The following is a 40,858-nucleotide window of genomic DNA, read 5'->3' on the forward strand; positions in this document are numbered from 1 at the left end:
GGTGGATTCATCCAGTTCAAATACTCGTTAACGGAGTTCAGAGGTGGATTCATCCAGTTCAAAGACTCGTTAACGGAGTTCAGAGGTGGATTCATCCAGTTCAAAGACTCGTTAACGGAGTTCAGAGGTGGATTCATCCAGTTCAAAGACTCGTTAACGGAGTTCAGAGGTGGATTCATCCAGTTCAAAGACTCGTTAACGGAGTTCAGAGGTGGATTCATCCAGTTCAAAGACTCGTTAACGGAGTTCAGAGGTGGATTCATCCAGTTCAAAGACTCGTTAATGGAGTTCAAGAAATTTTCAACAACTAAAATTATTCAATCTTGTGGGGTGGGTATCTTACCATTGGTGTCAAGTTAAGCTCAAACTTCCTATGTCAATAAGCATTTAGGCTTAAAAATTCGGTTTGAAAGGGACAAAAAACGAACTTTTTCATGGACTATTAATGCTTTGTTTATTAGCATCACTACCAGCTTGCGTATAAAATTCAGAAAAAAGTTCACCTTTATACTTCGTTCCTAACAAAACCTATCGTTGACAAATGGGTTTTAACCTTAAGTTGACACTAATGGTATCTTACCCGCCTTTGATTACGGGCGGGCGAGACGCCCACCCCACAAGAAGTAAGATGTCTTACTCCTTCCACTACCTCTTTCTCTCACGATTTTTTTATGAAGCGAGTTTTCTTCTTGGTGCATCAAGAACAACTTCCGCGACTGAAAAATCACGTTTAATTTTCAAGCTGTTGAGATAAGCGATCGGATCGTCGGCGTTAAAGGGAGTACCATCGAACAGTTTGATCGGTTGGCGAATATAGCTAATATCTAAACCTAATTCTCGTGCGGCGGTGCTGAAAACACGAACTCGACAAACCCGTTCCACAACTTCTACCCAATTTCTGGGGAAGGGAGTGTCACCCCAACGCGCCAATTGACTCATAATCCAAATTTGTTCGGTGCGGCTGGGGCGGTTAATGGCAGACTCAGAATAAAACTGGTGATGGGCATAGTCTCGCAACGGATGATCTAAGTCACAGGTGAGATTATCTGGATCTTCGAGTTGAATGTATTCTAAATCAGTGCTGACGTAATCTCGCCCTGCTAAAATTTGCCGAATCTCTTGGGCATTTTCGGGATTTGCACAATACTGGCAAGCTTCTAACAAAGCTTTGGTTAAGGCAATATGCGTATTTGGATAATTCTCTGCCCAATCTTCCCGCACACCAAGAACTTTACCGGGGTGTCCCAACCAAACTTCTAAGTCGGTAGCGATGGTAAAACCGACATTTTCCACAGCAGCGCGGTAGTTCCAAGGTTCGCCGACACAATAACCATCAATGCTTCCGGCTTTTAGGTCGGCTACCATCTGCGCTGGGGGAATGGTCTTCATATCCACATCGGTGTCGGGGTCTACTCCACCAGCCGCTAGCCAGTAACGCAGTAGCAAGTTGTGCATCGATGCGGCATGTACTACTCCCATTGTGTGCCGTTGTTCGCGAGTGCGAAGCAGGTATCTTTTGAAATCTGATAAGGTTTGTACACCTTGGTCATAAAAGTGTTTTGCCAAAGTGATGGCGTTACCGTTGCGAGTCATGGTAAGGGCGGTGACAACGGGCAGAGGTTGGTTATTATGTCCTCCCAAAGTTAGCCACATCGGCATTCCTGAAGGCATTTGAGCCGCATCTAAATAACCACCAGTCATGCCATCGACGATACCCCGCCAGTTGCTTTCTCGCACGAGGTTAACTTCATCTAAACCATGCTTGACAAAAAAGCCTTTTTCTTTGGCAACTGCTAAGGGGGCGCAAGCTGTCAGAGGTAAAAAACCAATTTCTAGGTTAACTTTTTCCAACCCATGACGGGCAATGTCAGCAGTTTTCCGCGCCCGAATTTTCTTGATGCGCTTCTGCTGATTGAGGAAGTAAATCATCTCACTTCGCAAGCTGTAGTAGCTGGGATGTTCTACTACTTCCATCCGCTTGCGGGGTCTGGGAATATCCACTTCTAAAATGTCGCCGATTTTAGATTCGGGGCCGTTGGTTAGCATCACGATTCTGTCAGATAACAGCACCGCTTCATCGACATCATGTGTCACCATCACGGCGGTTACTTGATTTTCTTCGCAGATTTGCATGAGTTGTTCTTGCAAATTACCGCGTGTGAGTGCATCTAATGCACCAAATGGTTCATCTAGTAGCAGTAATTTGGGACGAATCGCTAAGGCGCGGGCGATCGCAACTCGCTGCTTTTGTCCACCTGATAACATTCCCGGTTGTTTGTCAGCATGGGGACGCAAACCCACCATATTTATATGTTTTTCGATAATGGCATTGCGTTCATCTGCGGGTAAACCCTTCATTACCGAGTCCACGGCGAGGGCAATATTTTCTCTTACTGTCCGCCAAGGTAATAGGGAATAATTTTGGAACACCACCATCCTGTCTGGGCCAGGTTTGGTAATTTTTTGTCCTTCTAAAGTGACAATACCTTCAGTTGGCAAATCCAAACCCGCAATCATATTTAATAGTGTGGATTTACCGCAACCGGAGTGACCAATTAAAGAAATAAATTCTCCTTTTTTAATTTGGAGGTCGATTCCTTTGAGGGCAATATATTTGCCACCACCAGTTAATTCAAAAACTTTTTCAATTTGATCGACAGCTACGAACATAAGATATTTGGTATTTGGTATTGTAGATTAGAGATTATTTGGGATTAGGGATTGGAAAAATCTTTCCTAGTTTCCATTCCCCATGCCCAGTGCCCCATGCCCCATTCCCTATTTTTGCTCTGCTGGTAAAATCTTGTTTTGCAGCCAACCCATCGCTTTATCTAGAATCAAGCCAACAATGCCGATATAAACTAGAGCTAAAATTACTTCGCTGACGTTGTTATTTTGATAGGCATCCCAGATAAAGAAGCCAATGCCGACAATACCGGACATGACAATTTCGGCGGCGATAATTGCTAACCAAGCTAAACCGATCGCAATTCTCAAGCCGGTAAAAATGTAGGGTAATGCCGCTGGAATCAAAATATTAATGAAATATTCTTTGCGGCTAAGTTGCAGAACTTTGGCGACGTTGTTGTAATCTTGGGGAATTTGGGTAACGCCGACAGCAGTGTTAATTAAGATGGGCCAAATTGCTGTAATGAAAATTACGAATAAGGCGGCGGGTTCGTTTTGTCGTAAAGCTGCTAAAGAAATTGGTACCCAAGCTAGAGGTGGTACTGTCCGCAGTAGTTGAAAGATGGGGTCTAATGCTTTGGACATGGTTTTATTCACCCCAATTAAAATGCCCAAGGCAATACCAACGATCGCAGCTAGGGTATAACTGATAGCAACCCGTTGCAGACTTGCGAGAATCTGCCAAAATAAACCTTTATCAATGCCACCTCGGTCATAAAATGGCCAGAAAATCAGAACCCAAGTGTCTTGGATAACTTGTATTGGCCCTGGTAATGTTGCGCCGGGAGTCCAGGCGAAGAGTTGCCAAAGAATCAGGAAGATGGCGATGGCGATCGTTGGTGGTATCAGATCGGGAAATTGCTTTTTCAGACTGGATATAAAGCTATTACTAAATCTAGGACTTGCAGGGCGTTTATGGGCGAGTGTCATGATGCTGTATTCTCCTCAAATTTTATTTGTTATTTGTCATAGACGCGATTCATCGCGTCTCTACAAGAGATTAATCGCGTCTCTAAATACTGACTTTTTTGATTTTCAAACTCTTCAAATATTCTTCTGGCTTTTCGGGGTCAAATTTTATGCCATCAAAGAACTGTTCTACACCACGGGATGTATTTGTAGGAATATCAGCAGCAGCAATACCAGCTTCTTTGGCAGCTTCTTTCCAAATATCTTCGCGGTTGACTTTGTTGATAAGTTCCTTCGCTTTAGCAGCATTATTCTCTAGGTAATCTTTTGGCAAGAATCCCCAACGAACATTTTCAGTGATGAACCATAAATCATGACTCTTATAGGGATAGGAAACACTACCTTTTTCATCTTTCCAGTAGTAAGCAGCCATTGATTTATCATCAATTTTGCGACCATCACCCATGTCATATTTACCTTGGTATGGATCGGCTAGAATTTCTGGTGAAGAAAGATTGAAATAATTTCGTCCAGCCAGAATTTCAGCCGCTTCTTTGCGATTATCAAAATTATCTAGCCACTGTTGAGCTTCCATAATTCCTTTTAAAATCGCTTTGGTAGCCTTGGGATTTTTATCAACCCAGTCGCCTCGGATAGCGAGATATTCTTCAGGATGATTTTTCCAAATTTCTGCGGTTAATGCTGCTACGTAACCAATTTTGTCTTGCACTAGGCGATAAGGCCAGGGGTCGCCTGTACTAAAGGCATCCATTGTTCCGGTTTTCATGTTGGCCACAGTTTGCGCGGCTGGTACTGTGAGCAATTTGACATCTGCATCTGGGTCTAAGCCACCTGCTGCTAACCAGTAGCGAATCCATAAATCTTGGTTGACGTGGGGAAAGGTGAATGCAGCAGTGAAGGGGGTTGAGGATTTTAATTCCTTAAATAAAGACTTAGCGCTGGCGAGTTGTAAACTAATACCTTTGCCTTGGTGCTTGTTTGCGATCGCAATTCCATTTCCATGCGTAATTAATTGACATAATACATACATGGGAATTTTTTGATTGCCCTTGGTAATTAAAGCTTCTGTAATTAAATGTGGCATAGGCATCTGCCATTGACCGCCATCTATACCACCACCCGCAGAACCAATTTCTACGTTGTCTCTGGCTGCACCCCAAGAAGCTTGTTTGGAAAGGTCAACATTCTTCATCCCATACTTTGCAAAAAAGCCTTTTTCTTTAGCAATAATTAAAGGAGCTGCTTCTACAATGGGAATGTATCCCAGCTTAACTGTAGTAGTTTCGGGTGTTTGTTCGGGACTAATATTAACAACCGATTGAGCAGTTGGTTGTACTTGAGTGCTTCCCCCGGTGAGGTTTTCAGGAGGATTACCCAAACAGCCTTTGAGGAATATAGTACCCGCAGATGCTCCGGCTGTGAAGATAAATTTGCGGCGAGAAATTTGATTAAAAAATTCTGTCATAAATATCTCCTGAAAACGTGAATGTTATTTTTTATAGCTATGACAATTTAGGCAAAAAACCCTGTATTTCTTGCATTATTAATGATTAATCAAGCTATATTTGACCAAGCGATCGCAGCCATTTCATCAATGAAATAGCTACCTATATAAGAACTCGGTTAAATTATTGGCTCTGCTTTTTTAATGTGATGCAGAGGTATCATTCACCTTGTTGAAATCAGTTTACAGCCTTTGAAGCCGAAATTATTAACTTTAATTCGGGATTATTAAACAAATATTAGATTGAATGTATAAGTAAAAATTTATCCATTTCTCTTAACTATAGGAATAATTTCTAATATATAGACTCCTATTTATGAAGACTATTATGTTTGCTTTATGATTGACTATCTTCACTTCTTTTGTAACTTAATTTTAGTAGTAATTTGTTATCTATAAGTTTTTATTTATCACAACTATTATGTTATCTCTATAATTTAGAAGCGCACTGCGATCAGAGTGAGATGGTAAAGCTGGGAAAGTTGAAGACCTAAGCAAATACTCCAAATAGGTGTATTTCTTATCCAGCGATCGCAACTATCTGCCGTTTCCAACACCATGAATAAACCCCGTCTTTTTAAGCAGCAGCCGTAGTTCTGCGTGACGAAGTTTTGTATCCTTGTTGTTATTTTCCCACATATCAGAAAAGAAGTCTTGCATCAGCGCAATGATGCTGCGGTACTTGACGATGCTGGCAACATAAAACTTATCTAACTTCATGACTCCATCAGTATGTATCTGCTCAATGTTGTCGAGTAATATAGAGCGCAGTTCATAAGGTTTTAAGCCTTCTTTTATGCCATATTTTTCCATAATCCGGCGTTTATCGTTCTCCGAACATAAATCATACGGCGATCGAATCAGATGACCAAGATTCCGCAGAACTTCTCCGTAGTCATAAAATGCGTTCTGCTTAGGCATCATGTAAAAATAAGTTGTACAAATTTAATTTGGAATAAGCTGTCAGCCTTACTTTCCAATTAAAAGTGTTCAAGTTATTTTTGCGTGACTCCTTAAAGAAAAACTTTTCATCTTTCGTCAACGTAAAACTCTTGTCCAGTACCAAACCAAAATCAGTCAAATATATCTGTTTACCGTCGGTGAGGATACTGCGAAAATGTGCGTCAAAGTGGATGATTCCCTTCTTCCTCAAAAAGGTAATCGTCGTGCATAAGTCATTCAGGGGTTTTTGAAGTTTGTTAGGGTTTTCCCGCAGCCATGTTTCCAGAACATGCGGTACATACTCTAGAAACAGAACCAACTCATAGTTGGCGATCGCTCTATCTAACATATAATTGCCGGCGTTGGTACTATTGCCCCAGTACTCCACATAATCTTTTAGACGTTCCATATCGACATCCGTACGCCGCCCAGAGAAAGGAATAATCCGATAATGGTACATCAGTGGGAAAGTGGCAATTACGCCCGACAATACCCAGTTAGTTGTCTTGATATGGGTAATAAGTTCCCGAAAGACCCCAAAACCAGTAGAACCGAAGCCGTAATTACAGTAAGTCGGCAGGTTATAGAGATTTCTGGTGGAGAACAGGTTGTCATATTCGATATTTGTAACCGGAACACGTTTCACAAAGACCTTGGATTCCCCAAGGACGATGGTGTGATTCATTCCCCAACCTGTACTCGACTCATTCGACTCACTATTGTCAAACAGAGAACGCAATTGTGCATTATCTAACTGAGCGATTTGTGAACTGAGCTTGAAGTACCTCTTCCTTCTAAGTTCTATATGCTTCTTAGGCATTTTCACCCATCCAGCCACAGCATAAGAGACTGTAAGACTATTGTGATAACAATTCAATTAATGATTGCAACACATCTTTGGCTAAAGACGCGATTCATCGCGTCTCTACAAGGCAAATAATTGGGAGTAGTTCAGGTAGTGTATTCGGCGTTAATCTTCACGTAGTCGTAACTCAAATCACAACCCCAGGCTTTACCCACACCATAACCATTGCCAACGTTAACGGAGATTAATACCGTATCCTGTTGCAGATAAGTACCCACCGATGCTTTTTTCAAATAAGCACTTGCTGCTGCACGGTCAAATTGTAGAGGTTGTCCATTGTCTAACATTAAAAAATCCCCTAGCTTAATTTGCAGGTTTTCTTGCTCAAAGGGCACACCTGCACGTCCGGCGGCGGCGGCGATGCGTCCCCAATTTGGATCGCGTCCAAAGATTGCAGATTTAACTAAGGATGAACCGGCAATGGTTTTGGCTATTTGACGGGCTGAGAGTTCGTCATGAGCGCCAGTCACCTCCACTTCAATGAGACAGGTTGCACCTTCACCATCACGAGCGATCGCTTTGGCTAAATGCTGACAAACTGCTGTTAACATTGCCTCTAATTTCTCTGCTTCTGCGCCCCATTCTATAATTGCTGGGGTGCGAGATTGACCGTTTGCCAAGGCAATTAAGCTGTCGTTGGTGCTGGTATCACCATCCACGGTAATGGAATTAAAGCTTCTATCAGCTGCCCTTGCTAACATTTGTTGCCAAAGGGCTGGCGAAACCACAGCATCACAAGTCACAAATGCCAGCATGGTTGCCATGTTGGGGTGAATCATGCCGGAACCTTTGGCAATGCCACCAATTCGTACCGGGCGTTGGCGCAGCCCGCCGGAGGCATCGCCTATAGTTGTCTCTAGGGCAATAGATTTTGTTACTAAATCTGTAGTGATAATCGCGCCGGCAGCGGCATCTGAGCCTGTTTCTGATAGTGCCCCTACTACCTTGGGAATCCCACTTCGCAAGGCATCCATCTTAATTCTTTGACCAATCACACCAGTGGAAGCCAATAACACAGATTCAGACGAGATGTTTAGGGCTTGGGCTACTGCCAGAGCAGATTCTAGGGTATCAAGGTTGCCTTGAGTTCCTGTCGCGGCGTTTGCTTGTCCAGCGTTGCAGAGGATGGCACGAGCGCTTTGTTTGGCTTGCAAGCGTTGGCGACAATATTCTACACAGGCAGCTTTAACTTGGCTGGTGGTGAACACACCTGCTGCGATCGCTTCCACCTCTGAGAATATCAAAGCTAAATCTGGTAACCCCGAAGGTTTCAATCCTGCGGTAATTCCCGCCGCCTGATACCCCCTCGGTGCTGTGATGCCACCTGTTATTTTTTGCCAATCTGCCATTATTCTTCCTTATAACTATCAGGTTGGATAGGTCAATTTGTGCTGAGTTAGGAGTCATTCAATTTTAGATTTTGGGTCGCACCTTTGGTGTGCTGACAGGGCAACTTGGATTTTGGATTGAAGGAGAAATCTAAAATTGGCAGAGTTAGGAGTTATATCATGTTCGGGTAAAGACTTATCATTTAGACCGCAAGGGTGCAGGGGGCAGGGAGAAAGAGGTTTTCCTGACTTTTGCACGGATGCGGTAATCATAAGTAATTAACCGGACTTGATATTATTATTCTCCCCCAGCTCTCCAGTTACTTTTATTGTGAGTTTATTTGCTGATGGCAATAATAATGCACGAGTTGGCGATTAGCATAATTGTTTTTACCTTTCTTATGACGAAAGACAAATATGAAAAAAGAGAGCAACTTGGGTCGCTCTCCAGATCATTACGGTGCATCTTTTTATCACAGTATATAATTTATTATCTAAGGGTTAATACTTGTTTATTAAGATTATTTCTAAAAATTTGATGAAGCTTATCCGTAAATACCACAAACCAAAGATAAAAAAGAGAGCCACTTAGGCAGCTCTCCAGATCATCAGGGTGCATCTACTTACCACAGCATAGCATTTTAGGTATGCGGGTTGTCACCAGCTTTTATATGAAGATTATATGAAGAAATACCGGGAAAATACTTACTTGGGAATTGGGCACAGGGGAAAGATTTACTGAACTCTCCTCTACTTCCTTCACCAAGCATTGTTGACTTAACAGACTACTAGCAATACGGTTCAGTTAACATGTTTGTCTCTTGGAGATCCCCCCAACCCCGCTTAAAAAGAGGGACTTTCTCTAATCTTTACCCCCTTAAAAAGGGGTCACTGTAGGCGGGGGGATCTGATCCGAACCGTATTGAGACTACTAAGCGTTCAGTTTCTTTTCCACCAATTCGTTAGTCAGCTTAGGATCAGCACGTTTACCTGTCTTTTTCAGAACTTGTCCGACAAAGAAGCCCTTGAGGTTAGTGTTACCGTTGCGATACTTTTCTAGTTCTTTGGAATTGGCGGCGATGACTTCATCAACGATGGGTTCCAGTACACTAGGATCGGTGATTAACTCTTGACCAGCAAAGGCTTTTTCAGGAGAAATACCACTGAGCAAATCTGGCAACTTTTCTTTAGCTTGAGCATTACTAATTTTGCCTGTTTCAATGCGAGTAATGATATCTGCTAAATTGGTGGGAGTCAGGGCGATTTCAGTAATACTGAGTTTTTGCTTATTAAGGTGGGCTGCAATATCTTGAGTAATCCAGTTGGCAGCAGCTTTGGGATTTGCTCCAGATGCGATCGCAGTTTCAAAATATTCGGCGATTGAACGATCTTCTGTCAAAACTCGCGCATCGTAAGGAGAAAGCCCCAATTCGCTTTCATAATGATGGCGTTTCTGGGCTGGTAGTTCTGGTAGTTCGCTACGCCATTGCTCTAATTGTGCATTTGACACCTCAATTGGTGCTAAATCTGGTTCGGGGAAGTAGCGGTAATCGCTAGAACCTTCCTTCACCCGCATACTACTTGTGCGTTGAGCGCCTTCTTCCCACAGTCGAGTTTCTTGGATGATGCGCGAGCCTGCTTCGATGGCGGCGATTTGGCGCTCAATTTCGTAGTCAATCGCCCGTTGGATGGCGCTGAAGGAGTTCATGTTTTTAATTTCTACCTTAGTGCCAAACTCCTCTCGTCCCACTGGACGCACGGAAATGTTGACATCGCAGCGCAGAGATCCTTCTTGCATATTACCATCACTGACGCCGAGATACCGCACAATCCGGCGTAACTCTTCGGCATATTCAGCAGCTTCTAGTCCAGAACGCAGATCGGGTTCCGAGACAATTTCTACTAACGGGATACCTGCGCGATTGTAGTCTACTAGAGAATAGGAAGAACCAGAAAGGCGATCGCTACCAGCGTGTACCAATTTTCCAGCATCTTCTTCCATGTGCAGACGCGTGATGCCAATACGTTTGCGAGTGGGATTCCCCTCAGCATCTACCAACTCAATTTCTAACCAACCATGTTCTGCGATCGGTAGATCGTATTGAGAAATTTGGTAATTTTTCGGTAAATCTGGATAAAAATACTGTTTACGGTCAAATTTGCTATATTTAGCGATTTGACAATTTAGTGCCAAACCAGCTTTGACGGCGTATTCTAATACTTTTTCATTGAGTACAGGTAAGACCCCAGGTAAACCCATACAAACCGGGTCAATGTTAGTATTGGGGTCAGCACCGAATGCCGTAGAGCTATTAGAGAAAATCTTGGTGTTGGTACTCAGCTGACAATGGGTTTCTAAACCAATAATCGCTTCATACTCAGTTTTTACAGTCGTAGCAGTGGTCATAATATCAATAACTTGGGCATAATCTTTGTAGTGGTACTATTGTAGCGGCGTATCGAGTTGCCCTGAAGACTGTTATTTGGGTGAGCAATGCTTACCTCTTGAGGTTGAAAAGGGAGATGCAAACCTAAGATGAAGAAAATCTTGATTATTGGTTCTGGAGGTGCTGGTAAATCTACCCTAGCCCGCGAACTGGGAACCATCTTAGGTTTAGAAGTGATTCACTTGGATGCTTGGTACTGGAATCCTGGCTGGGTTGAGACTCCAAAAACTGAATGGCAGAGCATAATCCAAGACCTAACCCTACGAGAATCTTGGATTATGGATGGTAACTATAGCGGTACGCTCGACCTTCGTTTGTCGGTTGCAGACACGGTAATTTTTTTGGATTTTCCTCGGATTTTGTGTTTATCACGAGTGATTAAACGTCGCTTCATGTATGCTGGACAATCTAGACCTGATATGGCATCAGATTGTCTTGAAAGATTGAACTGGGAATTTCTCAAATATATCTGGTCATATCCAATTACTCGTCGTCCTGGGATTCTAGAAAAACTTAGTCAAGTAACACCAAACCAGCAAGTTATTATTCTCCGCAAACCAACAGAAGTCAGAGAGTTTTTACTAAAGATTTCCCACTATTAATAGTCGCTCTCGTCTAGCGTCCCCACAGCTAAAGCAATATGCTTATTTTAGTGATATAGCGGTTCCCATTCAGATGCGGTACAAAATTATATCGCGAATTGTAGGGGCACGGCAGTGCCCATTGGTGTCAACTTAAGCAAAAAATAGCTTGACCCTTGGCCTCCTTGCCCGCCTGGGAATGAATTCCCAGGCTAATAGCGAAAGTCTACTCAAGTAGACTAAAGATTTTTGGTGATATTTAGTCATCTTTAGATGACTTTAGCTATGAGCAGGGAATTTCAATTCCTGGCGGACAAGCGGTTTCACGTTAAGTTGACAGCAATGGGCACTGCCCGTGCCCCTACGGGTGTACTTCGCTAAGTCGGGAAACGCTATAACTGTCCCTGAAAATCCCCCTAATCCACACCAGTCCGCTCAACGAGGGGAAAATACGCACAGGTTTTAAAGGGGTTTTAGCTGAAGTTGACAGTAGTGTACAGATGTACGCTACTACAGCCGATTCATTTGTTGCCAAAATTTTGGAAGCGCTATGACAAGCTATGTAATTTCTATATTTGTATATGCAAATTAAAAAGCGTCTGGGAGTGTTGCCGTGTTTCCACCCCAAACGCTTTTTATTCTTAACTTGCTCCTCACACACAAATAAACCATATCACTACTTCTATCAAATGGCAAGTATATTGAGTGACATTTTCAAAACTGCACAAGCAATGTAATTCTTGCCAAATTAAAAAGCGCCTGGGAGTGTTGCCGTGTTTCCACCCCAAACGCTTTTTATTCTTAACTTGCTCCTCACACACAAATAAACCATATCACTGCTTCTATCAAAGGGCAAGTATATTGAGTGACATTTTCAAAACTGTACAAGCAATGTAATTCTTACCAAATTAAAAAGCGCCTGGGAGTGTTGCCGTGTTTCCACCCCAGCCGCTTTTTATTCTTAACTTGCTCCTCACACACGACTCTACGATATCACTGCTTCTATCAAAGGGCAAGTATTTTGAGTGACACTTTCAAAACTGCACGCTTACGGTTAATGATTTAGTGTAAAAAGTGACGCACACCAGTTAAGACCATCAGCAAACCCAGTTCGTTAGCAGCTTTGATTGAATCTTTATCGCGCAAACTTCCCCCTGGTTGAACAATGGCTGTAATTCCAGCGGCGGCGGCTGTTTTGACTGAATCATCAAAGGGGAAAAATCCATCGCTGGCTAGAGTTGCACCTTTGGCTTTTTCTCCAGCTTGTTCTAGGGCAATTTTAACTGAGCCGACGCGGTTCATTTGACCAGCACCTACTCCTAGTGTAGTGCGATCGCTTGTCACAACAATGGCATTAGATTTAACATGTTTGCAAACTTTCCACGCAAACAGCAATTCGGCTAATTCGCTGTCGGTGGGTTGACGTTCGGTGACTACTTGCCATTGACTGGCGTCAGCAATCACGTCATCGCTAGTTTGGACAAGGAAACCACCTGCGATCGCTTTCACTGTATCCTTAGGGCCACTGCTCAAATCAGCTAGAGTCAAAAGCCGCACGTTAGATTTCTTAGCCAGGATTTCTTGGGCTTCGGCTTCACAACTTGGTGCAACTACACATTCTAAAAATGTTTTAGTTAACTCGCTGGCTGTAGCCGCATCAATCGGCCGGTTGAGTGCGACAATCCCGCCAAAGGCAGAAGTAGAATCAGCGTTAAAAGCTTTTTGGTACGCTTCAAAAATACTGCTTCCCAGCGCCGTACCACAGGGGTTTGTATGTTTAATAATCGTTGCGGCGGGGATATCAGTGAATTCAGCAATAATTCGGCGTGCGGCTTCTAAATCAACTAAATTATTGTAACTAAGTTCTTTACCTTGCAGTTTCGTTGCGGCTGCCCATCCCGTCGGGGTAGTACCAATTTGATACCAGGTGGCGGGTTGATGGGGATTCTCGCCGTAACGCAGAGATTGCAATTGTGTCCCGCTAAGGGTGTACTGCTGTGCTTCTGAGAGATAAGATGCGATCGCTTGATCATAACTAGCAGTGTGCGAAAATCCTTTCAATGCAGCCTTTTGCCGAAAGTCTAGGGATGCTTGACCGTTATTTTGACGCAATTCCTGCAAATACTCGTCATACTGTGCCGGATCGCATAATACAGCGAGATGAGCGAAATTTTTCGATGATGCCCGTAGCATTGCTGGGCCACCGATATCAATTTGTTCAACAGCCTCTAATAATGTTACCCCTGGTTTAGCAATAGTTTCCTCAAAGGGATAAAGATTGACTACTACTAAATCAATGGGGCGAATTTGATTATTTTCTAAATCTGTAATATCTTGGGGAGTATTTCGCCGAGCCAAAATTCCGCCATGAATTCGGGGATGTAGGGTTTTGACTCGACCACCTAAAATTTCTGGTGAACCTGTGTAATCTGCAACTTTGGTGACAGGGAGTCCCGCATCTTTGAGTGCTTGGGCTGTTCCCCCACTGCTGATTAAATCAAAGTCAAATTCTTCAACCAAGCTACGGGCTAGGTCAATTATACCAGTTTTGTTAGATACACTCAGCAGGGCTAGACGCGCCATTGATCAATTCCTTAAAAGTAGGCTAGAAGCGAAGGATCTCAAGTTTTGCATAAGCCTTGCTTTAGTTCAAGATCATTAGAGATAATAACGTTAATAAGCATCTGATTATCACTTTTATCTATTTAAGATTGCTACAGATGGCAGGCATTGTCGCAGTTCAACATCTATTCTTCATCTTCTTCTTGCTCTTACATAATATTTAATGGCTTTATAAAAGCTAAAAATTGCACTAAATACTACTCAAAAATTGATAGTATTTAGTGCGATCGCTAATTTTTCTCTAGTTCAAATTCAATACCATTATCCAAAATTTAAAATTCGGTCAGTTATTAGAGAAATAATTAAGCGGTCTTAAAAAATCGAATAATTTCGCGGACATGATCGAGAAATTGTCCATCAGTGGAAAGTTGCGCGATCGCATTTCTGGCTTCTCTCCCCAAACGCTCATGTTCTGTTTGATTTGTCGCCCGTAATTCTTCTAAATTAGCCGCAATTCGAGCTAAATCTCTACGAGTTTCTTCGGCAAAACGTTGTTGAGTTGCGGCTAAGGAATAAGGTTGTTCAGGATTGAGTTGATCTTCCAAAGACTGGATTTTTTGTTCCAATATAGAGAAGCGATCACGCAGTTCAAAAATATCTTCGCGCGGATACTTCCATTCTTGCCGAATCATCGCTAACCGCGCATATAAATACTCATAAGCGCGAATCGCAGGACGCAGAATTGTTAATAACAAAGCTGCACCAGAACTTATATATCCCACCGTACTAATACCAGTGGTAGCAAGAGTATAAAGACCAACGGCTGAGAATAAGTGTAAAGCAATGGCAACCCAGAGCGATCGCTTTGCCAACACTGTGACATACTTCACTTGTTTCTCATCGACTGGAATTCCTTTCTCTTTGGATTGTGCTGCTTCTGCTAAGACTTCTTTCGCTTGAAAATGCACATTCCACGGGACGGTGACAATTACCAACAGCCACCAAAAACTGGCACCACCAATCACCCAGTCAAGAAAGTTACCAGCAGGGATGTGCAACCATTGGAGTAAGCCAAAAGCCGCTAGTACCACAACCACAATTCCAGCTATGGAACTGATGAAAAAGTTAATATACATCTTGCCCTGTCTCCGGTGAAACTATCACCTCGATTATGGCTAGTAGTTTTAAATTATACAAATATATTTGTGATGGTTTTTCTAGTTGCACATAATAAAAGAAGGGAGAAATAATGGAATACTGCTTTGTAGAGTTTCAAGTAGATGATTGCAAAAGATTCAATTCTCTTTGTGAAGTTTTCAACGAAATTAAAAAAGATAAAGACAACGATTCTTGGCGTAATGAAGAAGATTGGCTAATTTTTTTTGATCGCAAAGCATTATCACATTTTTGGTGGCCTAGTGAAGAGGAAGAGACTGAACATTTCCGTCGCTGGTTTGCAACACCTGTGGAACAGAGGTGGAGAGATCCAAGCCTCGAAACTCCTTGGGACTTTTATTCTATGTTTGATGCTTTTCAAAATGGTGAATATCAATTAATTGCTTGTAGAATGGTTTCTGCCGATAGAGCTAGACTGGAGTTTGAACCCGTTAGCTATCCCTATGGCGGAACTGGTACAATACAAGCGTTAGTTGAATCCTTCGATTTTGTAATTCTTGCAGAAGATGATGGTATAGAATACACAAAATTTAATCTGTAGTTTGGGGAAAGAATGAGATAATTTCAACCTTTTCCCGTCACTATTGGATGAGATAACTGCGCCAAATTGATTGAGTATCTTTACTATCTTTTTCTGGAAGCAGCAATCGCCAAGTTTTACCTTCTTGCTGAATTTGTAGATAAAGATCAAAGGGTTTTTTTGGTTGCGTCAAGCGTCGTTTTGGTAGCTTAACAATCAAGTCGTAGGTTCCTCGAACGCGGAAAGCTGGTAAATTTTCAATCGTCAGGGGTTGTTCCTGGGTAATTGATAGCCGCTTAATTTCAAATCCTTGAAAATCTAGATCCAACTGTTGGCTAAGTTTTTGTTGAGTTTGCTCTAGCCTAAGTGCGATCGCTTTTTGCACTAAATCGCTAGTCGGTAGCAGTCCAATACTGCCACAAGCTGTCACTAGCACCAGCAATATTGCTGTCAAAACTAACCGCACCATGTTATTCCTGAGATTCCACTTATCAGCGATAGTATAACTGTAGATTCTCTCAATTCTCTCATCTACCATGCCAAAACAGTCTATAGGTCTTGATAACCAACTCTACAATTATCTTTTATCCGTTTCGCTACGAGAACCAGAAATTCTTGGGAAGTTGCGCCAAGAAACCGCCAATCATCCCCGGAGTGGAATGCAGATTTCACCAGAACAAGGGCAGTTTATGAGCCTTCTGGTGCAGTTAATTGGAGCGAAAAAAACCCTGGAAGTTGGAGTTTTTACGGGTTATAGCTCACTTTCTATAGCTTTGGCACTACCGGCTGATGGGAAAATTATTGCTTGTGATGTGAGTGAAGAATTTACTGCGATCGCTCGGCGATATTGGCAAGAAGCTGGGGTTGCCAATAAAATCGATCTCCGATTGGCTCCAGCTTTGGAAACTTTAGATCAGCTATTAGCAACTGGGCAAGCCGAGACATTTGATTTTGCCTTTATTGATGCTGATAAAGAAAATTATGATGGATATTATGAGCGATCGCTACAATTAGTGCGTCCAGGTGGATTGATTGCGATTGATAATGTTTTATGGTCTGGACAAGTAGCTGACGAGCAAAATCAAGATGAAAGCACTCAAGCAATCCGGGCGCTTAACGAAAAGTTACATCATGACGAACGAGTTACCCTCTCCCTTGTCCCCATCGCTGATGGACTTACTTTAGCAATTAAGCGACCTTAATACAACAAGGGCGCACAACTAACTGTGCGCCCTTACACGTGTTCTACTTCTATTTACTTAGAAGTTATAGCCAATTCCTAATTGTAGTCCTACATCAGTGTCATCCAGAAAAGCAGCATTTACACCACCTGTTAGCGTCAATTTAGAACCGAGAGGAACGTCTACACCACCAGTTAGCAGTAATCCAATATCAGTATCCAAATTAGCTTCAATTGCTACACCAGCCCCTATATAAGGAGATATAGTATAGGTTCTTTCACCCACCGAACCTGCTCTGCTGGGAGAAAAATCCAAAGTTACGGGAACTAGAAATATTGTATCGTCTCCAAAGATCACCGATGGTCGCAGTGATAGGTAGTTTGTCAGACCAAGTTTACTGATCACTGTAAAGTTACCGTCGCTGAGAGCTGTATCGTTGCCGCTCAAACCAATGTTACCACCAACTCCGATATAGCTTCTGCCACCACGAGTACTTCTGCCTACGTTAACATCAGGCGTTGTACTTCCTGTTGGCGGCTGATTTAACTGACTGATGTTAACATCAGGCGGAATCAGGACTTGGTTAATCGCATGGATAACACCATTGCTAGCTTTAACGTCCGCTTGGATAACTCTGGCATTATTCACCGCGACTTGATTGTTAGCGGAATCGATTTTAATGTTTACAGGTCTTCCTTCATCGGTTTTCAGTTCCCCTGCCGAAAGTTGACTAGCAGTTACCGCACCAGGAACCACATGATATCTCAAAATCTTAATCAATGCTTCTCTGTTTTCTGGTTGCTCTAACTGTTGTAAGGTAGCAGCAGGCAAAGCAGCAAATGCATCATTGGTGGGAGCGAAGACTGTATAAGGGCCTGGCTGTTGAAGAATATCTGCTAGACCGGCTGTCTTTAATAAAGAAGTCAGAGTTGTAAAAGAACTACTGGATGCAGCCAGAGAAACAATATCAGTACTGGTAGGAGTTCCAGCTACAACGTACTGACTAGCTGGAAGATTGCTAGCAATGGGTTGCACCCGTCCCTGTTTAACTAAAGCTTGATATAAAAGTGCTGCTGCTTCAGCACGAGTCAAAGACTGTTGCGGATTGAGTTGTTTTACATCCGGGTAGTTAACAACAAGATTACCTACTGTCGCTGCTGCCACACTCCCAACAGCATAGTTCGGAATAGCTGAGGCGTCGTTGTAGTAAGTACTGAGAGTATTTGTATCGCCACCAGTTAAACCTAAGCCACTACTTAAAGCAACGATCCCCTGCACTCTAGGAATTTCTTGATTTGGTCTAAATACGTTCCCAGGATAGCCTGCCAAAAATCCAGTTTCGTAGGCTTGCTGAATTGCAGAAGCCGCCCAATAGCCAGCAGGGACATCACTAAATCCACCTGCACTTAATTGCCGAACTCGGTTTTGGTTATTGAAAGCTTTTTGAATTAAGGCGGCAAATTCAGCACGAGTTACAGGTTGATTTGGCCTATACGTGCCATCAGGAAAGCCAGCAATCACGTTATTGTCAGCTAGGGCTTGAATGAAGGGACGCGCCCAATAATCTGAGGAAACATCAGACAAGTTAGTTGTTGAAGTTGGTGATGGTGTAGCAGATGGAGTAGGAGATGGAACAGTATTTTGAGATGAAGCTGGTGTAGAAATTACGATGGGACTTATTATCGCAGCTGTCATTCCCAGAACTAGTAAAGCAACCTTTGTTGATGACCAACGAAACAAACTAGACATGGAAGTATCCTCTTTTCAATTTATTGGGTTGACTATTGGAAAATACTGGATGCAAGGTTAAGTGAATACAAATATCCAGATGATTATGATTACTAGGTTCGTCTTGATATCGAAGCCGGAAATGAAACCCGTTAACTTTGGAAAATTAAAATGTGGGACATTATGAGTAGCTGCTCTGACATCTCATAATACTTATCCCTATGTTTACCACACATAGTATAGTATAAGATTCGTATTTATTTTTTAAAGAACCGCAGATTAAACCAAGCATAAGCAGAGATACTTTGATAATCTGGTATGTTGCAACAATAAAGATAATTTAGTGCAAGGAGGCGATTTTATCAATTTTAAAATTGCAGTCAAGCAGTAAAATAATTGGCTTTTAATAGCCGTTTCTCTATGATTGCCGATGAGGGTTAAGACCGTCAAGCTCAATGCATCATGTTCTTTAGCAAGATTTAAGAAATAAAATGTGTCCTGGCGATATGCTGTATTATTAGGCTTTAATCAAAATTATACAACTAACTAATGGCTGGATTTCGAGGAAACACTTTCACTCTTTAGATAGTTGCCCAGTGAAGGGAAATTTGGAAATACTAGACTGGAAATTGGCGATCGCAATCAAAAATTTCGAGCCTGATTGTGCCAAGTTTTTGGGCTAAGAATTATTTTTTTGCAAAAGATTATTTGATGAAAATGAACTCATAGATAAATTAGGATTTTTGGAAGAGGTCTAATCTCTATCAGTTCTGCTTATAACTCCTCTGGAGCTATGGCAACAAATCCAGTTTTAACTCCCCGCTTAAACCCAGCATTTTCATAGAAGTGCAACGTCTCCTCACGTTTTGAGCCACTCAGAAGCATCACTTTATAGCACTGTTGCTGCCATGCTAAAGCTAATGCATAATGGAGAACCTGTGTACCAAATCCCTGTCGTCGGTAATCGGGGTGAGTGACGACATTTTCAATAATGCCGTATGGACGTGTGCCACGTGTCAAGTTGGGAACAATGGTTAAGTTACACGTTGCGACTAACTGATTAGCAATATCAGCCACAATGTAATACAAACGGGGATCATCTAAAATCCCATCCCAGATGGATTGTAAAATATCATCAGTAGGTAGAGGCGCATCTACAGGATTTAAGTGGTGATACAACGCCAGAAGTTGGGGAAGTTCGTCGCGTGCAATTAGGCGAATGGTAATTAGGGGTTTAGACAAAGCTGTATTAGGGTAATTATGTCAGGGAGCATGTTTGAAATTTGCGTCTTCCCCAAATTTCAAATCACGTGAATTCTACATAACGCTTAACTACGAGTTAACCAATCGAGCTTAGAGGTTGTTTGAAAAGTCTAAATTATTACTTGCCTCTGCGACTAGAAGTCGCGGCTACACATACAAAACCCGCCTACGCGGGTTATAAAACTCGATTTTCTGCTAATTTACGCAGGTGGACTTAGCCTGTGTAGTAGCGAATTATATTCGCCCAAAACTTTTCAAACTTCTACTGTTTAGGCAAATAGACATCCCCAATCCCCAGTTCAAAGAATTAATTCGGCTTACCCGTAATCGTGAATGCTGCCCAGTAGTAAGGATGATTATAAAGATTTTTATCTGATGCCATTTTGCTATTTCTATATAGCTGTGTCGCTAAATAAGTTTGAATTCTTACTTCCTCTGGATGCAAATTATTCAAGACATCTTCATACCATTTTGTCAGTTCTCCAGCAGTTAGTTCTTTCAGCCATCGTGTTGCTTCAGCCAAGGCAGTAACTGCTGATTTATTGGGCTGCAATCTTCGGTAAAACTCGATCATCACCAAAGCACTAGCCGAAGATTCTACACTCCAGAGAGTACTCACTACATGAGGAACACCCTGACTCACAAAACCACTGGCTAAACTCACATATTCGCTGATAGTGTGATTGCTAGTACTTAAATTTTCACAGGCAGAGAGGGTAATAAGGTTGTAACTTGCAGCAAGATTTTGTTGGCAGATTTCATCTAGAGTCAGTCTATCTTCACCTGCTAATGCTAACTCTGACTTTTTAGGTTCAACTAAATTATTAATAACATTACCCGTAAAATGCAAAATGTTATAATTATCAGATAAGGCATTTTCGACAATACTTTTTGTAGCTTCTGAACCTTGAATTCGTTGGATATTATCGAACATCTGACTAACAATTTCAGACTCAAGTTTGGCAAATTTAAGTGGGGGATAAGCTGTACTTTGAGGATGTTCAACACTGAGTAATAACTTATTTTGCCACTGCCAAATATCCTCAGTTCTTATTGATAAACCAATTTGGGCACTAGGTAGATAGGTGACGGTGAAATTTGATTCCACATTCGGCAACTCTTCCGGTGATGAGGAAGAGAGATGGAAAAGTGTATGAATGGGCAATCTGTATAAGTCACGATGAGGAATTAAAACCAGTTGAGTGATGCCTTCGAGTTCCTGTGCAATTGTGGAAATATTCAGGATTTCATACAGTTGCAACAGCTTCTCTTCCATACTAACTCGCCAAGAATGCTGGCTTTTACTGTCTTTGTCTTGGGCGGTGTTGCGATATTCTTGGTATTGTTGATGCCAATCTTCTAGCCAAGTTTCAAATTCAATTAGGCGTTGCACTGCTTCAGGTAGGGGCAATTCATTGAGACGGATAGCGTCTTCTCCTAAAGGTATTGCCCCAGGATCTTGCATGGGTGTAAAGAGGAGGATCGGTGATGGTGCTTGGTCTTTGAGAATAAAAGTATGTAGGGCTACAGGACTAATATGCCAGTAAATAATTGCTGTTGTGGGATTGAATAGTTGTTGAATTGCGCCATAATAAGGCGAGTAAATATTATCATTCCAGCCAGAAAGCAGCCAGTTTAAACAAGTATTTTTACCTTGTTCGGCAATTTCCCAGGCTTCTACTAAATCACCAGACTCCACAGCCAAATCAACTGCCAATTGATCAAAGCCTGCAAATTTCAAAGCTAGCTGTTTTTTACTTTCGTCTGAGCGAGTTTCTTCACTCAGTAATTGTCGCAATAAATCTGTACCGCGTTGCAGTAATTCTTGAACTTGTGTTGTTTGTCCCAAACCCATTAACACTTTGCTTAGAGATTGCAAAACCTCTAAGTGCAACTGGGGAAAATATTCTAGTGTCAGGGTTAATAGCGCCTGATGGTACTCAGATGCGGCTTTGCGCCAATAATCGCGGGGATTGGGATGTTTTTTGCCTTGGTCGTAGTAAGTATTAGCGATCGCAAAATGCAATCTACCCCAACCTTCTGGGTGGGTATCTGTCCGCAGATGCTTTAACCCTTCCTCGTAGCTGGCTAATTTCCCTTCGTAGCCACCCTGTTGTAAGGCGGGATTTGTCGCTGTGATACTACTCGATAAATTCAACAAGGCGTCAGAGTTAACTAAATTACCGATCGCAGTTCCCCGACCAATCCAAGCTTCCCAATAATCTTGCTTAATTTGCAAAGCATTATCATAACAGGCGATCGCTTCGGCAAATTGTTCTAAATAAAACAGTGCTACTGCCTGATTATACCAAGCTAAGTGGAAGTCGGGTTTAATGGCGATCGCTTGGCGATAGGAGGCGATCGCTTCTTGGCGGCGTCCTAAGTTGTCTAATGCTATACCTCGGTTGTACCAAGCTAAGTAGAAGTCGGCTTGAATGGAAAGTGCTTTATCCCAGGAGGCGATCGCTTCTGACCATCTTCCTAAATTAAACAGCACTACACCCCGGTCTATCCAGACTTCGTGGTACTCTGGGTTAATTTCTATAGCTCTGTCGTAAGATATAATCGCTTCTGTAAATTGTTCGCCTACAGCTAGGGCTATGCCTCGGTGATACCAGTTTTCCTGGTCTTCTGGTTCCAGATGCAGCGCTTGGTCATAACTGGAAATAGCTTCTGGTAGCCAACCTAATTTCAGCAGCGCCAAACCCTTGCTAGACCAAGCTTCTTGGTAGTCTGGCTTGATTTCTATGGCTTTGTCAAAAGAAGCGATCGCTTCTTCAAAGTATCCTAATTCTCCGAGAGTTCCACCCCGGTTGTACCAAGCTTTGTAGAAGTCCGGTTTCAGTTCTGTGGCTGTTTCGTAAGATGCGATCGCTTCATCAAAACGTTCTAAATGGAACAGTGTCAAGCCTCGGTTAAACCAATATTCTGAGAAATCGGGTTGAAGTTCGATGGCTTGGTCATAAGATGCGATCGCGCCTAACAAATCACCTGTTTTCGCTTGGCTTAGACCTTGGTAAAACCACCCTTGAGCGTGGGTAATCGGATTATCGCTATGTCGCTCAATAATACCAGGGGAATTACTGCTTTGAACTGCCAAATTAGAAGCAAGTTGCTGGACTAAATTGGTACTTTGATCCAACCTTACCCACAACTCATCTAGGGTATAAGCCACATTTGGCTCTAAATTCGTCAAAGTGTTATCCCAGGTTTCCTCTGAGTCAGACGTTGTTAATTCAGTTTTTTGTCTAGTGAAAAGGAGATTTGCTGGTGTTTTAGTGGGAGTAACTTCAATTTCTTCATCGCCGAACCTCAGTTCGGCTAATGAGGTGATTGAATCTTCCGCAGCGGGGAGAGGTAGATTTTCGGGTATTGTGGTTTGAGCATCTTCACCTTCATACTCCAATACCAGTTCCTCTAAGTTTTCGGTCAATCTTTCTTCAAAATAGACATTTTGGGGTGCTGACGTTATTGGTTCAACATCTTGCACATCATATTCCCATAATTGCTCACCTAAGCTACGGATTAGCTCTTGCCCAGGGGAAGTTGGGAGAATTTCTTCATCGTTTGTAGTTTCTCCGTCATCTGGCTCATCATACTCCCATAACTGTTCGCCCAAATTGCGGAGCAGTTCTTGCCCAGGAGTAGTTTCTTGGATATCTGGCTCATCATACTCCCATAACTGCTCGCCCAAATCGCGGAGCAGTTCTTGCCCAGGAGTAGTTTCTCCGTCATCTGGTGCTTGATTGTCCTGATATTCTTCTATCTCTATCTGTGTGGGTGAGTTTTGCATGAGCCGGATACCAATGTCATAGGCAACATCTCCAATTCTGCCAACACCAAGTTCACCTAATTGCACCATCTGTGTTGCCAACAGAGGATTCGGTGCGGGTGAAGCTAGCAAGCTTTCGCCAAACATCACCAACCAATCTATCCAGCGTTCAACCGGAATGCGATTTTCGATCCGTTGCAGATACCTCAATGCCCACTGTCGTCCTCGTGCTTGATGCACGCCTTCTAACAATTGGATAAACAATTGTTCCAGATCCGCATTGGTTAGTTCTGGTAGTACCTCCACCAGATTATGTCCTCTCACACCCTTGAGAGAACTAGTCTGCTTACTTGCAATGAGGCGCTTTAAAAACCTTTTAAGCGACTGCGATATCCGCCTGAGCATCTGCCACACTCTTGGATTTTGTTTTTCTAGATTGTAGCCATCGTTGTGTTAAAAAAATCATGAATCACGTAAAAACCCATTAGATTCAGACAGCGCTTCCGTAGAAGGTTAGCAAAAAATATACAAACCTTCAAGAGCATAGCATTACAACGTTACAATTCCCAGATTCAACTCTTGAGTTTTGACTTTGCGAAGTCATTAATTTCCTGTTTGCTCTGTAGTCGATTGTTCCGCAGGATATAATTGACTAATCAATGCCTGGACAAGCACTTGTGGGTCATCTGTTTCAACGGCAAGCTGTTGAGCAATCTGCTGACGTAAGTTTTCATCCTCCTGTAACATTACAAATAACTCTTCTAGGGTGACAGTTTGGTATTCTCCTTCTGGAAGGTTTTCTGGTGCATCTGCTGACTCAGAGACTAGGGTGGTTGGCTCAGAGGGCAAAGTTGTGCTGAGAGCATCTGGCCCTTCATATTCCCAAATTGGTTCGCCTTGATTGCGTGTCAACAACTGCATTCCAATACTATAAGCAACATCTCCGATTTCTCCGATGCCCAACTCACCCAGTTGCACTAATCGCGCAGCCATTTCATTATTGGGTGTAGGTGATGCGAGCAATTTGTCGCCAAAGCGCCCTAACCACTCAACCCAGTCTTCAGTTGGGATTCGATGTTCAATATTGTGCAGCCACTTCTGTGCCCATGCTTCCCCTCGTGCTTGATGTACTCCTTGCAACAGTTCGGTGAAGAGAAATTCCAGATCCGTATCGCTTAAGGGTGGTGCTGGTTCTTTTTCCACATTCGCCCTAGATTTTGAGGTAGTCTGTTTTCCACCAAACAAGCTCTGAAAAAGCTTTTTGAGCCATTGAAATAGCCGCTTGAGCATCTGCTAGCACCATCGAGTATTGCTTATCCTAAAATTGTAGCGATCGCACTGGACTATGGCGTTAGTTCCGTCAATAAAATGTATAGTCATTAGTCATTAGTCATTTGTCAAGAGTTATTCTCCACTACGCCCCTGACAGAACAAATGTACTAATGATATGCTATAATTCCGATACATTGATGTTGAAATCATAGTAGAGGATAAGCTCTGGTTGCTTGCTTTCCTGAGTGCCAAAATTTACGGCATTAGTTGAGTCTTGGGCTATGGCAACATCGATAAACAAAGCAGGTACGAGAGTTTAAAATAATTGAATCCTAAACTCGACTCGGTGCTACTAATTCACGTTGAAAGGCATTGAAGTCTATATTTCTATGTCTTACGAACCCCTGCACCACAAATATCGCCCTAAGAGTTTTGCTGAACTGGTGGGCCAAGAGGCGATCGCTACTACCCTCACAAACGCGATCGGCACAGCCAAAATCGCCCCTGCCTATTTATTTACTGGGCCAAGAGGTACGGGGAAAACTTCTAGTGCCCGAATTCTGGCCAAATCCCTCAATTGTCTCAAAGGTGATCAGCCCACCGCTGAACCCTGCGGCGTGTGTGAGGTTTGTCAGGGAATCACCAAGGGCTACGCCTTAGACGTAATTGAAATCGATGCCGCTAGTAATACTGGTGTCGATAATATCCGCGAGTTGATAGAAAAAGCCCAGTTTGCTCCTGTGCAGTGTCGCTACAAGGTTTATGTAATCGATGAATGCCACATGCTCAGTACCCAGGCCTTCAATGCGCTACTTAAGACACTAGAAGAACCACCGAGACACGTGGTTTTTGTATTGGCGACAACAGATCCACAACGGGTTTTACCAACAATTATTTCGCGCTGTCAAAGGTTTGATTTTAGACGCATTCAGTTAGAAGCGATGGTGAAGCATTTAAGTGCGATCGCATCTTTTGAAAACATTCATATTTCACCCGATGCTGTCACCCTGGTAGCCCAACTTTCTCAAGGAGGCTTGCGAGATGCCGAAAGTCTACTCGATCAATTGGGTTTATTAGCGGGTGAAGTCACACCAGAGCGAGTTTGGGATTTGGTGGGGACGGTAAGCGAACAGGACTTGTTAGCGCTTTTAAATGCGATCGCTCAAGATAAACCGGAAGCTGTTCTAGACTGTACTCACTACATTCTAGATCGTGGTCGAGAACCCCTAACTATTCTGCAAAATCTTGCAGCTTTTTACCGCGATTTACTCATAGCTAAAACAGCACCCAACCGCCACGATTTGGTTGCTTGTACTCAGCAAACCTGGACAGCGTTGGTTGAGTTTGCTCAATACTTCGATATCAGCACGATTTTAGCAGGACAGCAACACCTACGAACATCAGAAGTGCAAATTAAAAACACCACCCAGCCGCGTTTGTGGTTGGAAGTAACATTACTAGGATTGTTACCCAGTGCGACGGCGAATATTCAGGCACAAGCCCTAAGTGTAGCGCCGCGAGTTAATACACCTGCTGTATCTTCAAGCTATCCTCCAGTAGTTGCCCAAAATCACCCAGTCTCTTCTGTACCTCTGGCTGAACCGAAAACAAATCATAATTCTGTATCTGTCAATCATCAAGCGACTGTCACTTCATCTTCCTCAGTTGAACAGCAAACAAATCACAATTCTGTTGCTAACTCAGTTTCACCACCAACCTCAGAACCTGTTGCTGTTCCTGTGCCACCTGCGAATATTGAACCAGTAACTTCAGAGGTTGTTGGCGAAGCAGAATATGACTTAACTCAGATTTGGCAACAAGTGCTTGCCAACCTTCAGCCAAAATCAAGGCAAGAAATGCTGCGTCAAATGAGCCAACTCATCGAGTTTGACGGTGTTGTGGCTCGAATTGCTATTAAACAGGCATGGTATGACAAGGGAAAATCTTATCTACCGATGATTACGGCAGCTTTCCAGCAAACTTTCCAGCATGAAATCCAGATAAATATAGAAAAAGGGATTTCTTCAAACTCTAACTCAGCCAAAAAAAATCCTCCGCCAAAAGATTCTACTCGCGTTCAGCAGCCACCCACACCTAGCTACAACCAGCAAATTTCGCCTCCTCCAGCGCCAACACCACAGTCAAACACGTCACCATCAGCATCGACAGCAGCAAAAAATGGAAATGGCATAAATGGAAATGGGACAAATGGAAATGGGACAAATGGAAATGGGACAAATGGAAATGGGGCAAATAGAAACGGGGTAAATGGAAATGGGGCGCAAACTTTGCCTCCACCCCCAAAACAAACACCCGCACCTGATTGGGAACCTGACGAAGTAGCGATCGCAGCTCAACGTATAGCAGAATTTTTCAATGGACAAATCATCCGTTTTGCAGATGATTTTCCAGAATTCTCTGATTCCATAACTACACCTGAGTGGGTAGAAGAATCAGAGGTGGATGATGAATAAAAAAAATGCAAAATTATTTTTGGTAATTTTGCATTATAAATTTTTAATTTTTAATTTTTAATTCCCCAAAGGGGCTATTCCCCATTCCCAGTATGCAAGGTTTTTACCCATTTCAGGCGCTTTGGTCTTACCGACATCCGGGCAGTAGTACTGCTCATGACCACTAACCAGTGCAACATATATAAACTGCCACGCAGGGTTTGCACCAGCATCGTAAGATATGTAGAAAGTGGGAATTTTTGATCTTGACGTACCCGCTTCAGACCTGTAAACATTCCTACCATCGACATAGAAATAGACAAACCTGTGATCGGACTTAACATGGGTGGACGATGACGAGCGATCGCCATTAATAAATCTGGGATTGCTGCTGTCGGTAAGATATACATAATCAGCATAAAAATCAGCAAATCCCAGCTTTTGCGTGTTCCCATGCGGTTTTTGAGAATTAAATCCCAATAATCCAAATAGCGTTGATATCCGCCTTCTGCCCAACGGTTGCGCTGATGCCAAAGTGAAACTGCACTCGTTACTCCTTCTTCTTGCACCGCTGGATGGAAAACACATTCAATATCCCATTTATCCAAATGTAAGCGGATTGTCAAATCCAAATCATCGGTAATGGTTTCTTCATTCCAACCACCGCAGCTTTCCAAGGCGGAACGCCGGACAAATTGACCATTTCCCCGCAGTTCGCCAATGCCACCAAGGGCACTTCGTTGTTGCTGAAACCAGGTATCAAGTGCCATTTCTGCCATTTGACCCTTAGTCCAAAAGTTTTGTTTAGCGTTGGCGATCGCTTTTCGCACCTGCACCGCCCCCACGTTTTCTCTTTGAAATAAAGGTATTACCTGTTGCAGCAAGTCTGGTGTGACTTGGGCATCAGCATCAAATACTGCTATAATATCGCCCTTTGTCAGCGGCAATACCTGATTCAACGCCCCCGATTTACCACCAGTAGCGTCTGCTGAACGCCTTAGTACTTTCAGTTGGTCGTGTTTCTGTTCGAGTTCTGCTAATAAATGTGGTGTACTATCACTGCTGTGATCGTCAATTATCCAAATTTCGTACTGCCCACCTGGATATTCCAGATTACAAAGATTTTTGACTAATTTAGCAATTACCGCTTCCTCATTTTTCGCAGCCACTAGCACAGAAACAGAAGGCAAATCTCCCTGTATTTCTTTTGGATACCGACGGGATTTAGTAAACACCACCACCAAAGCATGAAATCCTAGAATGGTAGTTAGTCCTAGAATAAAAATGGAAGCCCAAGAAACTAAATGTAGAGCGATCGTGCCACTCCAGACGATAGTCAAGACTAGAGCTGCTTTGCCTCTACGACCTTGAAACCGGGGTGTTAGAGATACAGGATCTGTCTCTAACACTGACTCCTCATCTGCTGATAGGTCAGATAACAAGGAGTTGAGCGGATCAAGCTCTTGATAAGAATCTTCTTCGGGCCAGGAATTCGCTGGCATAGGTTAGGTTGCTTGATTCAAAAATCAGTATTTGTCTACAGTTAGTAATTTTACGGACAAATATCCCTAAGCTACTTTTCCCGATATTAATCGGAATGGGCAAACTGCAATACCCGCTATCCCTAAGCCAAAAGCCACTGGGACTACCTTTGTTGTCACCGCCACTCTGCGTAATTACCTCGCATTAAGCACGTTTGCTACTCTTAGACAGAGGCTTGATTCCTTTGATAGCCACTTGGGCAGGAAGCTTCTAGAGTCGGACTTTCTCTAATGAGAACTCCGGTTTGGGCAAAGTAATAGCAAGGTAGCAGCAGCTTGTTGTTGGGAGAAACAGCAATGATAACATCCACAACTTTACAGTAGGGATTTTTAGTGTTATCGTTCCCAGCTTCGATAAAAGTTAATGCAGCATTATTGTAACCGAAATTTTAATATTTCTTAGCAGTAACTTCATTTATTAAGCATGGGGCATTGGGCAAAACAGTTCCTCTTTTACGAGTTCCCAGTCCTGAGTAAAGATTGGCATCAACATAACCACCAACACTTATTTGCCACAAAGTCGCGATCGCTGAAGCCACTTTTGGGGTCAGTAGTTTACTTGTTGTTTCAGTTGAAAGAGAAGTTCAAGAAAGCAAACTAGCAGAATTAACATCCAAAAATAATGTCGCTTGGGATTGTTGACGAAGAATAGAAGCCGGACAGTCTATACTTATAGACCCCTGCAACATTTCTTTTACCACATTCGCTTTCCGTTTTTCTGGAGCAAGACAGATAATTTTTTTAGCTGAACAAATCGTCGAGATGGTAACAGTAAAAGCATACTGTGGGACAGTTTCTAGATTCGGAAAGTGACCTGTGCTTACTTGTTGTTGACGGTTCACTGCATCTAGTTTCACCAGTTTTACGCTGTAAGGATCTTGAAAATTTGCTACTGCTGGATCGTTAAAAGCCAAATGTCCATTTTCGCCAATACCAAGACAACACAAGTCAATTGGTTGTGCTTGTAGTAGTTTAGTGTAGCGATCGCACTCTGCCACTGGTTGCAGTGTATCACCTTCTATATAGTGAAATTGCTTAGGAGCAACCCGCTTTTCTACACGTTCTCGCATATAGCGCCGGAAACTGGCAGAATGGTCAGCAGTAATTCCCAAATATTCATCTAGATGGAACAGAATAATCCGTGACCAATCTACACCACCCAATGCAATCAAAGCATCGAGAAATTTGAGTTGGGAGTTACCTGTTGCTAACAATACAGCGGCTGTATCCTGAAGATTAAGAACTTGCTGTAAATGCTTTTGCGCGATTTCGGCAACATCCTGGGCCATTTCGACTTCAGAGTTGTAAATCTGCACTAGTAGGTCATCAACGCGAAAAAAGTTTGTAGCGGCTAGCATTTGCTTACACAGAAGGTTATCAATTATACGGTAGTTTTTTGCTCGGCTCTACCTGTCTGTCCTTACATGCCCTATTCAGTATAAATTTTAGATTTAGCAGATTAATTTACGGCTTTTTGCCTTGTATTGACCAAGCAACAATTACTAAGGACAAAAAAACAATGTAAACTATTTAAATTAAGTTAACAATTATTTACATTTTACCCAAAAATCATGCTGGCTGCAATTCTTTTTGACCTAGACGGCACTATTGTCAACACTGACCCCATACACTACCGAGCTTGGCAGGAAATGCTGTTAAATTACAGCATAGAAATTGACGAAAAATTTTATAAATCCCGAATTAGTGGGAGGTTAAATCCAGAAATTGTCAAAGACATTCTGCCACAATTATCAGCAGCAGAAGGGCAAAAATTTGCAGACGAAAAAGAGGCGTTTTTTCGCAAACTCGCCCCGGATCTCAAACCGCTGAATGGATTTTCTGAACTACTAGCCTGGACAGATACACATCAGTTAAAACGAGCATTAGTAACTAATGCCCCTAGATTAAATGCAGAATTTATGCTGGAGGTTTTGGGAATCAAAGAAGCTTTCCATACAGTTGTTTTAGCGGATGATTGTATAGCAGGTAAACCCGACCCTGCACCCTACCAAGTTGCCTTAAAGAAGTTGGGGATTCAAGCAGAAGAAGCGATCGCTTTAGAAGACTCTCCTTCTGGGATTCGGGCAGCAGTGAGCGCAGATATCCGCACCATTGGTATCGCGTCCACCCACGATCCGCAAGTTTTGCAGGAAGTCGGCGCATTTATGGCAATTCCAGATTTTACTGATTTGCAGTTGTGGACATTTTTGAACTCACTCATCGAGCAAGATTCAAGTGCGATCGCTTCATTAGTCAAGAAAACTCTATAGCGATCGTTCGTATGCAATATACTCTGACCTCTCTTCTAAAAGAGAGAGGCTTTGAATCTTGCTCCCCAACGCTAGCTCTTATATCAAGTGCGGTTAATTACTTATGATTACCGCATCCGTGCAAAAGTCAGGAAAACCTCTTTCTCCCTGCCCCCTGCACCCCTGCGGTCTAAATGATAAGTCTTTACCCGAACATGATATTAAGGGGCTGAGGATTAGGTCTGTCTATCGCTCTTCCATCAGTCCTGGGAAAAGCAATCGCTGCAAGGCTTACAAGACTTTGGTTTTCAGATTTTAGCTATATTCTTGAATTTCTATTAGAAAATAAAGCCTCAAACCTTGATTGAGTGATAGTTTCAGTTTTCTGCTTCGATTATTGTTTGATGAGAGTGATGGAAGAGCGCTATATTGGACTCAACTGAGAAAGGCTATATATTCTGACTCCCAACTCCTCACTACTAACTTATTTCTCAGCCATAATTGCATAAATTTCTCGTTTAACTTGCTCTAAAAGCTCACGCACCCGATTTATTCGCTCCATATTGCCACTGCGAGCAACCTGCACCACAACAGCAGCTAATTCTGTTGCAGCATTCCGCAACTCAATAAACTCTTGGGGCTTACCTGTCACAAAACTTTTGAAGGTATCCCAAGGAGAGTCTGAAGTTTCCTGTTGGGAACGTTCTGCCAATAATTGTCTACCCTCATCCGTAATCGTATAAATCCGCTTGCCACCTTCCTGTGTGCTCTTGAGATAACCTCCTTCTTCCAGCAATTGCAGTGTTGGATACACTGAGCCAGGACTGAGGCGACGGAAACCACCATAGCGAGTTTCCATCTCTTTAATCAGGTCGTAACCATGACTAGGATGCTCGGATAACAATTCCAGCAGGATGAACTTGATGTCACCCCGACGAGTCCGGTATTCATCTCCCCAACCACGACCAAACATTTCATTCCCAAAGTGTTTCTCATGATGTCTACCATGATGGTTGCCATGATGGTTGCCATGTTGAAACCAAGACCTGACAAGCAATGAATCCTCTTCGCTAACTCCTGCCCATGCAGGTGCGCCAAAACGTGACCGAAAATGTCTAAACATAAATGAATCTCAAATCAACTTTCTCTAATATACGACATATCAGAATATATCGCGATATATCGGAATAGAATTTCGATGAAGATTTTTGAAGTATAAAAAGGACTGGGTACTGGACAAGAAATTCCTTTAAGATTTGGTTGGGTCTGAATCTCCATCCAAATCTGATATCCTCGCACAGCGGTATCTCTTCGTAAGAACAAAGGCGGTTGTTGTCTACCATATGTTCACGAGTCCTCGGAACAATATTGGATTTTCAACTCGCGGTGGATTTCAAAGTGATGCAGAGCGAGATGAACAAATGACACGTGATTCTCATCAAGATATTGTTTGGGTACGACCAGGTAGAGAGTAGTCTGGGACACAGATGAACCTAGACAGACGTGTGAAACTTCAGACTTAGTGTGACTGCTATCAAGTGGAAGCGATGCCTATGGCAACCTGAAGCAGGAACACTGCAATTATCCCAGCCGAGAGTAGCTGTTGCAAAAATACTTGTATTAAAAATTTTAGTTTCTTGATTATCATACACGATATTTTGACTTTTAAAGTATAAAATACAACAGTAAAAATACTGCCTGTAAGCTGCCCTAGCATTTCAAAAAGCAGGATTAAGCCACGAGAAAAAATATTTATCCTAAAATCCAATATTCAGTAAATTTACGTATGCATATTTAAGTCTTCTCAATGAATAGTAGAATTAGCCCATACAGGAGAAGACTGTGACGCTCTTAAACGAAGCTCAAGTAGAGCAACTAAAAGAAATAACCACACACTTGCGACAAGTAAGACAAGAAAAATCCATCCGCATAGAAGAAATAGCCGCTCAAACACTCATCAGAGCAGGTGTTTTGCACGCTTTAGAAGAAGAACGATTTGAAGAATTGCCTGAGCCTATTTTTGTTCAAGGATTCATCCGTCGCTATGGAGATGCTTTAGGACTGGATGGAAATGCTCTATCGTACACCTTTATAAGCAATGTTGTTCGCCAAGACTCCAATAACGATCATAAGAATTCAGACAACAAACCAAATACATACATACCTCTTGTTGTTACCTACATTCTATTATTAGTAGCTGCATCTGCTGGTCTTTTATATACACTTAATCCACCACAAATTGCATCTGAATCCCTGACTCCAGAAGTAAATGCTCAACAGTCAATAGTTATTAATCAGTGAACAGTAATCAGGTTGACAAATGTAGAGGGTTACGGGAGATGGGGGGATGAGGGAGCAACGCCCCATCCCAATATCCATTTTTAAGATATTTGCGGTTTACGCAGATGCCAAGTAGTGGATTGCTCATAGGCATAAGCTACCTGAAACAGTTGGTCTTCTCGCAGCACATTGCCAATTAGCTGTAATCCTATCGGTAGCCCCTGATCATCAAAACCACATGGCAAACTTAAACTAGGTAAACCAGCAAGATTTACAGGAATAGTCATTAAGTCAGTTAAATACATACTCAAGGGGTCAGTAGTTTTTTCCCCTGCTTTGAATGCTGTAGTGGGAGATGTAGGACAAACTAACACATCAACCGCACCAAAAGCCTTTTCAAAGTCTTGCTTAATCAAGGTACGAACTTTTTGCGCTTTCAGGTAGTAGGCGTCATAATAGCCAGCCGAGAGGGCGTAAGTGCCAATCATAATCCGGCGTTTGACTTCTGTACCAAAACCAGCGGCGCGGGTACGAGTGTACATCGATAGCAGATTATCCGCATCAGGAGCGCGATAACCATATTTAACGCCATCGTAACGAGCCAGGTTTGCTGATGCTTCTGATGGGGCGATAATGTAGTAGGTAGGTAAGCCATAGCGAAACCGGGGACAGGAAACTATATGAATCTCCGCTCCCAAACTTTGTAGTACATCTACTGCTTTGGTAACAGCTTGTTCCACTACAGAGTCTAAACCTTCACCAAAAGTTTCTTTAATGATACCAATTCTTAGCTGACCTCTGGGTTTGAAGTCTGGTTTCAAGTTAGCAGCATAGTTGGGAATGGCAACTTTCAGACTGGTAGAGTCTTTGGGATCGTAACCTGCGATCGCAGTCAATAATATTGCTGCATCTTCTACCGTATTTCCAAATGGCCCAATTTGATCTAAAGACGAAGCGTAAGCCACCAAACCATAACGCGAAACCAAACCATAAGTTGGTTTCATCCCCACAACACCGCAGAAAGACGCAGGTTGGCGAATCGAGCCGCCAGTATCAGAACCGAGAGCAACTACACATTCTTGGGACGATACCGCCGCCGCAGAACCTCCCGAAGAACCACCTGGAATTCGTGACAAATCCCAGGGATTAGCTGTGACTTGGTAGGCAGAGTTTTCTGTAGAACTACCCATTGCAAACTCATCCAAGTTGGTTTTGCCTACCATTACTGCCCCAATATCTGCCAGTTTCTGCGTCGCCGTTGATTCATAAGGCGGCACGAAATTTTCCAAAATCCGGGAGGCACAGGTGGTAGGAACTCCCTTGGTACATAAATTGTCCTTGATACCTACAGGAATCCCTGCTAGCAGCCCAATTTCTTCTCCCACAGCAATTTTGGCATCCACAGCACCTGCCTGCTCTAATGCCCGATCTGCTGTCACACATAAAAAGCTGTGCAATTTTGGCTCTAACGCTTGAATGCGCTCTAAAGCTTCTTGGGTAATTTCAACGGCAGAACGTTCTTTCTTAACCAGCTGTTGGTGCAACTCGCGGATGGATGCCATGATTGCTCTCTTTGTGACTCAAGTCATTGATTCTAGTACATATTGGTCAAGATTGGGTATTGGGTATTGGGTATTAGTTATCCCGCTTATCCCCCTTGTTTCCCTCATCTTCCCCTGCTTCCCCTGCTTCCTCCATTCCCCACTCCCTACTGCCCACATATCTGAAGTAAGCGGATTAGTATGTATTGAAATGTGTTTAATAAGTTTTAAAAACAGCAAATACATGGCTATTAACTGTCTATTAAATAGGTTACCGAAGTTTTGATATATTGGCTACTTTTTGTGTAAGAGTATAGCAGTGTTTTCTAGTGATATAATTTTGTATTATAAACGCTATCAATACTACAAGATTCATAATTCTATCAATTAATTAATTTCGCAAAAATTTTTTCAGGGGTAGGGTAGGATGATCAAAATAGTCACACGTAAATATTTAGGCAAACAAAATGTCTATGACATTGGGGTTGAGCGTGACCATAATTTTACGATTAAAAATGGCTTAATAGCTTCCAACTGTTTTAATAAATCCCATTCTACTGCCTATGGTTATGTAACTTATCAAACAGCATATTTAAAAGCTAATTACCCATTGGAATATATGGCAGCACTGTTAACGGCTAACAGTGGTGATACCGATAAGGTACAGAGATATATTACTAACTGTACAAATATGGCGATTTCCATAGATCCGCCAGATATTAATCGTTCTGGTGTTGATTTTACGCCAACGGCAGGCAAGATTCTGTTTGGATTTTCGGCAGTGCGTAACGTGGGACAAAATGCGATCGCTTGTATTTTGGAAGCGAGAAATGAGACAGGAGAATTTAAAACACTCGCTGATTTTTGCGATCGCGTGGATTTGCGTGCTGTTAACCGCCGAACCCTGGAGTCTTTGATTTACTGTGGAGCTTTTGACAAAATCGAAGCCAACCGCCAACAGTTAATTAACGACTCAGAATTAGTGTATGATTGGGCACAATCTCGCGCTAAAGACAGAGCTAGTGGTCAAGGGAATCTATTCGATTTATTGGGCGATGGGTTTTCTGCAACTCAGAATAAAAGAGCAAATAATGCCTTTGAAACTGCTCCCAAATCTAAACCTGTGACAGATTTACCCCCACAGAAAAAGTTGCAGATGGAGAAAGAATTATTAGGCTTTTATGTGTCAGATCATCCCCTGAAATCCTTACGGCAAATAGCACCACTTTTAACTCCAATTAACCTATCGCAACTGGGAGAACAAAGGGAAGATACAAGACTTTGTGCAGTTGTCATGTTGAATAACGTCAAAAAAGTGGTGACAAAAAAAGGCGATCAGATGGCAATTCTGCAAATAGAAGACCTCACTACACAATCAGAAGCTGTAGTTTTTCCGAAAACTTATGAACGCATTAGTTCCTTACTGCAAGTTGATACTAGATTGATTATTTGGGGCAAAGTAGATCGGCGTGATGAGCAAACTCAATTTATTCTTGAAGATGCAGAGCCAGTGGAAACAGTACAAATGGTGATGGTGGAATTAAATCCCCAGCAAGCAGGTAACATGGAAGATTTACATCGCTTGAAAACAATTTTGCAAGACCATTCAGTAGACAAAGAAAAGGCAAAAATGCCAGTGATTGGAATTATCCAAACTGAAACTTCTCGTAAACTTGTTCGCTTAGGTTGGCAATTTTGTGTACAAGATTCTCGAATAACTGTTCAAGCTTTGCAAAATGCCAGTTTTCCTGCTCATATAAAATCGCTGACTGGTAGCTGACACCAGAAGTAAAAAATCCACCAATACTGAAAAGCAGCTTAAGAATTAGTTTTATTGAACTGTCAACAGTAAATTGTCTTAAGTATTGAGGATTTTAATCGTTTTTTTAGTTACTTATGCGGATGATAATTTCCTTGAGGGAGTGGTATCTTTTTATGCTAATACCCTTAAGGCTGCGACTGGGGGAAGGAGTTAAAACTTAGATGATCGTCAACGAGCTACATAGATTTGTTTCATACTGTAAAAAAATTCAACCCCAAACTCACGATGACATTCAAAAATTTTTTGAAGGAGTAATCTTGTTTCCTTATGATAAGGAACTTCTATTGCAAGCTTATTTATTTCTGAATATTAAAGAATTGTTCCCCTCGTGCGCTGAATTGCTGTTATTTGAAAAGTCTCCAATTTCAGATTATACAGATTTAGGGAAGTGTGATTTTGTCTTTCTAACCTTTAAAGGTAGTCTCTTTTTAATTGAAACTAAGTTTATTGATACAGAAGCAACTGGAGCAACAGAACGAAAAAGAAGAAATAAGCATAGAAACAAGGTATTTGAGCAAGTTATTACTCTAAAAGGTAGATTTAGCGAATATTGGAATATGAGGCTAGATCAATTAGAGTGCGGGGTTTTCACAACAGATGCAGAAGTTGCTTGGCGAGGAAATGGTGTGAATGTCACATCTAAATCAATATCTATAGATAAGCTCGAACAATGGCGAAGAAGTTATCACAGTAGTGAAAAATTTTTATCTCATCAAGATGGGTCAAAGTTTGAGGAGAAGGTTAACTTGAAAGGTTGAACTAAGACCCAAATATAGTTATTACAGTGAATGGTGTATGGGGCATAAAAGTAATTAACAATGCCACATACACCAACCCAGAGAAATTATCTGGGTTTTCCTTCCCATCAATCTTTACTGCCAAACATAGATAAGGACAAACAAAATAATCCAGATAACATCGACGAAGTGCCAAAACAATGAAGTTGCATTCACGCCGAAGTGGCCTGTATCGTAATTGCCAGGTAGGAAAGAACGTACCAAAATTATCAACTGCAACAGGATACCAGTGAAAACGTGCAAACCGTGGAAGCCTGTAAGCAGATAGAAGGTTCCACCAAATACCCCGGAGGTGAAACCAAAGGCGAGGCCGTTCCATTCAATCGCCTGTCCAACTAAAAAGTAAGTTCCCATTGCCATTGTTGCCAATAGAAACAGGCGAAATTTTACTAAATCGTGGCGTTGAAGGGCGCGTTCTGCTAAATAAATTACAAAGCTACTAGCAACAAGAATTACTGTGTTGATTGCCGGTTCTTTTACTTCTAGTCCAGAAACACCTGCTGGTAGCCAGTTAGGGGTTGTTGTTTTGTAGATGGCATATCCGATGAAAAAACTTAAGAAAATGACGCTTTCTGACAGTAGGAAGACAATGAAGCCAAACATTTTGTTGCCTTCTTCATCGTGGCTGTGTTCTGCGGCTGTGTGGGGCAATTCGTGGGAATTGATATAGCTGTCCATTTTGGTTTTTGAGGGGGAGTTTGAAACGCAAAGGTACGCAAAGGGAAGCGCGGAGGTACGCGGAGGGTTTTTGCGTCTTCCCGATAGTTTGCGTTTATTCTGGGAGGTTGGCTGTTAGGGGTTCTGATTTGCCGTAGCCGTAGGGTTCGGAGATGATGATGGGAGTTTCTTCAAAGTTTTCTACTGGGGGGGGTGAAGAAACTAACCACTCTAGTCCGATTGCTCTCCAAGGGTTAGCGGGTGCTTTCTCTCCTTGCATCCAAGAAATCACCATGTTGAATATGAAGGGCAAGGTGGACATTCCTAAGAGAAATCCACCGAGGCTGGCGATGATGTTCCATAATTGATACTCTGGGGCGTAGGAAGCAACTCGGCGTAACATTCCTTGCAATCCCAAGGGGTGCATGGGCAAAAAGTTGAGGTTGGTGCCGATAAAGGCTAACCAAAAGTGGATTTTACCCCAGCTTTCGGAGTACATCCTTCCGGTCATTTTAGGGAACCAGTGATAGATGGCTGCAAATAAGCCCATCGTCACGGTGCCGTAGAGGACGTAGTGGAAATGTCCGACTACAAAGTAGGTATTGTTAACGTGGACATCAACGGGCACGGAGGAAAGCATAATGCCTGTGATTCCGGCGAAGACAAACATGACTAATGCACCCAAGGCAAACAGCATGGCGGTATTTAGCCGCAGTTTACCGCCCCAAATAGTTGCTACCCAAGCAAATACTTTAATTCCTGTGGGGACAGACACGCACATCGTTGTCAGCATGAAAATCAACCGCATCCAGCCAGGAGTACCGCTGACGTACATATGGTGTACCCAAACAATGCCACTAACTACGGCAATCAAGATGGATGAAACGGCAACTACTTTGTAACCAAATAAGGGTTTACGTGAATAAACTGGGAAGATTTCTGAGAAAATGCCGAAGACAGGCAAAATAATCACGTAAACGGCGGGGTGGGAGTAGAACCAGAAGTAATGCTGGAACATCACTGGATTCCCACCTTTGGCGGGGTCGAAAAAGGCGGTGCCAGCTGTAAGGTCAAGTAGCAGCATCACCGCACCAGCTGTCAGTGCTGGAAGTCCAAATAGTTGGATGATTTGGGCGCTAAATACTGCCCAGACAAACAACGGCATTTTGAAGAAGCCCATTCCTGGGGCCCGCATCTTGACGATGGTGGTGACAAAGTTCACTGCCCCCATAATTGAGGATACGCCGGATATTGCTACTGCTAACAGCCAGAGAACTTGACCATTAATTAAGTTACCTGTGGGATTCTGGAGACTGACTGGCGGGTAAGACCACCAACCGGCTTGGGCTGGGCCACCAGGGACAAAGAAGCTACCCATCATCAAAATCCCAACTACTGGTACCATCCAAAAGGCGACAGCGTTCAGGCGGGGAAATGCCATATCTCGCGCCCCAATCATCAGGGGTACTAGATAGTTAGCAAAACCAACCAGTGAGGGAAATGTCCACAAAAACAGCATCACAGTGCCGTGCATGGTGAACATACCGTTGTAGACGGTGCGATCGACTAAATCTGATTCGGGTGTCATCAGTTCTCCCCGCATCACCATCGCAAAGATACCGCCGACGAGAAAGAAGAAGAAGGAGGTAACGAGATACTGGATACCAATTACCTTGTGGTCAGTACTAAAGCTGAAGTATTCTTTCCAATTACTTGGAGATTCGTGGTTATGCTTCTCATCAGGGAGAAGGATACCTTCAATAGGAACATTAGTCATGGTTACTTTCCTTTCAACCAGGAGAATTGACTAGAGGAGGTGCAGCAGGTGGAACTGTAACCCAACCTGTTTGGACTGATTGATGGGATGTTTGAGCATACTCAGAAGCTGCTTGATTATTTGCTGGGGATGGCTTTTGAGTTGCAGCTTGCGCTAGCCACTGCTGATAATCTTCAGGAGATTCAACGACTACATTCGCTTGCATCGTCGCAAAGTATGTACCGCTGTATTGAGAATCGGTCAATCGGTATTTGCCGGGGCGGATGGGAGTAAATTCAAAGTCGATCGCATGGTTAGGAATAATATCCTGCTTGAGGCGGAATGCAGGAATATAGAAGCCGTGCAAAACATCCTGTGATTTCAGTGCTAAACGTATCCGGCGATCGCTTGGTAAATGCAATTCGGTACTGGTAATATCTCTTTCTGGGTAATGAAAAACCCACGCCCACTGTTTAGCTAGTACGTCGATTTTCTCAACGGGTTCTGCTAAGGCTTTAGCTGGTGCTGCATAAGCTGATTCCATTGCCAGCGGATTATGCAAGTGAACTATTTCCGATGGGCCTTGAATTCCCATTTGTTCGTAAACTTGGTAGCTGTAGCTTGCAATCCAAAAGACTAACAGAATTGGGATTGCTGTCCAGACAACTTCCAAGGCGACGTTACCTTCAATCGGGGGGCCGTCAGTGAAGTCATCTTTGACTGCCCGATGGAAGATGACAGAATACATCAGAGTACTTGTTACTCCCAAGAAGATGAAGGCACCGAGGGTTACTAAGAAGCTAATCAAATCATCAATGAGTAGGGATTCGGCTGCTGCTTGGGGAGGAAGCCAAGAGTAAGACTGCTTGCCGATCCAGAGACTGGTGGAAGTCACTGCGATCGCGCCTGTAAGCAGCGTCAAAATATTTAAAATCTTCTGGATTTTCATGGTCATTAGTCATTGGTCATTAGTCATTGGTCATTAGTCATTGGTCATTAGTCA

General features: G+C 42.7%; 32 protein-coding genes. 8 read left to right on the forward strand and 24 right to left on the reverse strand.

Annotated elements, in window-relative coordinates; all coding sequences use genetic code 11:
- The 8 genes from HWQ44_RS23185 to gatB form a co-directional block, all read right to left on the reverse strand.
- The coding region (locus HWQ44_RS23185) for a hypothetical protein (RefSeq protein WP_292723602.1) at window positions 1-293 on the reverse strand (293 nt) is incomplete at its 3' end.
- Between the two features lie 376 nt (window positions 294-669).
- Window positions 670-2,670 (reverse strand): nitrate ABC transporter ATP-binding protein, encoded by a 2,001-nt coding sequence (locus tag HWQ44_RS23190; protein ID WP_292723604.1) that lies wholly within the window; start codon window positions 2,668-2,670, stop codon window positions 670-672.
- Between the two features lie 108 nt (window positions 2,671-2,778).
- Window positions 2,779-3,618: a nitrate ABC transporter permease gene (gene ntrB / locus HWQ44_RS23195; protein WP_292723606.1), complete on the reverse strand. Its 840-nt coding sequence runs from the start codon at window positions 3,616-3,618 to the stop codon at window positions 2,779-2,781.
- An 82-nt stretch (window positions 3,619-3,700) separates the two neighbouring features.
- On the reverse strand, window positions 3,701-5,083 hold the full coding sequence (locus tag HWQ44_RS23200) for a CmpA/NrtA family ABC transporter substrate-binding protein (protein ID WP_292723608.1): 1,383 nt from the start codon (window positions 5,081-5,083) through the stop codon (window positions 3,701-3,703).
- 576 nt (window positions 5,084-5,659) lie between these two features.
- Window positions 5,660-6,043, reverse strand: coding sequence for a hypothetical protein (locus HWQ44_RS23205; protein WP_292723610.1), 384 nt, complete (start codon window positions 6,041-6,043; stop codon window positions 5,660-5,662).
- On the reverse strand, window positions 6,036-6,884 hold the full coding sequence (locus HWQ44_RS23210; protein WP_292723612.1) for a hypothetical protein: 849 nt from the start codon (window positions 6,882-6,884) through the stop codon (window positions 6,036-6,038). Before HWQ44_RS23210 ends, HWQ44_RS23205 begins: the two co-directional genes overlap by 8 nt.
- A 131-nt stretch (window positions 6,885-7,015) precedes the next feature.
- Entirely contained in the window at window positions 7,016-8,278 is a 1,263-nt protein-coding gene (gene argJ / locus HWQ44_RS23215; RefSeq protein ID WP_292723614.1) for a bifunctional ornithine acetyltransferase/N-acetylglutamate synthase, read from the reverse strand.
- Window positions 8,279-9,188: 910 nt separating this feature from the next.
- Window positions 9,189-10,664: an Asp-tRNA(Asn)/Glu-tRNA(Gln) amidotransferase subunit GatB gene (gene gatB, locus HWQ44_RS23220; protein WP_292723617.1), complete on the reverse strand. Its 1,476-nt coding sequence runs from the start codon at window positions 10,662-10,664 to the stop codon at window positions 9,189-9,191.
- A 129-nt stretch (window positions 10,665-10,793) separates the two neighbouring features.
- Between gatB and HWQ44_RS23225 the strand changes: the two genes are divergently transcribed.
- Window positions 10,794-11,306, forward strand: a complete 513-nt coding sequence (locus HWQ44_RS23225) for a DNA topology modulation protein (RefSeq protein ID WP_292723619.1) — start codon at window positions 10,794-10,796, stop codon at window positions 11,304-11,306.
- Between the two features lie 1,041 nt (window positions 11,307-12,347).
- On the opposite strand, the gene purH is transcribed toward HWQ44_RS23225, so the two are convergent.
- Both purH and HWQ44_RS23235 read right to left on the reverse strand, forming a co-directional pair.
- Window positions 12,348-13,868, reverse strand: a complete 1,521-nt coding sequence (gene purH, locus HWQ44_RS23230) for a bifunctional phosphoribosylaminoimidazolecarboxamide formyltransferase/IMP cyclohydrolase (RefSeq protein WP_292723621.1) — start codon at window positions 13,866-13,868, stop codon at window positions 12,348-12,350.
- 341 nt (window positions 13,869-14,209) lie between these two features.
- Window positions 14,210-14,983, reverse strand: coding sequence for a hypothetical protein (locus HWQ44_RS23235; protein ID WP_292723624.1), 774 nt, complete (start codon window positions 14,981-14,983; stop codon window positions 14,210-14,212).
- 113 nt (window positions 14,984-15,096) lie between these two features.
- On the opposite strand from HWQ44_RS23235, the gene HWQ44_RS23240 reads away from it, so the two are divergent.
- On the forward strand, window positions 15,097-15,564 hold the full coding sequence (locus tag HWQ44_RS23240; RefSeq protein ID WP_292723626.1) for a hypothetical protein: 468 nt from the start codon (window positions 15,097-15,099) through the stop codon (window positions 15,562-15,564).
- A gap of 40 nt (window positions 15,565-15,604) precedes the next feature.
- On the opposite strand, the gene HWQ44_RS23245 is transcribed toward HWQ44_RS23240, so the two are convergent.
- Window positions 15,605-16,012 carry a hypothetical protein gene (locus HWQ44_RS23245; protein ID WP_292723674.1) on the reverse strand — a complete coding sequence of 136 codons (408 nt, stop codon included), beginning with the start codon at window positions 16,010-16,012 and terminating at the stop codon, window positions 15,605-15,607.
- 67 nt (window positions 16,013-16,079) lie between these two features.
- On the opposite strand from HWQ44_RS23245, the gene HWQ44_RS23250 reads away from it, so the two are divergent.
- Entirely contained in the window at window positions 16,080-16,745 is a 666-nt protein-coding gene (locus HWQ44_RS23250; RefSeq protein WP_292723631.1) for a class I SAM-dependent methyltransferase, read from the forward strand.
- A gap of 57 nt (window positions 16,746-16,802) precedes the next feature.
- Here HWQ44_RS23250 and HWQ44_RS23255 read toward each other — a convergent pair whose 3' ends face one another.
- The 4 genes from HWQ44_RS23255 to HWQ44_RS23270 form a co-directional block, all read right to left on the reverse strand.
- A complete protein-coding gene (locus tag HWQ44_RS23255; RefSeq protein WP_292723633.1) occupies window positions 16,803-18,473 on the reverse strand; it encodes a fasciclin domain-containing protein in 1,671 nt (556 codons plus the stop codon).
- A 753-nt stretch (window positions 18,474-19,226) separates the two neighbouring features.
- Window positions 19,227-19,694, reverse strand: coding sequence for a GNAT family N-acetyltransferase (locus HWQ44_RS23260; RefSeq protein ID WP_292723635.1), 468 nt, complete (start codon window positions 19,692-19,694; stop codon window positions 19,227-19,229).
- A 328-nt stretch (window positions 19,695-20,022) separates the two neighbouring features.
- Window positions 20,023-23,892 (reverse strand): tetratricopeptide repeat protein, encoded by a 3,870-nt coding sequence (locus tag HWQ44_RS23265; protein ID WP_292723637.1) that lies wholly within the window; start codon window positions 23,890-23,892, stop codon window positions 20,023-20,025.
- Window positions 23,893-24,090: 198 nt separating this feature from the next.
- Window positions 24,091-24,777, reverse strand: coding sequence for a hypothetical protein (locus HWQ44_RS23270; RefSeq protein WP_292723639.1), 687 nt, complete (start codon window positions 24,775-24,777; stop codon window positions 24,091-24,093).
- A gap of 371 nt (window positions 24,778-25,148) precedes the next feature.
- Between HWQ44_RS23270 and HWQ44_RS23275 the strand changes: the two genes are divergently transcribed.
- Window positions 25,149-27,233 carry a DNA polymerase III subunit gamma/tau gene (locus HWQ44_RS23275; protein WP_292723642.1) on the forward strand — a complete coding sequence of 695 codons (2,085 nt, stop codon included), beginning with the start codon at window positions 25,149-25,151 and terminating at the stop codon, window positions 27,231-27,233.
- 74 nt (window positions 27,234-27,307) lie between these two features.
- Here HWQ44_RS23275 and HWQ44_RS23280 read toward each other — a convergent pair whose 3' ends face one another.
- The 4 genes from HWQ44_RS23280 to HWQ44_RS23295 all read right to left on the reverse strand — a co-directional run bounded on the left by HWQ44_RS23280 (window position 27,308) and on the right by HWQ44_RS23295 (window position 30,111).
- Window positions 27,308-28,714 (reverse strand): glycosyltransferase family 2 protein, encoded by a 1,407-nt coding sequence (locus tag HWQ44_RS23280; RefSeq protein WP_292723644.1) that lies wholly within the window; start codon window positions 28,712-28,714, stop codon window positions 27,308-27,310.
- Window positions 28,715-28,917: 203 nt separating this feature from the next.
- Window positions 28,918-29,064 (reverse strand): hypothetical protein, encoded by a 147-nt coding sequence (locus HWQ44_RS23285; protein ID WP_292723646.1) that lies wholly within the window; start codon window positions 29,062-29,064, stop codon window positions 28,918-28,920.
- Between the two features lie 78 nt (window positions 29,065-29,142).
- Entirely contained in the window at window positions 29,143-29,292 is a 150-nt protein-coding gene (locus HWQ44_RS23290; RefSeq protein ID WP_292723649.1) for a hypothetical protein, read from the reverse strand.
- Window positions 29,293-29,337: 45 nt separating this feature from the next.
- Window positions 29,338-30,111 (reverse strand): glucosamine-6-phosphate deaminase, encoded by a 774-nt coding sequence (locus tag HWQ44_RS23295; RefSeq protein WP_292723650.1) that lies wholly within the window; start codon window positions 30,109-30,111, stop codon window positions 29,338-29,340.
- 213 nt (window positions 30,112-30,324) lie between these two features.
- On the opposite strand from HWQ44_RS23295, the gene HWQ44_RS23300 reads away from it, so the two are divergent.
- A complete protein-coding gene (locus HWQ44_RS23300) occupies window positions 30,325-31,023 on the forward strand; it encodes an HAD-IA family hydrolase (RefSeq protein WP_292723653.1) in 699 nt (232 codons plus the stop codon).
- A 463-nt stretch (window positions 31,024-31,486) separates the two neighbouring features.
- Here the strand turns inward: HWQ44_RS23300 and HWQ44_RS23305 are convergent, their stop codons facing one another.
- Window positions 31,487-32,125 carry a PadR family transcriptional regulator gene (locus tag HWQ44_RS23305; protein WP_292723656.1) on the reverse strand — a complete coding sequence of 213 codons (639 nt, stop codon included), beginning with the start codon at window positions 32,123-32,125 and terminating at the stop codon, window positions 31,487-31,489.
- Between the two features lie 719 nt (window positions 32,126-32,844).
- Here HWQ44_RS23305 and HWQ44_RS23310 point away from each other — a divergent pair.
- A complete protein-coding gene (locus HWQ44_RS23310; protein WP_292723658.1) occupies window positions 32,845-33,303 on the forward strand; it encodes a helix-turn-helix domain-containing protein in 459 nt (152 codons plus the stop codon).
- A gap of 80 nt (window positions 33,304-33,383) precedes the next feature.
- On the opposite strand, the gene gatA is transcribed toward HWQ44_RS23310, so the two are convergent.
- A complete protein-coding gene (gene gatA / locus HWQ44_RS23315) occupies window positions 33,384-34,844 on the reverse strand; it encodes an Asp-tRNA(Asn)/Glu-tRNA(Gln) amidotransferase subunit GatA (protein ID WP_292723661.1) in 1,461 nt (486 codons plus the stop codon).
- 406 nt (window positions 34,845-35,250) lie between these two features.
- Here gatA and HWQ44_RS23320 point away from each other — a divergent pair, with 406 nt between their 5' ends.
- On the forward strand, window positions 35,251-36,603 hold the full coding sequence (locus HWQ44_RS23320; RefSeq protein ID WP_292723664.1) for an OB-fold nucleic acid binding domain-containing protein: 1,353 nt from the start codon (window positions 35,251-35,253) through the stop codon (window positions 36,601-36,603).
- 203 nt (window positions 36,604-36,806) lie between these two features.
- Window positions 36,807-37,403 carry a hypothetical protein gene (locus tag HWQ44_RS23325; protein WP_292723666.1) on the forward strand — a complete coding sequence of 199 codons (597 nt, stop codon included), beginning with the start codon at window positions 36,807-36,809 and terminating at the stop codon, window positions 37,401-37,403.
- 114 nt (window positions 37,404-37,517) lie between these two features.
- Here the strand turns inward: HWQ44_RS23325 and HWQ44_RS23330 are convergent, their stop codons facing one another.
- From HWQ44_RS23330 to HWQ44_RS23340, 3 genes are all read right to left on the reverse strand, one after another.
- Window positions 37,518-38,120 (reverse strand): heme-copper oxidase subunit III, encoded by a 603-nt coding sequence (locus HWQ44_RS23330; RefSeq protein WP_292723669.1) that lies wholly within the window; start codon window positions 38,118-38,120, stop codon window positions 37,518-37,520.
- Window positions 38,121-38,214: 94 nt separating this feature from the next.
- On the reverse strand, window positions 38,215-39,876 hold the full coding sequence (ctaD, locus tag HWQ44_RS23335; RefSeq protein ID WP_292723671.1) for a cytochrome c oxidase subunit I: 1,662 nt from the start codon (window positions 39,874-39,876) through the stop codon (window positions 38,215-38,217).
- 13 nt (window positions 39,877-39,889) lie between these two features.
- Window positions 39,890-40,804, reverse strand: a complete 915-nt coding sequence (locus tag HWQ44_RS23340) for a cytochrome c oxidase subunit II (RefSeq protein ID WP_292723677.1) — start codon at window positions 40,802-40,804, stop codon at window positions 39,890-39,892.
- Window positions 40,805-40,858 lie beyond the last annotated feature (54 nt).

The organism is Nostoc sp. JL34 (genome assembly GCF_017114945.1).
In the GTDB taxonomy this organism is placed as follows: Bacteria; Cyanobacteriota; Cyanobacteriia; order Cyanobacteriales; family Nostocaceae; genus Nostoc.

What these genes read in the sequence shown, in the direction of transcription:
- HWQ44_RS23190 (WP_292723604.1), bottom strand. Translation starts at nt 2,670, where the DNA reads ATGTTCGTAGCTGTCGATCAAATTGAAAAAGTTTTTGAATTAACTGGT.
- ntrB (WP_292723606.1), bottom strand. Translation starts at nt 3,618, where the DNA reads ATGACACTCGCCCATAAACGCCCTGCAAGTCCTAGATTTAGTAATAGC.
- HWQ44_RS23200 (WP_292723608.1), bottom strand. Translation starts at nt 5,083, where the DNA reads ATGACAGAATTTTTTAATCAAATTTCTCGCCGCAAATTTATCTTCACA.
- HWQ44_RS23205 (WP_292723610.1), bottom strand. Translation starts at nt 6,043, where the DNA reads ATGCCTAAGCAGAACGCATTTTATGACTACGGAGAAGTTCTGCGGAAT.
- HWQ44_RS23210 (WP_292723612.1), bottom strand. Translation starts at nt 6,884, where the DNA reads ATGCCTAAGAAGCATATAGAACTTAGAAGGAAGAGGTACTTCAAGCTC.
- argJ (WP_292723614.1), bottom strand. Translation starts at nt 8,278, where the DNA reads ATGGCAGATTGGCAAAAAATAACAGGTGGCATCACAGCACCGAGGGGG.
- gatB (WP_292723617.1), bottom strand. Translation starts at nt 10,664, where the DNA reads ATGACCACTGCTACGACTGTAAAAACTGAGTATGAAGCGATTATTGGT.
- HWQ44_RS23225 (WP_292723619.1), top strand. Translation starts at nt 10,794, where the DNA reads ATGAAGAAAATCTTGATTATTGGTTCTGGAGGTGCTGGTAAATCTACC.
- purH (WP_292723621.1), bottom strand. Translation starts at nt 13,868, where the DNA reads ATGGCGCGTCTAGCCCTGCTGAGTGTATCTAACAAAACTGGTATAATT.
- HWQ44_RS23235 (WP_292723624.1), bottom strand. Translation starts at nt 14,983, where the DNA reads ATGTATATTAACTTTTTCATCAGTTCCATAGCTGGAATTGTGGTTGTG.
- HWQ44_RS23240 (WP_292723626.1), top strand. Translation starts at nt 15,097, where the DNA reads ATGGAATACTGCTTTGTAGAGTTTCAAGTAGATGATTGCAAAAGATTC.
- HWQ44_RS23245 (WP_292723674.1), bottom strand. Translation starts at nt 16,012, where the DNA reads ATGGTGCGGTTAGTTTTGACAGCAATATTGCTGGTGCTAGTGACAGCT.
- HWQ44_RS23250 (WP_292723631.1), top strand. Translation starts at nt 16,080, where the DNA reads ATGCCAAAACAGTCTATAGGTCTTGATAACCAACTCTACAATTATCTT.
- HWQ44_RS23255 (WP_292723633.1), bottom strand. Translation starts at nt 18,473, where the DNA reads ATGTCTAGTTTGTTTCGTTGGTCATCAACAAAGGTTGCTTTACTAGTT.
- HWQ44_RS23265 (WP_292723637.1), bottom strand. Translation starts at nt 23,892, where the DNA reads ATGCTCAGGCGGATATCGCAGTCGCTTAAAAGGTTTTTAAAGCGCCTC.
- HWQ44_RS23270 (WP_292723639.1), bottom strand. Translation starts at nt 24,777, where the DNA reads ATGCTCAAGCGGCTATTTCAATGGCTCAAAAAGCTTTTTCAGAGCTTG.
- HWQ44_RS23275 (WP_292723642.1), top strand. Translation starts at nt 25,149, where the DNA reads ATGTCTTACGAACCCCTGCACCACAAATATCGCCCTAAGAGTTTTGCT.
- HWQ44_RS23280 (WP_292723644.1), bottom strand. Translation starts at nt 28,714, where the DNA reads ATGCCAGCGAATTCCTGGCCCGAAGAAGATTCTTATCAAGAGCTTGAT.
- HWQ44_RS23295 (WP_292723650.1), bottom strand. Translation starts at nt 30,111, where the DNA reads ATGCTAGCCGCTACAAACTTTTTTCGCGTTGATGACCTACTAGTGCAG.
- HWQ44_RS23300 (WP_292723653.1), top strand. Translation starts at nt 30,325, where the DNA reads ATGCTGGCTGCAATTCTTTTTGACCTAGACGGCACTATTGTCAACACT.
- HWQ44_RS23305 (WP_292723656.1), bottom strand. Translation starts at nt 32,125, where the DNA reads ATGTTTAGACATTTTCGGTCACGTTTTGGCGCACCTGCATGGGCAGGA.
- gatA (WP_292723661.1), bottom strand. Translation starts at nt 34,844, where the DNA reads ATGGCATCCATCCGCGAGTTGCACCAACAGCTGGTTAAGAAAGAACGT.
- HWQ44_RS23320 (WP_292723664.1), top strand. Translation starts at nt 35,251, where the DNA reads ATGATCAAAATAGTCACACGTAAATATTTAGGCAAACAAAATGTCTAT.
- HWQ44_RS23325 (WP_292723666.1), top strand. Translation starts at nt 36,807, where the DNA reads ATGATCGTCAACGAGCTACATAGATTTGTTTCATACTGTAAAAAAATT.
- HWQ44_RS23330 (WP_292723669.1), bottom strand. Translation starts at nt 38,120, where the DNA reads ATGGACAGCTATATCAATTCCCACGAATTGCCCCACACAGCCGCAGAA.
- ctaD (WP_292723671.1), bottom strand. Translation starts at nt 39,876, where the DNA reads ATGACTAATGTTCCTATTGAAGGTATCCTTCTCCCTGATGAGAAGCAT.
- HWQ44_RS23340 (WP_292723677.1), bottom strand. Translation starts at nt 40,804, where the DNA reads ATGAAAATCCAGAAGATTTTAAATATTTTGACGCTGCTTACAGGCGCG.